The 57296-nt window shown below is 59.9% G+C and carries 47 protein-coding genes and 4 pseudogenes (1 of these 51 running past the window's edge); 36 read left to right on the forward strand and 15 right to left on the reverse strand.

The window, feature by feature from the left end:
• Positions 1 to 280 precede the first annotated feature (280 nt).
• The 5 genes from AC1RPZ_RS13200 to AC1RPZ_RS13220 are packed head-to-tail and all read left to right on the forward strand — an operon-like array spanning position 281 to position 7361.
• On the forward strand, positions 281 to 1522 hold the full coding sequence (locus AC1RPZ_RS13200; RefSeq protein WP_493137485.1) for an MFS transporter: 1242 nt from the start codon (positions 281 to 283) through the stop codon (positions 1520 to 1522).
• A gap of 22 nt (positions 1523 to 1544) precedes the next feature.
• Positions 1545 to 2672 carry a LuxE/PaaK family acyltransferase gene (locus AC1RPZ_RS13205; protein WP_493137487.1) on the forward strand — a complete coding sequence of 376 codons (1128 nt, stop codon included), beginning with the start codon at positions 1545 to 1547 and terminating at the stop codon, positions 2670 to 2672.
• Position 2673: 1 nt separating this feature from the next.
• Positions 2674 to 5094: an aldehyde dehydrogenase family protein gene (locus AC1RPZ_RS13210; RefSeq protein ID WP_493137488.1), complete on the forward strand. Its 2421-nt coding sequence runs from the start codon at positions 2674 to 2676 to the stop codon at positions 5092 to 5094.
• 48 nt (positions 5095 to 5142) lie between these two features.
• The gene (locus tag AC1RPZ_RS13215; protein ID WP_493137489.1) at positions 5143 to 6435 is read left to right on the forward strand and encodes a phenylacetate--CoA ligase family protein; all 1293 of its coding nucleotides are present in this window, start codon (positions 5143 to 5145) and stop codon (positions 6433 to 6435) included.
• Positions 6432 to 7361 carry a GNAT family N-acetyltransferase gene (locus tag AC1RPZ_RS13220; protein ID WP_493137491.1) on the forward strand — a complete coding sequence of 310 codons (930 nt, stop codon included), beginning with the start codon at positions 6432 to 6434 and terminating at the stop codon, positions 7359 to 7361. Before AC1RPZ_RS13215 ends, AC1RPZ_RS13220 begins: the two co-directional genes overlap by 4 nt.
• 2 nt (positions 7362 to 7363) lie before the next feature.
• On the opposite strand, the gene AC1RPZ_RS13225 is transcribed toward AC1RPZ_RS13220, so the two are convergent.
• The gene (locus AC1RPZ_RS13225; RefSeq protein WP_493137492.1) at positions 7364 to 8281 is read right to left on the reverse strand and encodes a LysR family transcriptional regulator; all 918 of its coding nucleotides are present in this window, start codon (positions 8279 to 8281) and stop codon (positions 7364 to 7366) included.
• A gap of 116 nt (positions 8282 to 8397) precedes the next feature.
• Between AC1RPZ_RS13225 and AC1RPZ_RS13230 the strand changes: the two genes are divergently transcribed.
• The 5 genes and pseudogenes from AC1RPZ_RS13230 (at position 8398) to AC1RPZ_RS13250 (ending at position 12808) form a co-directional block, all read left to right on the forward strand.
• On the forward strand, positions 8398 to 9393 hold the full coding sequence (locus AC1RPZ_RS13230; protein ID WP_493137493.1) for an aldo/keto reductase: 996 nt from the start codon (positions 8398 to 8400) through the stop codon (positions 9391 to 9393).
• 266 nt (positions 9394 to 9659) lie between these two features.
• A pseudogene (locus tag AC1RPZ_RS13235) lies at positions 9660 to 10793 on the forward strand (cache domain-containing protein); the annotation flags it as partial.
• A gap of 333 nt (positions 10794 to 11126) precedes the next feature.
• Positions 11127 to 11654, forward strand: a pseudogene (locus tag AC1RPZ_RS13240) (methyl-accepting chemotaxis protein); the annotation flags it as partial.
• 14 nt (positions 11655 to 11668) lie between these two features.
• Positions 11669 to 11743: pseudogene (locus AC1RPZ_RS13245) on the forward strand (DUF411 domain-containing protein); the annotation flags it as partial.
• 111 nt (positions 11744 to 11854) lie between these two features.
• A complete protein-coding gene (locus AC1RPZ_RS13250) occupies positions 11855 to 12808 on the forward strand; it encodes a D-2-hydroxyacid dehydrogenase family protein (protein WP_493137495.1) in 954 nt (317 codons plus the stop codon).
• A gap of 4 nt (positions 12809 to 12812) precedes the next feature.
• On the opposite strand, the gene bkdR is transcribed toward AC1RPZ_RS13250, so the two are convergent.
• The gene (gene bkdR, locus AC1RPZ_RS13255) at positions 12813 to 13301 is read right to left on the reverse strand and encodes a Bkd operon transcriptional regulator BkdR (protein WP_071555481.1); all 489 of its coding nucleotides are present in this window, start codon (positions 13299 to 13301) and stop codon (positions 12813 to 12815) included.
• Between the two features lie 186 nt (positions 13302 to 13487).
• Here bkdR and AC1RPZ_RS13260 point away from each other — a divergent pair, with 186 nt between their 5' ends.
• The 5 genes from AC1RPZ_RS13260 to AC1RPZ_RS13280 all read left to right on the forward strand — a co-directional run bounded on the left by AC1RPZ_RS13260 (position 13488) and on the right by AC1RPZ_RS13280 (position 19642).
• Positions 13488 to 14723, forward strand: coding sequence for a 3-methyl-2-oxobutanoate dehydrogenase (2-methylpropanoyl-transferring) subunit alpha (locus tag AC1RPZ_RS13260; RefSeq protein WP_493137496.1), 1236 nt, complete (start codon positions 13488 to 13490; stop codon positions 14721 to 14723).
• A 1-nt stretch (position 14724) separates the two neighbouring features.
• Positions 14725 to 15783, forward strand: coding sequence for an alpha-ketoacid dehydrogenase subunit beta (locus AC1RPZ_RS13265; RefSeq protein ID WP_493137498.1), 1059 nt, complete (start codon positions 14725 to 14727; stop codon positions 15781 to 15783).
• Positions 15784 to 17061 carry a dihydrolipoamide acetyltransferase family protein gene (locus AC1RPZ_RS13270; RefSeq protein ID WP_493137500.1) on the forward strand — a complete coding sequence of 426 codons (1278 nt, stop codon included), beginning with the start codon at positions 15784 to 15786 and terminating at the stop codon, positions 17059 to 17061.
• Between the two features lie 18 nt (positions 17062 to 17079).
• Entirely contained in the window at positions 17080 to 18465 is a 1386-nt protein-coding gene (gene lpdA / locus AC1RPZ_RS13275; protein WP_493137501.1) for a dihydrolipoyl dehydrogenase, read from the forward strand.
• 157 nt (positions 18466 to 18622) lie between these two features.
• The gene (locus AC1RPZ_RS13280; RefSeq protein ID WP_493137502.1) at positions 18623 to 19642 is read left to right on the forward strand and encodes a branched-chain amino acid aminotransferase; all 1020 of its coding nucleotides are present in this window, start codon (positions 18623 to 18625) and stop codon (positions 19640 to 19642) included.
• A gap of 164 nt (positions 19643 to 19806) precedes the next feature.
• On the opposite strand, the gene AC1RPZ_RS13285 is transcribed toward AC1RPZ_RS13280, so the two are convergent.
• Positions 19807 to 20721, reverse strand: coding sequence for a LysR substrate-binding domain-containing protein (locus AC1RPZ_RS13285; protein ID WP_493137503.1), 915 nt, complete (start codon positions 20719 to 20721; stop codon positions 19807 to 19809).
• A 105-nt stretch (positions 20722 to 20826) separates the two neighbouring features.
• On the opposite strand from AC1RPZ_RS13285, the gene AC1RPZ_RS13290 reads away from it, so the two are divergent.
• Positions 20827 to 21435 carry a LysE family translocator gene (locus tag AC1RPZ_RS13290; RefSeq protein ID WP_493137504.1) on the forward strand — a complete coding sequence of 203 codons (609 nt, stop codon included), beginning with the start codon at positions 20827 to 20829 and terminating at the stop codon, positions 21433 to 21435.
• A 13-nt stretch (positions 21436 to 21448) separates the two neighbouring features.
• Here the strand turns inward: AC1RPZ_RS13290 and AC1RPZ_RS13295 are convergent, their stop codons facing one another.
• Positions 21449 to 22219 carry an ArsR/SmtB family transcription factor gene (locus AC1RPZ_RS13295; protein WP_493137506.1) on the reverse strand — a complete coding sequence of 257 codons (771 nt, stop codon included), beginning with the start codon at positions 22217 to 22219 and terminating at the stop codon, positions 21449 to 21451.
• Between the two features lie 81 nt (positions 22220 to 22300).
• On the opposite strand from AC1RPZ_RS13295, the gene AC1RPZ_RS13300 reads away from it, so the two are divergent.
• The 3 genes from AC1RPZ_RS13300 (at position 22301) to AC1RPZ_RS13310 (ending at position 25027) form a co-directional block, all read left to right on the forward strand.
• Complete coding sequence (locus AC1RPZ_RS13300; RefSeq protein ID WP_493137507.1) at positions 22301 to 23419, forward strand: cytochrome P450; 1119 nt, start codon at positions 22301 to 22303, stop codon at positions 23417 to 23419.
• 136 nt (positions 23420 to 23555) lie between these two features.
• Complete coding sequence (locus tag AC1RPZ_RS13305; RefSeq protein WP_493137508.1) at positions 23556 to 24800, forward strand: alkaline phosphatase family protein; 1245 nt, start codon at positions 23556 to 23558, stop codon at positions 24798 to 24800.
• Complete coding sequence (locus AC1RPZ_RS13310) at positions 24797 to 25027, forward strand: hypothetical protein (RefSeq protein WP_493137509.1); 231 nt, start codon at positions 24797 to 24799, stop codon at positions 25025 to 25027. Before AC1RPZ_RS13305 ends, AC1RPZ_RS13310 begins: the two co-directional genes overlap by 4 nt.
• Before the next feature lie 134 nt (positions 25028 to 25161).
• Here the strand turns inward: AC1RPZ_RS13310 and AC1RPZ_RS13315 are convergent.
• Positions 25162 to 25320: pseudogene (locus AC1RPZ_RS13315) on the reverse strand (FKBP-type peptidyl-prolyl cis-trans isomerase); the annotation flags it as partial.
• A 140-nt stretch (positions 25321 to 25460) separates the two neighbouring features.
• Here AC1RPZ_RS13315 and AC1RPZ_RS13320 point away from each other — a divergent pair.
• Positions 25461 to 25796: a hypothetical protein gene (locus AC1RPZ_RS13320; protein WP_493137510.1), complete on the forward strand. Its 336-nt coding sequence runs from the start codon at positions 25461 to 25463 to the stop codon at positions 25794 to 25796.
• 26 nt (positions 25797 to 25822) lie between these two features.
• Here the strand turns inward: AC1RPZ_RS13320 and AC1RPZ_RS13325 are convergent, their stop codons facing one another.
• Entirely contained in the window at positions 25823 to 26161 is a 339-nt protein-coding gene (locus AC1RPZ_RS13325) for an FKBP-type peptidyl-prolyl cis-trans isomerase (RefSeq protein WP_493137511.1), read from the reverse strand.
• Positions 26162 to 26261: 100 nt separating this feature from the next.
• Positions 26262 to 26570, reverse strand: a complete 309-nt coding sequence (locus AC1RPZ_RS13330; RefSeq protein ID WP_493137512.1) for an RcnB family protein — start codon at positions 26568 to 26570, stop codon at positions 26262 to 26264.
• A 242-nt stretch (positions 26571 to 26812) separates the two neighbouring features.
• Here AC1RPZ_RS13330 and AC1RPZ_RS13335 point away from each other — a divergent pair, with 242 nt between their 5' ends.
• Both AC1RPZ_RS13335 and AC1RPZ_RS13340 read left to right on the forward strand, forming a co-directional pair.
• Positions 26813 to 28117 carry an MFS transporter gene (locus AC1RPZ_RS13335; RefSeq protein WP_493137513.1) on the forward strand — a complete coding sequence of 435 codons (1305 nt, stop codon included), beginning with the start codon at positions 26813 to 26815 and terminating at the stop codon, positions 28115 to 28117.
• 25 nt (positions 28118 to 28142) lie between these two features.
• The gene (locus AC1RPZ_RS13340; protein ID WP_493137514.1) at positions 28143 to 28919 is read left to right on the forward strand and encodes a substrate-binding domain-containing protein; all 777 of its coding nucleotides are present in this window, start codon (positions 28143 to 28145) and stop codon (positions 28917 to 28919) included.
• A gap of 14 nt (positions 28920 to 28933) precedes the next feature.
• Here AC1RPZ_RS13340 and AC1RPZ_RS13345 read toward each other — a convergent pair whose 3' ends face one another.
• Complete coding sequence (locus tag AC1RPZ_RS13345) at positions 28934 to 29863, reverse strand: LysR family transcriptional regulator (protein ID WP_493137515.1); 930 nt, start codon at positions 29861 to 29863, stop codon at positions 28934 to 28936.
• Positions 29864 to 30058: 195 nt separating this feature from the next.
• Here AC1RPZ_RS13345 and AC1RPZ_RS13350 point away from each other — a divergent pair, with 195 nt between their 5' ends.
• Together AC1RPZ_RS13350 and AC1RPZ_RS13355 are read left to right on the forward strand one after the other, a co-directional pair.
• Positions 30059 to 31867: a monovalent cation:proton antiporter-2 (CPA2) family protein gene (locus AC1RPZ_RS13350; protein ID WP_493137516.1), complete on the forward strand. Its 1809-nt coding sequence runs from the start codon at positions 30059 to 30061 to the stop codon at positions 31865 to 31867.
• 79 nt (positions 31868 to 31946) lie between these two features.
• Positions 31947 to 33050 (forward strand): DNA alkylation repair protein, encoded by a 1104-nt coding sequence (locus AC1RPZ_RS13355; protein WP_493137517.1) that lies wholly within the window; start codon positions 31947 to 31949, stop codon positions 33048 to 33050.
• A gap of 633 nt (positions 33051 to 33683) precedes the next feature.
• On the opposite strand, the gene AC1RPZ_RS13360 is transcribed toward AC1RPZ_RS13355, so the two are convergent.
• Positions 33684 to 34583, reverse strand: coding sequence for a LysR family transcriptional regulator (locus tag AC1RPZ_RS13360; RefSeq protein WP_493137518.1), 900 nt, complete (start codon positions 34581 to 34583; stop codon positions 33684 to 33686).
• Between the two features lie 134 nt (positions 34584 to 34717).
• Between AC1RPZ_RS13360 and AC1RPZ_RS13365 the strand changes: the two genes are divergently transcribed.
• From AC1RPZ_RS13365 to AC1RPZ_RS13400, 8 genes are all read left to right on the forward strand, one after another.
• Positions 34718 to 36361 carry a GMC family oxidoreductase gene (locus tag AC1RPZ_RS13365; protein ID WP_493137519.1) on the forward strand — a complete coding sequence of 548 codons (1644 nt, stop codon included), beginning with the start codon at positions 34718 to 34720 and terminating at the stop codon, positions 36359 to 36361.
• A 216-nt stretch (positions 36362 to 36577) separates the two neighbouring features.
• Positions 36578 to 38200, forward strand: coding sequence for an MFS transporter (locus tag AC1RPZ_RS13370; RefSeq protein WP_493137520.1), 1623 nt, complete (start codon positions 36578 to 36580; stop codon positions 38198 to 38200).
• A gap of 323 nt (positions 38201 to 38523) precedes the next feature.
• Positions 38524 to 38880 carry a hypothetical protein gene (locus AC1RPZ_RS13375; RefSeq protein WP_493137521.1) on the forward strand — a complete coding sequence of 119 codons (357 nt, stop codon included), beginning with the start codon at positions 38524 to 38526 and terminating at the stop codon, positions 38878 to 38880.
• A 406-nt stretch (positions 38881 to 39286) separates the two neighbouring features.
• Entirely contained in the window at positions 39287 to 39577 is a 291-nt protein-coding gene (locus AC1RPZ_RS13380; protein ID WP_493137522.1) for a hypothetical protein, read from the forward strand.
• A 286-nt stretch (positions 39578 to 39863) separates the two neighbouring features.
• Positions 39864 to 42578, forward strand: coding sequence for a magnesium-translocating P-type ATPase (mgtA, locus tag AC1RPZ_RS13385; RefSeq protein WP_493137523.1), 2715 nt, complete (start codon positions 39864 to 39866; stop codon positions 42576 to 42578).
• 224 nt (positions 42579 to 42802) lie between these two features.
• On the forward strand, positions 42803 to 44497 hold the full coding sequence (locus tag AC1RPZ_RS13390) for a Na/Pi cotransporter family protein (RefSeq protein ID WP_493137524.1): 1695 nt from the start codon (positions 42803 to 42805) through the stop codon (positions 44495 to 44497).
• On the forward strand, positions 44485 to 44838 hold the full coding sequence (locus AC1RPZ_RS13395; protein WP_493137525.1) for a DUF2493 domain-containing protein: 354 nt from the start codon (positions 44485 to 44487) through the stop codon (positions 44836 to 44838). Before AC1RPZ_RS13390 ends, AC1RPZ_RS13395 begins: the two co-directional genes overlap by 13 nt.
• A 97-nt stretch (positions 44839 to 44935) precedes the next feature.
• A complete protein-coding gene (locus AC1RPZ_RS13400; RefSeq protein ID WP_493137526.1) occupies positions 44936 to 46885 on the forward strand; it encodes a DNA topoisomerase III in 1950 nt (649 codons plus the stop codon).
• Here the strand turns inward: AC1RPZ_RS13400 and glsB are convergent.
• The 4 genes from glsB to hcnA all read right to left on the reverse strand — a co-directional run bounded on the left by glsB (position 46882) and on the right by hcnA (position 50863).
• Complete coding sequence (glsB, locus tag AC1RPZ_RS13405) at positions 46882 to 47790, reverse strand: glutaminase B (RefSeq protein WP_493137763.1); 909 nt, start codon at positions 47788 to 47790, stop codon at positions 46882 to 46884. The genes AC1RPZ_RS13400 and glsB overlap by 4 nt on opposite strands.
• Before the next feature lie 100 nt (positions 47791 to 47890).
• Entirely contained in the window at positions 47891 to 49150 is a 1260-nt protein-coding gene (gene hcnC, locus AC1RPZ_RS13410) for a cyanide-forming glycine dehydrogenase subunit HcnC (protein WP_493137527.1), read from the reverse strand.
• The gene (gene hcnB, locus AC1RPZ_RS13415; protein WP_493137528.1) at positions 49143 to 50552 is read right to left on the reverse strand and encodes a cyanide-forming glycine dehydrogenase subunit HcnB; all 1410 of its coding nucleotides are present in this window, start codon (positions 50550 to 50552) and stop codon (positions 49143 to 49145) included. Before hcnB ends, hcnC begins: the two co-directional genes overlap by 8 nt.
• Positions 50549 to 50863, reverse strand: coding sequence for a cyanide-forming glycine dehydrogenase subunit HcnA (gene hcnA / locus AC1RPZ_RS13420; protein ID WP_493137529.1), 315 nt, complete (start codon positions 50861 to 50863; stop codon positions 50549 to 50551). Before hcnA ends, hcnB begins: the two co-directional genes overlap by 4 nt.
• 317 nt (positions 50864 to 51180) lie before the next feature.
• Here hcnA and AC1RPZ_RS13425 point away from each other — a divergent pair, with 317 nt between their 5' ends.
• The 3 genes from AC1RPZ_RS13425 (at position 51181) to pncA (ending at position 53969) form a co-directional block, all read left to right on the forward strand.
• The gene (locus AC1RPZ_RS13425; protein ID WP_493137530.1) at positions 51181 to 51864 is read left to right on the forward strand and encodes a response regulator transcription factor; all 684 of its coding nucleotides are present in this window, start codon (positions 51181 to 51183) and stop codon (positions 51862 to 51864) included.
• Positions 51842 to 53245 (forward strand): sensor histidine kinase, encoded by a 1404-nt coding sequence (locus AC1RPZ_RS13430; RefSeq protein WP_493137531.1) that lies wholly within the window; start codon positions 51842 to 51844, stop codon positions 53243 to 53245. The genes AC1RPZ_RS13425 and AC1RPZ_RS13430 overlap by 23 nt, the downstream gene beginning before the upstream one ends.
• Before the next feature lie 85 nt (positions 53246 to 53330).
• On the forward strand, positions 53331 to 53969 hold the full coding sequence (gene pncA / locus AC1RPZ_RS13435) for a bifunctional nicotinamidase/pyrazinamidase (protein ID WP_493137532.1): 639 nt from the start codon (positions 53331 to 53333) through the stop codon (positions 53967 to 53969).
• Here the strand turns inward: pncA and AC1RPZ_RS13440 are convergent, their stop codons facing one another.
• Together AC1RPZ_RS13440 and AC1RPZ_RS13445 are read right to left on the reverse strand one after the other, a co-directional pair.
• Positions 53970 to 55271, reverse strand: coding sequence for an ATP-binding protein (locus AC1RPZ_RS13440; protein ID WP_493137533.1), 1302 nt, complete (start codon positions 55269 to 55271; stop codon positions 53970 to 53972). It abuts the gene before it with no gap.
• A gap of 4 nt (positions 55272 to 55275) precedes the next feature.
• Positions 55276 to 55977 carry a response regulator gene (locus AC1RPZ_RS13445; protein WP_493137534.1) on the reverse strand — a complete coding sequence of 234 codons (702 nt, stop codon included), beginning with the start codon at positions 55975 to 55977 and terminating at the stop codon, positions 55276 to 55278.
• A gap of 560 nt (positions 55978 to 56537) precedes the next feature.
• Here AC1RPZ_RS13445 and AC1RPZ_RS13450 point away from each other — a divergent pair.
• On the forward strand, positions 56538 to 57296 hold the 5' portion of the coding sequence (locus AC1RPZ_RS13450) for an efflux RND transporter periplasmic adaptor subunit (protein ID WP_493137535.1). The gene runs 399 nt beyond the window's last position; 759 of the gene's 1158 nt are visible here — the first part of the coding sequence; its start codon is at positions 56538 to 56540; the stop codon falls past the right edge of the window.

The following is a 57296-nucleotide window of genomic DNA, read 5'->3' on the forward strand; positions in this document are numbered from 1 at the left end:
TCAAAGACCCGTTTTCCAGTAGACCGTAAGGCTGCTCCGCTTAAGTGAACAGCATTACGCCACTGAGCGGGCTTTTTCGTACATGGGCTTTACACTCAGGTCTGTAAGTTAGCGTCCTCAACATAAGTCACCACTATTACCCGATACAACACCTCGACATAATGCGATAACTATTATCCTCAACAAATAAATAATTTGGCTTGGCTTATTTTTATTCCAGACTACTCTCAACTTCACTGCAGGACCTTTATATAAGCCAACATACAAACTTTGGAACTTTATGCTCAAGCCCATCATAGAAATCGGATCTTTCCGGGCGCTAGGCTTTTGCCTTGCGATTACACTTTTTGAACTGCTGACCTACATGGCCAGCGATATGATAATGCCCGCCATGTTGACGGTGACCGAAGACCTGAATGCCAGTACGAAGCATATTCCATCGGCCTTCAATCTGTACTTGCTGGGAGGCGTTCTTTTGCAGTGGCTGATTGGCCCGCTCGCGGATTGCTTCGGACGCCGAAAAGTACTCCTGATTGGCTGCGCAGCCTTTGCCGTGACCTGCGTCATTACCCTCTGGGTGCAGAGTATTTTCGCGTTCAACCTGTTGCGACTGCTTCAAGGCATGGGATTGGGGTTTGTCATTGCCGTCAGCTACCCCGCGCTGCAGGAGGTGTTCTGTGAAGCCGACGCAGTTCGGATCATGGCATTGCTGGGTAATGTTGCCCTGCTCTCTCCGCTCCTTGGCCCGTTGGCTGGGAGCCTGATGCTGAAATGGATGACCTGGCGTGAGCTTTTTCTCATGCTCGGCATTTTCAGCACCGTGGTGTGGTTGGCGCTTTATTGGGTGATGCCGGAAACCATTGGCGTTCTACGCCTGGACGGTAAACGGCTAAACCCCACGCCATTCAAGCTGCGTGCGATAGCTCTTCGATACATCGCCCTGCTCAAGAACCGTAGATTCATCTGCGCCAGTGTCGCGCTCGGGCTGATGAGTTTGCCCCTGATCGCCTGGATCGGCCTGTCCCCATTGCTGTTGATTCAGGGACAAGGGGTGTCCGTTCTTGAGTACGGTCTGTGGCAGATCCCGGTCTTCGCCGCCGTCATCTTCGGCAATCTGATGCTGAACCTGATGATTGCCAGGACCGGCCTGGAAGGTTTGATCCAACGGGCACTCTGGCCATTCTGCGCGGGCCTTGTGGTGCTCATCATCGCCAGCCGGATTGCCCTTTCGATCCCGGTTCTGGTCAGTGGCCTGATGCTTTACGGCATTGGCCTGGGGATGAGTAATGCCGCGCTGTACCGCGCGGCGCTGTTTACCAGTGAAGACAGCAAAGGGTTGGTCTCGGCCATGGTGGGGATGATCTCCATCGCACTAATGGCCGGAGCAGGCTCGGTGATTGCAATGCTGGGCGCTGGCGAAAACCCGGGTTACTTCGCCCTGACAGTCGGTATCGCTGGACTACTGGCTCTGGTGCCATTGCGCTGGGTTCTGCTGCCGGCCGCGTCCGCGCTCTCTCTATAACTCAATCAAAAAAGGACTTTTGATGATTCATCTACCCTACACCGACGCCTTGTGTGCATTGCCACGGCCGTATTGCCTGGACTCTGTCCCGCAAGGGTTATTCGACAATTCGATGCGCGAAACAAGCCTCTTCCACTGCCACCACACGCCAGGTTATGAGCATTGGCTTAAGGCTAACGGCCTGAGTGCCAGCGCGCTGGATGACATGGACGACTGGTCGCGCCTTCCTCCGCTGTACGCCAACTACTTCAAGCAACGCCTGCTGCTGAGTCCCACCGGGCAGGACGCCCTGGAGCTGACCTCCTCGGGTACCCGCGGTCAGAAAAGCCGCATGCGCTATGACGAACGAAGCATCACGGCGGCCCAGAACATGGTCAGCCGGATCTTCGAGCATTACCACTGGATCAGCCACACCCCGTGCAACTACCTGTTGCTCAGTTACGAACCAGCGGGGGCCATCAGCCTGGGAACGTCCTATACCGACCAGTTCCTGTGCCAATACGCGCCGATCCATCGGATTGTCTATGCACTGCGCGCCACAGGCAGCGGCCACGAGTTCGATGCGTTCGGTGTGATCGAAGCCCTGCGCCGGTTTGCCAATGAGGGTTTACCCGTGCGTATTTTTGGCTTTCCGGCGTTTCTTTGGCAGGCCTTGCAACGAATGCAAGACCTTGAGGCGCCCGACCTTGAGCTGCATCCCGACTCGCTGGTGTTCCTTGGCGGTGGCTGGAAAACCCGGGCAAGCGAGGAAGTCCCCAGGCAGCAGCTTTATTCCCGGATTACGCAGCAATTGGGGATAGATGTCAGTCGTTGTCGAGACGGGTACGGCGCTGTCGAGCATGCCGTGCCTTATATCGAATGTGCCCACCATCACTTTCATGTCCCGATCTACTCGAAGGTATTTGTACGCAACCCAAGCGATTTCACCGTCCAGCCTTACGGCAGGAGCGGCCTGTTGCAGTTGGTGTCGCCCTACATTTCATCGAGCCCGGCACACGCCGTAGTCATGAGTGACCTGGCAACCCTGCACCCCGGTGCAGCCTGCGGCTGTGGCCTGGCCACCGACTGGTTCGAGCTGCATGGCCGCGCCGGAACCAGCGCCAGTCGTAGCTGTGCGATGGCCGCCTCCGAACTGATCGGGAGCGCTTGATATGTACCTGATCAACGGCCAACTGCACGACACCCTCACCCCCAAAGCCGCCCTCGACAGGCTGCTGCCGGGATTGGCGCAACAACTGGAGCAACCACCGAGCAGCGAAAGGGTCCTTGAATGCGCGGAGCTTTTCGCGCAGAAGCTGCTGACCCATCAACACACACTTGAACTTGATGAAGGGCAACGCCTGGAACTCATCGCGTTCTGCCAACGGAGCACGCTGAGCGCCAAACTTGCGCGAGAGCTGGGCGTACAACCGCGTTCTTTACGACGCATTGCCTACGATCAACAGCCTTTTGAAAACTGGCACCCGCTAGGACTCGTGGTGCATATCACACCTGCCAACGCTCCGTTGCTGGGGTTCTGCGCAGTACTTGAAAGCCTGCTGGTGGGCAATATCAACTGGCTGCGTCCAAGCGCCAGTGACAATGGCCTGAGCGCACAGTTACTGGCTGCGTTGCTCGACTGCGACCCTGGCGGATTGCTGGCTAACAGCATCGCCGTGCTACCTGTAGACACCGATCACATCGGTCTTCTGTGCGCTCACGCCGATGGCGTCAGCGCATGGGGTGGCGAAACAGCGCTCAACGCCATTCGCCAGCAGATTCCCAGCGGTTGTCGCTGGATCGACTGGGGACACAAGATCAGTTTTGCCTACGTGTCGCCTGAAGCCGTCTCGCCCTCAGCGCTGGATGCCCTGGTCGATGAGGTCTGCCGACTGGACCAGCAAGCCTGCTCCAGTCCGCAGTGGCTGCTGGTGGACAGTGATGACCCGCAAACGCTGCACGCCATCGGCGAACAACTCGCCAACGCGTTCGAACGCCGCGCCAACCGCTGGCCCGCGTTGCCCCCCACGCCTCAGGAAGCCTCGGAGATCACTACGCGGGTTGCCTTCGCGCAACTCGATCAGAGCTTTGCCGATCAAACGGGACACGTCTGGTCCGGTGATGGATGGCGGGTCATTTGGGAGCACCATCGCAAGCTTGCGCCGTCACCGTTGTTTCGTACGGTGTTGTTACGTCCGATGCCACAGGTTTTGGTCGCCGCGTCGTTGCTGCCATGGCGGGCATTTCTGCAAAGCTGTGCGCTGATCAGCACACCCGGACAAACGCCAGGCCTGGTCAGGAAACTGCTGAGTGCCGGCGTCAATCGAATCGCGCCGCCCGAGCTGATTCATGAGGGCTATGCGGGCGAACCCCATGACGGCGTTTACGCCCTGTCACGCATGACCCGCAGGACCTCGGTAACCTTGCCAGCGCAGTTATTGGCCAACCGCGCGACACTGGACGCCCCCCCTTGCGCACCGGCAGGCTTGAATACCTGCGCGGTGATGAGCAAAGCGGATTTCATCGCACAACCTTTAGCGCCCGAGGCCCAACTGTTTTTTCGCTCGGGAGGCACCAGCGGGGTTCCAGCCTTGGCCGGGTTCAGCTATCGAGACTTTAACCGGCAGATGCGCGCGGCGGCTGACGGCATGTTCGCCCTGGGGCTGACCCCAGGCCAGGACCGGGTGATGAACCTGTTCTACGGCGGCAACCTTTATGGCGGGCTGTTCAGTTTCTCCAGAATCCTCGAACAGATGGGTGTCACGCACTTCCCTATGGGTGGCCCCAACGACGACGATTTCAGTGAAATAGCCCAACTGATCGTGAGCCAGCGCATCAACACTTTAATCGGCATGCCAAGCACGTTGCAGCGCCTGTTTTTCAATGAGCAGGATCGCCTCAGGGCCTATGCCGGGGTGAGTAAAATTTTCATGGGCGGTGAACATCCTGGCGATACCAGCCGACGGCTGATGGAGAGTTGCGGGGTCTCGACCATTCGCTCCGCGATCTACGGCTCTGTCGACGCGGGCCCTCTCGGTCATGCGTGTCGGGCGAGCGCAGACGGTGTATTTCACCTGATGAGCGACACCCAATGGCTTGAAATCGTCAACGTTGAGTACGACGTTCCCGTCGAACCCGGCGAAGTCGGTCGTTTGCTCTTTACCTCGCGGGCACGCGAAGGTCAGACGATCAACCGTTACGAGGTCGGGGACTGCGGACGTTGGGTACCGGGGGCCTGCCCTTGCGGCCTGGACACGCCTCGCTTTGAACTGCATGGGCGACACGGTCGACTGCTACGTGTCGCCTCGGATTTTGTCTCGACCCGCGATCTGGAAGAAAAAGCCGCCACTCCACTACAGCTGGTCCTTGATCACGACTCGAATGGCAGCGAACGCTTACGGGTGCGCGCGGAATACGATCCGCAGACCCTGCGTCAACGATTGCTGGAGATCCCGGTTATTTCAACGGCTGTGAATAGTTGCCTACTGAAACTTGATGTTCAGCGGTGTTCTCCACGACGGTTCGAACGCAACAAGCACAGCGGAAAAGCCCCGCTAATTATTGACGTGCGAAACAACTTCCCCACCAGTTGATACCGAAATAAAAAAACCACAGCCATTCACTATAAAGAGCACAGACCGATGAACATTAGTTATTCATTTGACGCAGTGCTGTCGCATTCACGACAGCACTCAGGCTATTACAAAACACACTTCAAGCACTTGCCTGAACACCACTGCACTCTCGAACACTTGCCGCTGACTATTGCCTCGGATTATTGGAGTGGCAGCAACAATTTGAACACCTGGCCCGTACTGACGGGTAAAACCGACATCGCCCTGATTTATAAAACCGGAGGCTCAACCGGCCAGGAAAAGCTGGTGGCGTACACGCGCGCAGAATGGCAAAACATGGTGACTCAATTCGGTCGCGCCCTCTCGGAACAACTAGGCGACGGCGATCGGGTTGCCAATCTGTTCTTTGCCGGTGACCTGTATGCCAGTTTTCTGTTCATCCATGACTCATTGGCGCATGTGGCCCCCGCCATCAGTGAGTTTCCGTTTGCCGGCGAAGTCGATTGCGCAACACTTGCGGCGACCCTTATCGAGCAGCAGATCAATGTCCTCGCTGGCGTGCCGGCACAACTGCTGCGATTTTCCGCCTGGCTCGCCGAGCAACAGTGCGTCCTGCCACAGGTCACCACCGTGCTCTACGGTGGCGAAAGTCTGTTTGCCGCTCAGGTGTCGATGCTGCAACAGGTCTTTCCCAATGCACGCACCGCATCCATCGGCTACGCCTGTGTCGACGCAGGCCTGGTAGGCGCCAGCACACGAGATTGTGAGGTCGGAGAGCATCGAGTATTCGATGGGCAGACGGTGGTGGAAATTGTCGATGAACACACTCATGAAGTCATCGAAGCGTGTAACCGTCCTGGTCAGTTGATCATCACCAACCTGACCCGCACGTTGATGCCACTGCTGCGTTATCCAGTGGGTGATCTGGCTTGCTGGCGCGAACCGAGCGGTACCCCACGACGCAAATTCGCCTTGCTGGGGCGTAGCGAACAGAGCATTCGTATCCGCATCGGGGTTCTGTCGCTGTTCCAGGAAGATATCGGTGAAATCCTTCAGCGCCTGGCCGATTGCTGGCAATGGCAGTTAGTGCTCGAAAGTGTCGGGGTCAAGGATCGAATGACGCTGATGTGGGTACCTGCGCAAGGCTCCAGTTCAATAGAAACGACGACCCTGGCCATTCACGCAGCGCTGCTGGCTCAGTACCCGGATATCATCCGGATGACCGGCGATGGTCAGCTTGAATATGGGGTCAGCCCCTGCACGGCAAGCGCATTGCAGTTGCATCCACGCTCTGGAAAACAGCGCCGGATCGTTGACCTGCGGGTGTATAGCGCCCCAAAGCGGGAGCCAACTCCATGAGTACAGTCAGACTTCGACGCTTCAAGCAAGCGGACTCTGTTGCGGTCAGTGAGTTGTTTCGCCAGGTGTACGGGGAAAATTACGTACAGCCTGACGTCTATCTGCCGTCGATGATTGGCCAGCACAACGCCGACCACCAATGGTACTCAATGCTGGCCGTAGCCAATGATCACATTGTTGGCCACGCGGCACTCTGTCGAGACCCATGCGGTCGCGATCACGCAGAATTTGCCTTGAGCCTTGTGCACCCGGCAGCTCAGGGAAAAGGCATCGCCAGCCGATTGGGGCGTGAACTGCTGCGACGTGCGAGGCGACTCGGACTCAAGAGCGTCTCGATCAAGCAGGTCACCCATCATCACTACACTCAGCAGATGGCGCAAAGACTCGGTTTCCAAAGCATAGGGCTGCTTCCCGACTATGTTCCCTCACCCTTTGGCGAGCCCTATGGGGAAAGCGTTGTCATTGGCTATCAAATGGTCAAAGGGCATGCGCATCCATTACCGCAACTGGAATGGCCTCAGGCCTGCGCAACCTTCATGGGGCAACTGTCTACCTCTTTCGGCACTCAACATGACTCGCCAACGCATCGGCCTTATCCGATTCAGATAAGCCAGCACCATGACCGTGTGGAAGTGGTGCTCTACCAGTTGGGCAAAAGCGTACTGCAACAACTCGAACAGCTACCCAGGCATTGGATGATCTCGATCAAGCTTGATCTGTCGCGTCATTTTCCACGCGATATGCAAACACTCTCCGCCATCAACTTCGTCTTTACCGGTCTGATGCCTGCGCCTGCGGCGTCCGGCTGGTATGCCTTGTTTCATCGTGGCGCAAGACCTCGGCCCGTCAGCTTTTACTGTCCGCACATGCAGCAACTGCACGACGCTTTACTCCGGCAGCGGCCAGACGCGCCTTGCACTCAATGACCTCAAGCCCTGCGCACCAGCCCGTTACCTGGCTGAGCGCAGAGCTGCACCAGCCAATCGACAAACACCCGCACCCGTAGAGACAACTGGCGGTGCGGGGGATAGAGCGCCGTCAGGGGCAACCCTGGCGGAGGCAGATGTTCTAACACCTCGCACAAACTGCCCTCACGCAACTGCCGTGCAACGTGGTAATACGGCGTCTGAACCAGACCGTAACCCGCTTCGCACGAGGCCAGGTAACCATCGGCGCTGTTGACCGCCACCCGCTTGGGCAAATCCACCAGACGCACGTGCCCATCGACTTCGAACTCCAGACCGAAACGCTTGCCGGTGGTGCTGGAGAAATACTCGACCATCTGGTGCCCTGCCAGGTCTTCCAGGCACTGCGGCGTGCCCTGGCGTTGCAAGTATTCGGGGCTGGCGCAGGTGACCTGATCGAGCATTGCCAGAGGTCGCGCCACCAGCGACTCATCCAGCGACGAGCCACCGCGCAGCACACAATCGACGCCCTCGCGAATCAGGTCGACCGGACGATCATTCAAGCCAATTTCCAATTCGATCAGTGGGTAACGGCGGGTAAATTCCGGCAAGGCCGGGATCACCAGCAAACGACCGATACCGGCAGGCATGTCGATGCGCAACTGCCCGCGCGGGTTTTGCCGGGAGCTGGAAAACGCCGCCTCCGCCTCCTCAAGATCAGCCAGCAGGCGCACGCAACGTTGGTAATACGCCGCGCCATCGGCGGTTGGACTGACGTGCCGCGTGGTGCGCTGCAACAGCTGGACACCCAGATGCGCCTCAAGCTGCTTGATCAGGATAGTCACCGAGGCCCGAGGCATTTGCAGGCTGTCCGCGGCCTTGGCAAACCCTTCCAGCTCGACAATGCGCGTGAACACCCGCATGGCATTAAAACGGTCCATTGCTCTTCGCTACCCGATGATTATTTAGAAATTACAAACAGTGATAGCGCTTTTAGCCGGTTTATCTTGTTTTTGTCGAGCGTAACAATGGGCCCACATCAAAAAGGAGCGACACCATGCACACTCGTCAACTGGGCAAAAACGGCCCTCAGGTTTCTGCGATCGGTCTGGGCTGCATGGGCATGACCGACTTCTACACCACCGGCGGCGATACTTCTGAAGCCTTGGCTACGCTGCATCGCGCGATGGAACTGGGCATCAATTTGCTCGATACCGCCGACATCTATGGTCCGCACACTAACGAAGAGCTGATCGGCAAAGCCATTGCGGGCAAGCGCGATCAGGTGTTTCTGGCCAGCAAGTTCGGCATTGTGCGTGATCCGCTCAACCCCACCGCACGCGGGGTCAACGGCCGACCGGACTACATCCGTACCGCCATCGATGGCACGCTGAAACGCCTGGGCATAGAAACCCTGGACTTGTATTACCAGCATCGCGTCGATCCGGACGTGGCCATCGAAGAAACCGTAGGGGCCATGGCCGAACTGGTCCAGGCCGGTAAAGTGCGCTACCTCGGCTTGAGCGAGGCATCAGCGAAAACCCTTGAGCGAGCGCACAAGGTTCACCCGATCAGCGCGCTGCAAAGTGAATACTCGCTGTGGAGTCGCGATCAGGAGCACAACGATTGCCTGGCCACCTGTCAGCGTCTGGGAATTGCCTTTGTGCCGTACAGCCCCCTTGGCCGAGGCTTTCTGACCGGCGCCCTGAAAAGCCCTGATGACTTTGCGGCGGACGATTACCGGCGCTTTAGCCCGCGTTTTCAGGGCGAGAATTTCAACAGGAATTTACAGCTGGTCCAGCAAGTGCAAACACTGGCGGCGGACAAAGGTGTGACTGCCGGGCAACTGGCGTTGGCCTGGGTATTGGCACAGGGCGATTACCTGATCCCTATTCCGGGCACCAAGCAACGCAAGTATCTGGAGGAGAATGCCGCGGCGCTGAACGTTGTGTTAAGCCCGGAAGACTTGTCGGCGCTGGAGGCGATTTTTCCGGATGACGCGGTGCTCGGATCGCGTTACCCGCAGGCCGTCATGCAGATGCTCGATCGATAACATCGATAGTGGCAGGCCCGTTCATGCTGTGTGTGACGGGCTTACCGCTCCCGCCCTCGCGAGTTTGGTTTAAAAGCACCCCAAAAAAACCACTTCGTCAGCCTGGAATGGAAGCGCAAATGTCTCGCGCCCGTGACTAACCGGTCGTCCGTAAAAAGCCTGTTTTGGGACTATGGTACTAAAGCTAGTCTGCCGCAGGCCGATAGCTGCTAAACGCCGCAATAAATCAACAAGAGCGCTTAGCACGCCACAGAAGGACAGGTTCAATGCCCGCATTCCGTACCATTCAAGCCCGTTACACGCTGTTTCTGGTGCTGTTCATCCTGCTGTTATTCGCCTTGACAGTGGCGGGCATCAGCCAGTTGGTCGCGCCGAAACTTCGGCACACGGAAGAACAGGTGGCCCTGAACCGCATTGCCGAAGTGGCCGATCAGATCCAGGGCGAACTGAACAAGGTTCAAGCGCAACAACGCAGCATCACCCAAACCATCCCCCTGCTCGATAGCGCGGCCATCGACACCGTGCTGCCTGGCCTGGTGGATCAGTACGGTGAGCTGAAGGTGTTTGGTGGCGGGATCTGGCCGTTGCCTGGCCAGCGCGAAGCCGGACGCAACAAATTCAGTACCTTCTGGCACCGGGATGCGTCGGGCAAACTGGCCGTCAACACGTTCTGGAACAGCGACGCTGCACCCAACTATTACGACCAGTCCTGGTACAAGGGCGGCATGCAGACGCCGCGTGGTCAATGCGCCTGGGCCACCGCCTACAAGGACGATGCCAGTGCCGAGCCGCGTACCAACTGCGCCATGGCGATTGCGCGCAACGGCGTGCCGTACGGGGTCGCGACCATTGACGTCACGCTGGGCTTCTTCAATGACCTGGTAGCGCGCAAGGAAAAAGACCTGGGCGCCGAAATGCTGATCGTCGAGGCCGACGGCAAGATCATCAGCAACAGCTCACGCATCAATGGCCCGATAGTCCTGAAAAACATCAGTGAACTTGCAGGCAACTCGCCGTTTGCCGCGCAGATCAAAACCGCACTTGAGCGCCGTGACGCTTCGCTGCAACGCGTCGAGTTCGACAATCAAGGCGTGGCGAACACCTTCTTCATGCGTCCGATCGAAGGCACGCCGTGGTTCCTCGCCACCGCCCTGCCAACCAAACTGATTACGGCTCAACGCGACGATGTGCTGAGCACCTTGAGCCTGTTGCAGATCCCGATGGTCCTGCTGCTGGTGCTGCTGCAAATCTATGCGATCCGCCAACTGATCCAGCGCATGAAAGCCTTGAAGGCCAACATTGACGCGCTGTCTACCGGCGACGCCGACCTGACCCGGCGCATCACCATTCGCGCCGAGGATGAACTGGGCGCGATCGGTCATTCAGTCAATACCTTCATCGCCTATCTGCAGAACATGATCGGCGAAGTCACCCAGGCCACGGGCGCCATGGCCTCAAGCCTGGACAAACTGCAACAGACCTCGGCACACACCAACCAGATCCTGCAGCGTCATGCCTCGGAGACCGACCAGACCGTCACCGCCATCACCGAGATGAGTTCGACCGCCGACAGTGTCGCCGAGAACGCTGCACAAACCGCCGCGTTTACCCAGCGCGCCAGTGAACACGCCGACCGTTCGCGGGTGGTGGTGGGCGAAGCCTCAAGCAGCGTGAGCGCATTGATCGGCGAAGTGGCCAGCGCCACCCATAAAGTCGAAAGCATGCAGCAGGACGCGCAGCGCATCACCGAAATCCTTGGAGTGATCGGCGCCATTGCCGGGCAAACCAACCTGCTGGCACTCAACGCAGCGATTGAAGCCGCGCGGGCCGGTGAACAAGGTCGAGGCTTTGCAGTGGTCGCCGATGAAGTGCGCGCCCTCGCCGCCCGTACCCAGGCCAGCACCTCGGAGATCAACGAGATGCTCAGCCGCCTGACCCAAGGCGTCAGCTCTTCGGTGGCGGCGATGGAAAACACTCAGGCAAGTTGCCAGTCCGCCGCCGATGCGACGGCACGCGTCAACGCCGGGCTGGACGAAATGGCCGGTTCGGTCAGCCACATCAACAGCCTCAGCACCCAGATCGCCACTGCCGCCGAACAACAGAGCGCGGTGACCGAGGAGATCAACCGCAGCATGGTGCAGATCCGCCACATGGTCGAAGAGCTGGTGCAAAGCGGTCACGCCACCGAGCTCAATACGCGCCAGTTGCTGGACGCCAATAGCCGGGTCAGTTCAATCATGGGACGCTTCAAGGTCAAGTGAGCCAGCAAATGATGCCCGCTGAACAGGTATTGGCCTTGAACAAACGCTCTGATCTGCTCGGCGTGGCGGCTCCAGGCATGCCCATGGGCTGGATGCCTTGAATCTACGCTGCGGTCAGTTGTTAATGTCGCCCTAATCGCGACGTTTCAGCATCGGCTGATTCACAAAGAATGCGCCGACCCTTTGAAGAGGCAATGCTCATGGCTGTGCAGATTGCGGTGATTGATGACTGGCAGGGCGTGGCCCGTGATGTGGTGGATTGGTCGGCGCTGAACGGTATCGGCGAAGTCAGTTTTTTGCATGACTATCCCGCCGACCACGCCACTCTAAGTGAACGCCTGCGACCCTTCGAGGTGATTTGCGTCATGCGCGAGCGCACGCTGTTTGACGAAGCGCTGTTGCGTAGCCTGCCCAAACTGAAATTGCTGGTGACCGGTGGCATGCGCAATGCGGCCATCGACCTCAAGGCTGCTGCTGCGTTAGGGATTCAGGTCTGCGGCACCGACAGCTACAAGCACGCGGCGCCTGAGTTGACCTGGACGCTGATCATTGCCCTGACCCGCAATCTGCTTGCAGAAGCCAACGCCCTGCGTGCCGGCCACTGGCAGCAAGGCCTGGGTGGCGACTTGCACGGCAAGACCCTCGGCATTCTGGGCCTGGGCAGCATTGGCCAACGGATCGCCCGGTTCGGCCAGGTGTTCGGTATGCGCGTGATCGCCTGGAGCGAGAACCTCACCGCCGAGCGCGCTGCTGAAGCCGGCGTGAGCTATGTCAGCAAGCGTGAACTGTTCGAGCAGGCCGATGTGCTGTCGATCCATCTGGTGCTCAGCGAGCGCAGCCGCGGCCTGGTCGATGAAGAGGCGCTGGGCTGGATGAAACCCGGCGCAGTGCTGATCAATACCGCCCGCGGGCCGATTGTCGATGAAGCCGCATTGATCCAGGCCCTTGAGCACAATCGTCTGAAGGGCGCAGCGCTGGATGTCTTCGAGCACGAGCCATTGGCCGCCGAACATCCGTTTCGGACCTTGCCCAATGTGCTGGCCACACCGCATGTCGGCTATGTCAGCGAACAGAACTACCAGCTGTTCTTTTCGCAGATGATTGAGGATATTCAGGCCTGGACAACCGGCCATTCGATCCGCGTACTGAACTAGAGGATTAGTTGGCCAGGGTCAACCCATTGGCAGGCAACGGCAATGCAGTTTTGTAGCGTACCTGCTTGAGCGCAAAGCTTGAGCGGATGTTGGCGACGCCCGGGACTTTGGTCAGAAAGTCCATCATGAAACGCTCCAGCGACTGAATGGTCGGCACCAGTACGCGGATCAGATAATCCGGGTCGCCGGCCATCAGGTAACACTCCATCACCTCCGGACGGTTGGCGATTGCTGCCTCGAACTGCGCCAGCGCCTCCTCCACCTGCTTCTCCAGGCTGACGTGAATGAACACGTTGACGTGCAGCCCCAGCAACTCGGCATCCAGCAGCGTGACCTGCTCGCGAATCAACCCCAGCTCTTCCATCGCCTTGACCCGGTTGAAGCACGGTGTCGGTGACAGGTTCACCGAACGTGCGAGGTCGGCGTTGGTAATACGGGCGTTCTCCTGAAGGCTATTGAGAATGCCGATATCCGTACGGTCCAGTTTGCGCATGAGACAAAACCACCTGATTTTTATGTTTATGCAGAATTTTTATCCTCAAATGATCTGAAGCGCAACGAAACAGAGATAAATATTCTTCTTGGCCCGGCCTATGATTGTTGTAGGACAAGATTCCTCCTATCCGAAGGATGACTGTCAGCTCACTACAAGAAATTCACAAGATCGAGCGTAGAAGCCATGAACCAAGCGTACGAACCGCTGCACCTGCACGTTCCCGAACCCTCGGGCCGTCCCGGTTGCAAAACCGACTTCTCCTACCTGCATCTGACCGATGCCGGTACGGTGCGTAAACCCCCAATCGACGTAGAACCTGCCGACACCGCTGATCTGGCCAGGGGCCTGATTCGCGTGCTCGACGATCAGGGCAATGCCCTCGGTCCGTGGGCGGAAGGCGTACCTGTGGAAATTCTGCGTAAAGGCATGCGCGCCATGCTCAAGACGCGGATTTTCGACAACCGCATGGTGGTCGCCCAACGTCAGAAAAAGATGTCGTTCTACATGCAGAGCCTTGGCGAAGAAGCCATCGGCAGCGCCCAGGCGCTGGCCCTGAACATTGACGACATGTGCTTCCCCACCTACCGCCAGCAAAGCATTCTGATGGCCCGCGAAGTACCGCTGGTGGACCTGATCTGCCAACTGCTGTCCAACGAGCGCGATCCGCTCAAGGGCCGCCAGTTGCCGATCATGTACTCAGTACGCGATCACGGTTTCTTCACCATCTCCGGCAACCTCGCCACCCAGTTCGTGCAAGGCGTGGGCTGGGGCATGGCTTCGGCGATCAAGGGCGATACCAAGATCGCCTCGGCCTGGATCGGCGACGGCGCCACCGCTGAATCGGACTTCCACACCGCCCTCACTTTCGCTCACGTTTACCGTGCGCCGGTGATCCTCAACGTGGTCAACAACCAATGGGCGATCTCGACCTTCCAGGCGATTGCTGGCGGTGAAGCCACTACGTTCGCCGGTCGTGGCGTCGGCTGCGGCATCGCCTCTCTACGAGTCGATGGCAACGATTTCATCGCGGTCTACGCGGCCTCTACCTGGGCCGCCGAACGCGCCCGCCGCAACCTCGGCCCGACCATGATCGAATGGGTCACTTACCGTGCCGGCCCGCACTCGACGTCCGACGATCCGTCCAAGTACCGCCCCGCCGACGACTGGAGCCACTTCCCGTTGGGCGACCCGATTGCGCGCCTCAAGCAGCACCTGGTGAAAATCGGTCAGTGGTCCGAAGAGGAACACTTAGCCCTCAGCGCCGAACTCGAAGCCGAAGTGATTGCCGCGCAAAAAGAAGCCGAGCAGTACGGCACCCTCGCCGGTGGCCAGATTCCGAGCGCAGCGACAATGTTCGAAGACGTCTATAAAGAGATGCCGGAGCACTTGAAGCGCCAGCGTCAAGAGTTGGGGATCTGACATGAACGATCACAACAATAATATTCAGTTGGAAACCGCCATGACCACAACCACCATGACCATGATCCAGGCCCTGCGCTCGGCCATGGACGTGATGCTTGAACGCGACGATAACGTCGTGGTGTTCGGCCAGGACGTCGGCTACTTCGGTGGTGTGTTCCGTTGTACCGAAGGCCTGCAGAACAAATACGGCACCTCGCGGGTGTTCGATGCGCCGATCTCCGAAAGCGGCATCGTCGGCGTCGCCGTCGGCATGGGCGCTTACGGTCTGCGTCCAGTGGCGGAGATTCAGTTCGCCGATTACGTCTACCCGGCGTCGGACCAGATCATTTCCGAAGCCGCACGTCTGCGCTACCGCTCGGCCGGCGAGTTCACCGCCCCGATGACCCTGCGCATGCCTTGCGGCGGTGGCATTTACGGTGGCCAGACCCACAGCCAGAGCATCGAGGCGATGTTCACTCAGGTCTGCGGCTTGCGCACGGTGATGCCGTCCAACCCCTACGACGCCAAAGGCCTGCTGATCGCCTCCATCGAAAACGATGACCCGGTGATCTTCCTCGAGCCAAAACGCCTGTACAACGGCCCGTTCGACGGCCATCACGACCGCCCGGTAACCCCGTGGTCGAAACACCCGGCCGCGCAAGTGCCGGACGGTTACTACACCGTGCCGCTGGACGTCGCCGCCATCACCCGTCCGGGCAAGGACGTGACCATCCTGACCTACGGCACCACCGTGTATGTCTCGCAAGTGGCCGCTGAAGAGACCGGCATCGACGCCGAAGTCATCGACCTGCGCAGCCTGTGGCCGCTGGACCTGGAAACCATCGTCAAGTCGGTGAAGAAAACCGGCCGTTGCGTGGTCGTTCACGAAGCCACCCGCACCTGCGGTTTCGGCGCCGAACTGGTCGCGCTGGTTCAGGAGCACTGCTTCCACTACCTGGAAGCGCCGATCGAGCGTGTGACCGGTTGGGACACTCCCTACCCACATGCGCAAGAGTGGGCGTATTTCCCTGGTCCGTCCCGTGTGGGCGCGGCTTTGCAACGGGTCATGGAGGTCTGAATGGGCACGCACGTTATTAAAATGCCGGACATTGGCGAAGGCATTGCAGAAGTTGAACTGTCGGTATGGCACGTCAAGGTCGGCGACATGGTCGTCGAAGATCAGGTGCTGGCCGATGTGATGACCGACAAGGCGATGGTCGACATCCCGTCCCCGGTACATGGCAAGGTCATCGCCCTCGGCGGTGTGCCAGGTGAAGTCATGGCCGTCGGCAGCATTCTGATCAGCATCGAAGTAGAAGGCGCGGGCAACGTCAAAGAGTCGTCTCAGCCTGCGGCGGTCGCAGAAGCACCGAAGCCTGCGCCAGTTGCCGCAGCGAAAGTCGAAGCCGTGGTTGAAAGCAAACCCGTCGCACCGGTTCGCCCTGTCGTGCCGCAAGGCCCGCTGGTCGCTCGCGAAGCCGATGAACGCCCACTGGCCTCCCCGGCCGTGCGCAAACACGCGCTGGATGCAGGCATTCAATTGCGCCTGGTGCGCGGCACCGGCCCTGCCGGACGGATTTTGCACGAAGACCTCGACGCCTATCTGGCACAAGGTCAGTCGAACGCATCGACCGCTGTGGCCGCTTATGCCGAACGCAACGACGAACAGCAGATCCCGGTGATCGGCATGCGTCGCAAGATCGCCCAGCGGATGCAGGACGCGACTCAGCGTGCGGCACACTTCAGCTACGTCGAAGAGATCGACGTCACTGCGGTGGAAGAACTGCGTGCGCATCTGAATGAAAAACACGGCGCCACTCGCGGCAAGCTGACCTTGCTACCGTTCCTGTTACGGGCCATGGTTGTTGCCCTGCGCGACTTCCCGCAGATCAACGCCCGTTACGACGACGAAGCCCAGGTCATCACCCGCCTCGGTGCCGTGCATGTGGGCGTCGCGACCCAAAGCGACATCGGTTTGATGGTGCCGGTGGTGCGTCACGCCGAGGCCCGCAGCCTCTGGGACAGCGCCGCAGAAATCGCCCGTCTGGCCAGCGCCGCGCGCAACGGCAAGGCCAGCCGCGATGAACTGTCCGGCTCGACCATCACCCTGACCAGCCTCGGCGCTTTGGGCGGCATCGTCAGCACCCCGGTGCTGAACCTGCCCGAAGTGGCCATCGTCGGCGTCAACAAGATCGTTGAACGGCCAATGGTGATCAAAGGCCAGATCGTGATTCGCAAGATGATGAACCTCTCCAGTTCCTTCGATCACCGCGTGGTCGATGGCATGGACGCGGCGCAATTCATCCAGGCCATCCGTGGCTTGCTCGAACAACCCGCCACGCTGTTTGTGGAATAAGTATTTGTGGAGCAAGGCATGCAACAGACTCTGAACACCACGCTGCTGATCATCGGCGGCGGCCCTGGCGGTTATGTGGCGGCGATCCGCGCAGGTCAGCTGGGCATCAACACCCTTCTGGTAGAAGGCCAGGCGCTGGGCGGCACCTGCCTGAACATTGGCTGCATTCCGTCGAAAGCGCTGATTCATGTGGCCGAACAGTTCCATCAGACTCAACATCACAGCCAGCACTCGGCCCTCGGGATCAACGTTTCGGCGCCAACCCTGAACATCGGCAAAAGCGTCGAGTGGAAGGACGGCATCGTTGATCGCCTGACCACCGGCGTCGCGGCGCTGCTGAAAAAGCACAAGGTCCAGGTCATTCAAGGCTGGGCCAAGGTCATCGACGGCAAAACCGTCGAAGTCGGCGACACCCGTATCCAGTGCGAGCACCTGCTGCTGGCCACCGGTTCGAAAAGCGTCAACCTGCCAATGCTGCCAATTGGCGGACCGATCATCTCCTCCACCGAAGCCCTGGCGCCGAAAAGCGTGCCAAAACGGCTGATCGTGGTGGGCGGCGGCTACATCGGGCTTGAGCTGGGCATTGCCTACCGCAAGCTTGGCGCTGAAGTCAGCGTGGTCGAGGCGCAGGATCGGATTCTGCCGGCCTACGACGCCGAACTGACCCAGCCGGTCAACGAAGCGTTGAAACAACTCGGCGTGAAGCTTTACTTGAAGCACAGCGTCGAAGGCTTTGATTCACAAACAAATACCTTGCAAGTGCGCGACCCGAACGGCGAAACCCTGAACCTGGTCACCGATCAAGTGCTGGTGGCTGTGGGGCGTAAACCCAACACCCAAGGCTGGAACCTTGAAGCCTTGAACCTGGACATGAACGGTTCGGCGATCAAGATCGACAACCGCTGTGCGACCAGCATGCGTAACGTCTGGGCCATCGGTGACCTGAGCGGCGAGCCGATGCTCGCCCACCGCGCCATGGCACAGGGTGAAATGGTCGCCGAGCTGATCTCGGGCAAACACCGCGAGTTCAACCCGACTGCCATCGCCGCCGTGTGCTTTACCGACCCGGAACTGGTGGTGGTCGGCAAGACCCCGGACGACGCCAAGGCCGCAGGCCTGGATTGCATCGTGTCGAGCTTCCCGTTCGCCGCCAATGGTCGGGCGATGACCCTGGAATCGAAAAGCGGCTTCGTGCGGGTGGTCGCACGGCGTGACAATCATCTGATTGTCGGCTGGCAAGCGGTCGGTGTCGGGGTGTCCGAGTTGTCGACGGCGTTCGGCCAGTCCCTGGAAATGGGCGCTCGCCTGGAAGACATCGCCGGCACCATCCACGCGCACCCGACATTGGGTGAAGCGGTGCAGGAAGCGGCGTTGCGAGCATTGGGGCACGCGTTGCATCTGTAACAGCCTCACACTGATCGTTCCCACGCTCGCATGGGAACGATCACAGACCGAAATCCGGGCTGCGATTTAGGTCCGGAATGAAGTATTGTTGTCCCCATCCAGAAAAACGTCAGAAGCCTTGAACCGTTCAGGCGATTGTTAAGTGATAGAGGGTGTCATGGGTAACGAAAGCATCAATTGGGACAAGCTGGGTTTTGACTACATCAAGACAGACAAGCGTTATCTGTCGTACTGGCGCAACGGTTCCTGGGACAAAGGCACCTTGACCTCCGACAATGTGCTGCACATCAGCGAAGGCTCGACCGCCCTGCACTACGGCCAGCAATGCTTCGAAGGCATGAAGGCCTATCGTTGCAAGGACGGCTCGATCAACCTGTTCCGCCCCGACCAGAACGCCCTGCGCATGCAGCGCAGTTGCGCTCGCTTGCTGATGCCACCAGTGGCAACCGAAGATTTCATCGAAGCCTGCAAGGCCGTGGTCCGTGCCAACGAGCGTTTCATTCCGCCGTACGGCACTGGCGGCGCGCTGTACCTGCGTCCGTTCGTGATTGGCGTGGGTGACAACATCGGCGTGCGTACCGCTCCCGAGTTCCTCTTCTCGATCTTCTGCATCCCGGTCGGCGCCTACTTCAAGGGTGGCCTGACCCCGCACAATTTCCTGATCTCCAGCTACGACCGCGCGGCGCCACAAGGCACCGGCGCTGCCAAGGTCGGTGGCAACTACGCTGCCAGCCTGATGCCCGGCTCCGAGGCCAAGAAGGCGCACTTCGCCGACTGCATCTACCTGGACCCGATGACCCATACGAAGATCGAAGAAGTCGGCTCGGCCAACTTCTTCGGTATCACCCACGACAACACCTTCGTCACGCCGAAATCCCCTTCGGTGTTGCCAGGTATCACCCGCCTGTCACTGATCGAACTGGCAAAAAGTCGTCTGGGTATGGAAGTCATTGAAGGCGACGTGTTCATCGACAAGATCGGCGACTTCAAGGAAGCCGGCGCCTGCGGTACTGCTGCAGTGATCACGCCAATCGGCGGCATCGAGTACAACGGCAAACTGCACGTGTTCCACAGCGAAACCGAAGTCGGCCCGGTCACCCAGAAGCTCTACAAAGAGCTGACCGGTGTGCAGACTGGCGACATCGAGGCGCCAGAGGGCTGGATCGTCAAGGTCTGATCCAGCGCTTGCAGCACTAAAAAGCCCACCCATCGCTAACGCGGTGGGTGGGCTTTGGATTTTCAGCGCCAGTGAAAGCGTCAAGATCGCAGCCTTCGGCAGCTCCTACATGTATACCTTGCGCCGTAGGAGCTGCCGAAGGCTTCGATCTTTTGATCTTAAAATCACCCTGCAATCAATCGCCCTACCTCACCGGCATCTACTTCGATCCAGGCAAACAACCACTCCAGAAGCACCTGAGTCTGCGCCGTCACATCCGGCGCAACACCGTAGTAATAACGCGGCAACGGCATCCGCAGTTCGGGCAACGGGCAGATCAGGCGGCCGCTCGACACGTCACTGCCCAGCAAGGAGGCCGGACACAAGGCAACGCCCTGTCCCTCCACAGCAGCCTCAAGCACCGGATGCATATGATCGAACTGCAGCGTCGTCTGAGTCGCTGACTGCGTTTCGCCAAACAGCAGGGCCCAGTTGTGCCAGTCCTCGCGACGTGTCTTGGCGGTCAGCAAGGTATGTCGGCTGAGGGCGTTCAAGTCGTCGAGCGGTAGGCGCTTGATCAGCGATGGCGCCGCGACCAGCAGCAGTTCGTCTTCGAATAGTACCTGCGCGTGAATGTCGGGCGCCCAGCCGTCGCGACCACGTCGAATAACAATGTCGAACCCGTCTCGTGCGTGATCCGGCGCCAGAGTGGAAGTGACCACCTGCGCTTTGATGTCCGGGTACAGCGCCATGAAATCCGCCAGCCTAGGCGTCAGCCAGCGCAGGGCAAAGGTCGGGCGAACGTTGATCTTCACCGTACGCAACGAGGCCTGTTGTTTGAGTGCCGCTGCGGCGTTGGCAATCTGTGACAAGCCCGCGCTGACCTGTTCGAAGAAGCTCTGACCTGCCGGCGTCAGCACCGATTGCCGGATACGCCGCTCGAACAGCAGCACGCCCAAGTGTTCCTCAAGCAATTTGATATGCCGACTGACGGCACTATGACTGACATGCAGCTCCTCGGCCGCGAGACTGAAGCTCTGATGACGAGCAGCGACCGCGAAAGCGCGAACAGCGTTCAAGGGGGGGAGTTGATTAATCATGCGTCTAATTTAGTCACATATGCCGTGCAATTAAAGCGTTTGTCACGCCCTCCTCCTCACGCCACTCTGCGAGCACGCAACCGGCGTCACCTGATGGAGTGAGAGATGAATAGCTACGGACTATTTTTACTGTTTGCCACTTTGACCATTCTCAGCCCAGGGCCTGGCGTGGTTCTGACGCTGACCAACGCGCTGCGCCATGGCTGGACCGGCGCACTGCCGGGTATCCTGGGCATTGCTCTGGGAGCCTTTGTCGTTGCCGGGATCAGCGCAACCAGCGTTGGCCTGATTCTGGCGACCTCCGCGAGCGCGTTCACCGCTCTGAAATATGCTGGCGCGGCGTACCTCTTGTACCTGGGCTACAAAAGCTGGCGCACCGATCGTTTCATCCCTGAGCGTGAAGTGAACTCGTCCAGCCCTGGGTATCGCTTCGTCGAAGCGGCATCGCTCCAGTTGTTGAACCCAAAAGCCGTGTTCTTCTTTCTCGCGGTGTTTCCACAGTTCATCGACACCTCGGCGCACTACTACAGCCAGTTTTTTACCCTGGTCAGCTCCTACAGCGTGCTGGTGATCGTGATTCACGGCAGCTATGCCCTGCTCGCCAATGCGGCTAAAGGCTGGCTGTCGAGTCAAAAAGGTTCCTGGCTGGCCGCGAAGGTGTCAGGCGTCACCTTCGCCGGCTTCGGCGTGCTCATGGCCTCGGCGAGCCGATAGCGAACACCCGCCGCTATGGCGAAGGGCTGGCGACCGAGCGATTTTTTGGCTCAGTAGCACCACGCAGTTCCACCTTCGCCAGAGCCGGCAGTTCAACCGCGAACCTGGCCGAGAGCTCTTTGCGTCCGGTCGCCGTCAACGCCAGCGCCCGGCTGTCCAGGTCCTGCGTCAGCCATTTGCGCTTGATCGCCGTTTGCAGCAACGCCGCGCCCAATGATCCGCCGAGGTGCGGCCGACGCATGCTCCAGTCGAGACAGGAACAGGCAAAACGTCGGCGCAGACTGCTCAAGGATTTCACGTCGATGCCTAGCCCATCGAAAAAACGCTCACCGGTTTCGCTCAGCGCGTACTGCTGATCACCCAGCTCCGACATTGCCAACCAACCTGCTTCCAGCATCCGGTCGTGCAGCAACACCGCCAACGTGCCGGCCATGTGGTCGTAGCAGGTGCGGGCGAATTGCAGGCGATCGGGTGTGCGCGGACTGAACGTCGGCGCGGCGTTCTGGCCGATCACCATCAGCGCTTCCAGGGCCTGAGCGACCCGTTGATCCGCCAGGCTGTAATAACGATGGCGACCCTGAACATGCAGCCGCACCAAGGCGAGTTCCTTGAGTTTCGCCAGATGGGCGCTGGCCGTGGAGGCGCTGACGTCGGCGATCACTGCCAGTTCGGTACTCGTGCGCGCGTGGCCGTCCATCAGTGAGCAGAGGATTTTCGTCCGGGCCGGCTCGGCAATCGCCGCCGCCACTTGCGATACGCCGATGTCGTGTTGTTCAACGTTCATATTTCGCTCCCGGACGAATCGTGGCCCTTTCGGAGTGGAGATAGTAGCAACACTTTCCTCCGACGAATAAGGCAGCGCCTCATGAACCCGATCATTGCCGCGACCCATACCGATCCCTACCCTTATTACGCCAGCCTGCGGGCCGATGGCGGCCTTTCATTTCATCAGGGACTGGGTTTGTGGGTAGCCAGCAGCGCCCAGGCCGTTGCCGCCGTGCTGGCTCATCCCGACTGCAAGGTCCGGCCGACCCACGAACCGGTGCCCAACGCCATTGCGCAGGGTTACGCCGGCAAGGTGTTTGGCCGGTTGATGCGAATGAACGACGGCGAACGCCAGCGCTGCCCGAGGTCGGCCATACAGCCCGGACTGGAAGTGATCGACACCGATGAGGTCAACGCACGGGTCCGCGCCCGATTGATCAGTCTGTCCGCCGACGGGCTGCACAAGGCAATGTTCATGGGCCCGGTTTGCGTGGTCGCCTCGCTGCTCGGATTTACTCCAGCAGAAGGTCGAACCCTCAGCGAACTGACGGCTGATTTCGTCGCGTGCCTGTCGCCCTTGAGCAGCCCGGCCCAACTGGACACAGCCCATGCAGCGGCGGAACACCTGAACGGTTACTTCGTAGAACGCCTCAGCGCACAGGACCACCAAAGCCCTCTACTTGAAGGGATTCGCCAACGCCTGACAGACCACGAAACCCTACTCGCCAACCTGATAGGCCTGCTCTCCCAGACCTTTGAGGCCACCGCCGGATTGATCGGCAACACTGTGCTGGCGTTGATCCGCAACCCGCACCTCAAGGGTGAACTGCAGCGCTATCCGGCGCGGGTCAAAGACCTGTTGGCGGAAGTCCAACGCCATGATCCTTCGGTCCAGAACACCCGTCGCTTCGTGAGCGCGCCTTGTGAAATCCACGGCGTGAGTCTCAAGCCCGGCGATGTCATTCTGGTGCTGCTGGCCTCGGCCAACCGCGACCCACAACTCAACGACAACCCGGACGCCTTGATCCTCGACCGCCCGGCCCGCCGCAGCTTCACCTTCGGCGCCGGTCGCCACCAGTGCCCCGGCCAGACTCTCGCCTCGAGCATCGCCAGCGCCACGCTCAGCGAACTCCTCACGCACAACGGCGCGCTGGATCAGCTTGCCTGGGAGTACCGTCCGTCACTGAACGGGCGTATTCCGGTGTTTCGCGGGCTGTAGGAGCTTCAGTCACGACTACAATCCTAAACAAACGCGCTATCCATTCTTAAAGGCACATTTGATCGTTCTGCACCTCACGTCAGAGTGCGGTCGTAGCCGCGCTAGAACAGCAACATCCAGCAAAGGGAGAGGCTTGATGAGCGCAAACACCACGACCACACAAGCGAACGCGGCCAGCATTCAGCACGTGTTCGTATTGATGCTGGAGAACAGGTCTTTCGACCACATGTTCGCGTTATCCGGTATACCGGGTATCAACGCTGCGACGTCAGCAAACATCAATGTTTATGGTGGCAAGCAATACCCGTTTGGGGGCGGCGCCCCCGAGCAGATGCCAACCGGTCCAGGGCACGAATTTACCGACGTCGTCGAGCAGCTATGCGGGCCAGGTGTCCAGTTCCAGCGGGACAAGGCTTACCCGCCAATTAACAACTCCGGCTATGTGTCTAACTACGCGACGACACACACTGAAGGCGAACCACCGCAGCTCGCTGATGTTGGCAAAGTCATCCTCGGTATCGACACGAAGACACAAGCGCCGGCACTCTTCCAACTGGCAAGCGAATTCGTGCTGTGCGACTGCTGGCACTCTTCGATGCCGGGGCCAACATGGCCGAATCGGTATTTCCTTCACGGCGCGTCGTCGGCGGGTCTTGATCATTCGCCAAGCTCCCCGGAAATGGCCGAGTGGGAAGGCTCGGATGGGTTCTGTTACCCAAAGGGCTCGATCTTCGACGCTCTCGGCAAGGGAAGTTACCGTCTTTACCAGGACGAGTTCGGGCCGGACTTTGGTCGTGTGCCCCAAGTCGCTTCATTGAAAGGAATCAGCCCCTTCGACGTTGATAACCTGGCGCACCTTGAAAAGGACCTCGCCGCGGGCTATTCGGCGAAATACACATTCATCGAACCGAGCTATGGCGACAGCACCAATGGCTCCTACGAGGGCGGAAGCTCGCAGCACCCCATGGACAGCCTTGCACAAGGCGATGCTTTGGTTGCACGTGTCTACAGCACGATACGCAACTCGCCGGTCTGGAATAACAGCTTGTTGGTCATCCTCTACGATGAGCATGGCGGCTTTTACGACTCCGCAACACCCAGAAGTGCACCTCCGCCGAATGATGGCGCGGGTCTATCCCTGAACAAGTATGGTTTCAAATTTGACACTTACGGTGTGCGCGTACCGGCGATCATAGTCTCCCCTTGGGTGGAGAAAGGGCTAGTCGACCATACCTTGTATGACCACAGCTCAGTGCTGGCGACCATTGAGGCGTTTTTTGACATTGCTCCCCTCACCGATAGAGATCGAAAGGCGTCGACGCTATCGTCCTTGATCACCGGTGTTTGTCGTAATGATTGCCCACAAGGAGTTGGGAAATGAGTGTGACACTTTCAAATTCACGCAACGATGAGCCGTTGCGCGATGGCACTAACTTGATGGCCTTTCTGTATGTATTGAAAAAGGCTCACCGTTCACTTGTCGGCAAGGACGATGCGCATAAGCGATTTTCGGAAATCAAGACACCGGCACACGCCAGGAAATACATCGCCGAGCTGATGCCGCAGCTGCTGGAAGAGCGGGAAAAGTGTCGAACCACACGACGGTAGCTATGCATGGCGACCGGCAGCCATATCGAACGCTCGCGGGGCACCTTCGCCGATTTACCTGACGTGGTGCCCCGTAAATGCCTGTAGCGGCGTCCTCAAGCGTTGCGATATTCAACGGTCTGGCGTAACAGCGGTCAGTCGTCGCGCGTCAGCACTTCGAGCAATTCAATCTCGAAAATCAGATTGGAGTTGGGCGTGATGGCGCCCATCGAGCGCTCACCGTAGGCCAGGTGCGCTGGCACCAGCAATTTGCGCTTACCGCCGGCCTTCATTCCCACCAGGCCCTGATCCCAGCTATTTCATATGCAAGCCTCTCAGACCTATCGGATCACGGTCACGTAAGACCGTGGGATAAACTCCATCAGGACATGAAAAATGCTCTGATCAAAACTGGAACGGTCGATAACAAAGGCAACATTCAGGGAGTAAAAAAGTGAGCTTGCTCTATCAAGATCCATCTATGAACCACGACAAGGCGGCCTCCCTTCTTGCTGGAGGAAATGAGGCGGACGTTATCGCAGCACTGATTTCCATCGGCCTCAACGAGCCGGACAGCGTGTGGGCTCAGAACACTTGTCTGCACTATTTGAACAACGAGAGTGAAAACGTTGCATCAGCGGCCATCACAGCCCTTGGTCATGTGGCGCGCCGACACGGTCAGCTGGAGGTAGAGAAGGTACTCACAGCCTTTGAGCTAGCAAAGGCGCGATTCCCCTCTCTTGAACCCGTCATCTCGGACACCCTTGACGATATCGAGCTATTTATCTAAGAACCGTTGACCGCGCCACGAATCGGTCAGTCGTCGCGCGTCAACACTTCGAGCAATTCAATCTCGAAAATCAGATTGGAATTGGGTGTGATGGCGCCCATCGAGCGCTCACCGTAGGCCAGGTGCGCTGGCACCAGCAATTTGCGCTTACCGCCAACCTTCATGCCCATCAAGCCCTGATCCCAGCCCTTGATCACTCGGCCGGTGCCGATCACGCATTGAAAAGGTTTACCGCGATCCCAGGAAGAATCGAACGGTGTGCCGTCCTCCAGAAAGCCGCGGTACTGGGTGGTTATCAAGGCGCCTTTGACGGCCGCTTTGCCATCGCCCACTTCAAGGTCGATGACCTGCAATTCTTCGTTCATTACTGCTCTCTCATTAGCGATGACCCCAAACACGGACCGCGTTTTCTCAGATTTCGCCTTGCAGGGCAATCCTGTTGAAGATGCTGGTGCGGGCAGCGGTTCAACGCTCGATCGGCATGACCGCCAGAATCTGCCCGTTGCCGGTATGCACCAGCATGTACTTGTCGTTGACTTGCACCCATTGGCTCTGGCTTGGCGGGGTTTTCAAGCCGTGACTCTTCCAGTTGACCAAGGCTTTTTCATAGCGTCTGTAGATGTCCGGCGCATGATCGCCGACTTGCAGATTACGCGCATTGATCGGCGAAGCCTGGACGCTGGCTTGCACGGGATCATCGGCCAGGACCATCGGGCAGATAACGACAAGACTCGCCAGTACCGCCATGGCAACCCGTTTTTTTTGATGCAGCATCGGTATTCCTCCAGTGAATTCATGGCACCCGTTCTGGGACCGCGATTGCGTCCAGTCATTCGAAACGCTCACACCTCACTGTAGCGATGATTCCACGATTGACCTTGCCGCACTGATAATCTGCACGCATCAATAGATGTTAAATATGCACTTATCATATCGATCGAGCTGCTCCAGTATCCCGCCCTAATAAGATCCATGCGCCACGTTGCGCATGTCATAAAAAGCGCGGGAGACAAAACATGCAGGCTACAACCCATCCGCCAGCGACATCCGCTCGCAGCAAGGCCAGTGCGATTTTCCGGGTCACCTCGGGCAACTTCCTGGAACAGTTCGACTTCTTCCTCTTCGGCTTCTACGCCACGTATATTGCGGCGGCGTTCTTCCCTGCCAGCAGCGAATTCGCCTCGTTGATGATGACCTTCGCGGTGTTTGGCGCAGGCTTCTTGATGCGCCCGCTCGGCGCGGTGATTCTCGGTGCGTACATCGACGACGTCGGCCGCCGCAAAGGTTTGATCGTCACCCTGTCGATCATGGCCAGCGGCACGATTCTGATTGTGCTGGTGCCCGGCTACGAGACCATCGGCCTGTTCGCCCCGGCGCTGGTGTTGATCGGCCGCCTGCTTCAGGGGTTCTCCGCAGGCGCGGAACTCGGTGGCGTGTCGGTGTACCTGGCGGAAATCGCCACACCGGGCCGCAAGGGTTTCTTCACCAGTTGGCAGTCGGCCAGTCAGCAAGTGGCGATCGTCATTGCTGCCGCGCTGGGCTATGCGCTGAATCAATGGATGCCGGCGACGGTGATTGCCGACTGGGGCTGGCGCATTCCGTTTTTCGTCGGTTGCATGATCGTGCCGTTCATCTTCCTGCTGCGGCGCAATCTCGAAGAAACCGCAGAGTTCACTGCCCGTCGCCACCGCCCAAGCATGCGTCAGGTGTTCGGCACGCTGCTGCAGAACTGGCAGATCGTTATCGCCGGGATGCTGATGGTGGCGTTGACCACCACCGCGTTTTACCTGATCACCGTTTATGCGCCGACCTTCGGCAAAACCGTGCTGCACCTGAGCACTGCCGATGCGTTGCTGGTGACCTTGCTGGTCGGCGTGTCGAACTTTTGCTGGCTGCCACTGGGCGGCGCACTGTCGGACCGCATCGGCCGGCGCCCGGTGTTGCTGGCCATGACGTTGCTGACCTTGGCCACGGCCTATCCGGCGTTGTCGTACCTGGTCCAGGCTCCGAGCTTCATCAACATGCTGCTGGTACTGCTGTGGTTGTCGTTTATCTACGGTTTGTACAACGGTGCAATGGTTGCAGCGCTGACCGAAATCATGCCGGTGGAAGTTCGCGTGGCCGGTTTCTCTCTGGCCTACAGCCTGGCGACAGCGGTATTCGGCGGCTTCACCCCGGCGATTTCGACCTTCTTGATTCAATACTCAGGCGACAAGGCCGCCCCCGGTTACTGGATGAGTTTCGCCGCGCTGTGTGCGTTGTGCGCAACGCTTTACCTATACCGGCGCTCGACCGGTCGTTTGCAAGCCGCCGTGCAATAAGCCAACCCCTGACAGAGAGGTGTCGATGAAAACATTACTGAACCTCGCGGCGCTGACCCTGATCGGCGCCATGGGTCTGAGCAGCGTTGCCCAGGCTGAAGAACTGCGCGTGATGACCTCCGGTGGCTTCACGGCCGCCTACAAAGTGCTCGGTCCGAAGTTCGCCGCCACCACCGGCAACACGCTCGATACGGCGCTCGGCCCGTCGATGGGCAAGGCGCCTGAAGCGATCCCCAACCGGTTGGCCCGTGGCGAGCACGCCGATGTGGTGATCATGGTCGGCTACGCCCTCGATGAGCTGATCAAGCAAGGCAAGGTCTTGCCCGGGTCGCGGGTTGAACTGGCCGATTCGAGGATTGGCCTGGTGGTGCGCGCGGGTGCGGCGAAGCCGGACATCGGCTCGGTCGAGGCGCTGAAGGCGACATTGCTCAATGCCAAATCCGTGGCCTATTCCGACAGCGCCAGCGGTGTGTACATACAGGATCAGCTGTTCAAGCGCCTGGGTATCGAGCCGCAGCTCAAAGCCAAATCGACCATGGTGCCGAAAATCCCGGTGGCTTCTGTGGTTGCCACGGGCGACTACCAACTGGGTTTCCAACAGGTCAGTGAATTGCTCCCGGTGCCCGGTGTGACATTCGTCGGCAAGATTCCGGAATCCGTGCAATCAGTCACACGCTTCGCCGCTGGCATTCCGGTCGGTGCGCAACACCCGGCGCAAGCCAAGGTATTGCTCGACTACCTCGCCTCCCCGGCCGCCCAGCCAGAGGTCACGGCAACCGGACTGGATTCGGTCAGCCGCTAAGCCCGACACCGGCCTCAGACGATCTGCGCTGAGGCCGTTTCTGGCGGTTGGTTGACCTTCATTTCGACGATCAAGCGCTCCAGCTCCAACGCCGCAGGCGTCAACGTCCTCCCCCGGCGTTTGAGCAGGCCGACGCTGCGCATCACTTGCGGGTCGGTCAGTGGCACATGGGTCAGAATCGGGTGGTCATTGCCGGGCATCGCCATCAACGGCACCGCAGCAATACCCAGCCCGGCTTCGACCAGGCCGATCATCGTGGTGACATGTCGAGTTTCGCAGATGCTCTGACGCGCCGGCACGATCCCGCTCAGCGCCTGATCCAGCAGAAAACGGTTGCCCGAAGTCTTGTCGAGGGAGATGTAATCCTGCTTGTACAGCTCGCTCCAGCTCACGCTTGCGCGGTTGGCCAACGCGTGATCACGTCGGCAAGCGACCACATAACGTTCCTGCACCAGCGGTTCGAACTCGACCTCGGCCTCCAGCGTGCCCATGAAACTCAAGCCGAAATCCGCTTCGCCATTGACCACCGCACTTAGTACGTCATGGGCGCTGGAGTCGAGCACCTTGACCTTGATTCGTGGAAATCGCTGATGGTATTGGGCGACCACCCGCGGCATGAAGTAGTAGGCGGCCGACGGCACGCAGGCCACAGTGACGTAGCCCAAACGCGTCGACGCCACATCGCTGATCCCCAGTAACGCCACATCCAGATCATCCAGCAACCGCTCGACACTGGGGGCAAACGCGCGCCCCGCTTGCGTCAGGCTGACCCGGCGAGTGGTGCGCTCAAACAGTTTGACGCCCAGCGCGTCTTCGAGCTTTTCAATCCGTCGACTCAACGCCGGCTGGGAGATGCGCACCGTGTCGGCGGCCTTGCGAAAGCTGCCCTGCTCGACCACCGCGCGAAAAGCCTGCAAGTCATTCAGGTCGAAATTGATGGCCATGATGCCCACTCACCGGCAAACGAATTGATCAGCTTATCCTATGAATGCAACAAATTGATGCAAAATGTAACGCAGCAATCCGCGATAGCCGGCACTCATGACTGACTGATGCCGACCCAGCCTTTATCCTGTCCGCCCTTGTGACCCATGATTGTCCGCAATGTGTGTCGTTCTACGTATTCCCAGGAGTAAGCCATGCCCCATGAAGGCAACCTGTTGCAAGCCGCTGTCGTCTTTCTGTTCGCGGCGGTGCTCACCGTGCCTTTGGCCAAACGCCTGCAATTAGGTGCGGTGTTGGGTTATCTGCTGGCCGGGGTCATCATCGGGCCCTCGGTGCTGGGATTGATCGGCAACCCGCAACGCGTCAGCCATATTTCCGAGCTCGGCGTGGTCTTGCTGCTGTTCATCATTGGCCTTGAGCTGTCGCCGCGACGGCTGTGGGTGATGCGCAAAGCCGTGTTCGGCGTCGGTCTGGCGCAGGTGCTGTTGACCGGTTCGGTGATCGGCGTGCTGGCGTTCTACGTGTTTGGCCAGGCGCTCAACAGTGCGATCGTGCTCGGTCTGGGGCTGGCGTTGTCGTCCACCGCGTTCGGCCTGCAAAGCCTCGCCGAACGCAAGGAACTGACCAGCCCTCACGGGCGGCTGGCGTTTGCCATTCTGCTGTTTCAGGACATCGCGGCGATCCCGCTGATCGCCATGGTGCCGCTGCTCGCCGGCGGTGATCACACCTCCACGGCGGCCGAGAACTTGAACCATGTCCTGCGGGTGCTGGGCAGCATCGCCGTGGTGGTGATCGGTGGTCGTTACCTGTTGCGGCCGGTGTTTCGTGTTGTCGCCAAAACCGGTCTGCCGGAAGTCTCGACCGCCACTGCGCTGCTGGTGGTGATCGGCACTGCGTGGCTGATGGACCTGGTCGGCGTGTCGATGGCGCTTGGTGCATTCCTCGCCGGCTTGCTGCTGGCGGACTCGGAGTACCGCCATGAACTGGAAGCGCAGATCGAACCGTTCAAGGGCCTGCTGCTGGGGCTGTTTTTCATCAGTGTCGGCATGGGCGCCAATATCAGCCTGTTGTTCAGCGCCCCGGCGACGGTGCTGGGCCTGACCCTGCTGCTGATCATGCTCAAACTGCCGCTACTGTTTGTCGTCGGTCGGCTGGCCGGTGGCCTGAGTCGGCTGAGCGCGCTGCGCCTGGGCATCGTGCTGGCGGCGGGTGGTGAGTTTGCGTTCGTGGTGTTCAAGATCGGCCGCGATCAGGGCTTGTTCGACCCACGGATGTACGACCTGCAGGTGCTGACCATCACCCTGTCCATGGCCGTGACACCGCTGTTGCTGCTGATGTGCGGCCGACTGGTGAAATCGAAAATCCAGCCCGTCGCCGTTCCGCCACATTTGCGCGAAATCGACACCGACGCTCCCCGCGTGGTAATCGCCGGAATGGGCCGTATGGGGCAGATCGTCGCGCGGATTCTGCGGGCACAGAAAATCAAATTCGTCGCCCTCGACACCTCGGTTGAAACCATCGAACTGTCCCGCAGTTTTGGCGGCGTGCCAGTGTTCTACGGTGACCCGATGCGCCCGGAGATTCTCAGCGCGGCCAAGGTCGGGCAGGCGGAATTCTTTGTGATTGCCACCGATGACCCGGACACCAACATCAAGACCGCCGAGTTGGTGCACAAGCTCTACCCGCACATGAAAATCATCGCCCGCGCGCGTAACCGTCAGCATGTGCACCGCTTGGTCGACCTCGGTGCCGAGGCGATCCGGGAAACCTATTATTCAAGCCTGGAAATGAGTCGCCGAACCTTGCTCGGTCTGGGCCTGAGCAAGACCCAGGCCGATGCCCGCATCGAAACGTTCAAGCATCACGACGAACAAGTGCTCGAGGCCCAGCACGCGATCTACGATGATGCCGCGAAAGTCATGCAGACCGCCCAGGAAGCCCGGGCTGAACTGGCGCGGCTGTTCGAGGCGGATCAGCTTGAGGAAGAGACGGGCAAACCTTGAACCCCGAAAAGATCGCGCTCCCCGTAGGAGCTGCCGCAGGCTGCGATCTTTTGATCTGAAATGCTGAAAGGAATCCATGATGAGTAGCGCCGACCAATCCTCCCCGGCCCTGAAGGAAATTTTCAACGCCGAGCGCTTGCAACACATCGCCACCGAAATGCGCGCGGTGTACCCGGCGTTCAACGCCAAGGCGTTCCTGAAACGGGCCAATGACGGCCTGGGCGAGTTGTCGGTGATGCAGCGCATGGCACGGGTCGGTGAATGCCTGCACGCGGTGTTGCCGCTGAGCTATGAGCAGACGCTGGAGATCCTGCGCCCGCTTGCACCGCGCCTGAACAGCAGCTTCGTCAGCATGTTCCTGCCCCACTATGTCGCCACTTATGGTGTTCACGCGTTCGAGTTGTCGATGGATGCGCTCAAGTACTTCACCGCGTTCGGATCCTCGGAGTTCGCGATCCGGCATTTCCTGCGCAGCGACTTGGAGCGATCGCTGGCGCTGATGCGCGAATGGTCGCTGGACGGCAACGAACACGTCCGTCGCCTGGCCAGCGAAGGCAGCCGCCCGCGCCTGCCGTGGTCGTTTCGCCTCGAACAGGTACAAGCCGACCCGACGCTGGCCGCAGCAATCCTCGACAACCTCAAGGCCGACAGCAGCCTTTACGTGCGCAAGTCGGTAGCCAATCACCTCAACGACATCACCAAGGACCACCCCGAGTGGGTGCTGAGCCTGATTGAAGGCTGGTCAATGGAAAACCCGCGCACCGCGTGGATCGCCAAACATGCCCTGCGCAGCCTGATCAAACAGGGCAACCAACGGGCACTGGCAATCATCGGCGCTGGCGGTAAACCCGAGGTCCAGATCGATAACCTCAAGGTTGAACCGGCGGTGATCAGTCTCGGCGAGACCATCACGCTCTCGTTCGACCTGCATTCAACCGCCAGCGGCAACCAGCGACTGGTGGTCGATTACGCCATCGACTACGTCAAAGCCTCAGGCGCAACCTCGGCGAAAATCTTCAAACTCAAGGGCCTCACCCTGCCCGCCCACGCCCGCCAAACCCTCAGCCGCGCCCAGCAGATCCGCGAGCTGACCACCCGCAGGCATTACGCGGGCACGCATGCGATACACATCATGGTCAATGGCGAGCGACTGGGAAGCACCGCGTTCGAAATCACCCCGTAATCCCATAGGGACAAGGCTTGCCCGCGATGGCGTCGCCGGCAAGCCATGCTCCCGCAGTTTTGATTGACGTACATCTGTAAGTGAGTGGTCGACTGTCAGGCCGTCATCGCGAGCAAGCTAAGCTCCTACAAAAAAAGGCAACAAGACAAAGCGACACACACCGCCCCCACCACTCAACAGGCCGAGCGTTAGCTCGCCTGCAGCTTTTGACTTTGATCTACCCGCCCCTTCGGGAGGCTGAGTGCAGGCGTTCATCAGGGGGTTGGCGCGCAGCGCCGTACGGCGAAGCCGGACACATCGAGAGGAGGTCGTCGCGCAGCAGACCGGAGGCGATGCCCCCTGGTGAATGCCGGAGCGAAGGAACGCCGAGCCTAAGCGAGGGGCCGGACGCTTGGGGCGAGCGTTTTTTTGCTTACTTTTTTTAGGCGCTTGTAAAAAAAGTGAGTCGCCGTCAGGGCGAAACCCTAAGCGGCCGTTACCGCAGGAATGGATATGTACACCTGCAAGAGATGGGTCGGCTGTCAGGCCGCCATCGCGAGCAGGCTCGCTCCCACAGTTGAACTGTGTACATCCGCAAGAGATTGGTCGGCTATCAGGCCGCCAAGGTCAAAAGATCGCAGCCTTCGGCAGCTCCTACGCGTTTGGGGGCTGGCCGAGCAACACCCCCTGCTCGCTATCACACAACCCCACCACGTAATCCCACAACACCCGCAACCGCACCGACTTATGCAATTCACGGCGAGTGCTGATCCAGTAACTGCGCTGAATACTTTCAGCCGGCAGCAGCGGCACCAATCCCGGGTCGCTACTAGCCATATAGCACGGCAGCACGGCGATCCCCAACCCCGAGCGCGCCGCCTGCTGCTGGGCAATCACGCTGGTGCTGTGAAACACCACCTGAGGGCTGCGGCAAAAACTGTTGAGGAACATCAATTCCTGACTGAACAACAGATCATCGACGTAACCGATCCACGCCTGTCGCGCCAGGTCCTCGCGGCTGCGCAACGGCGGCGAGCGGTCGAGGTAGGCCTGGCTGGCATAGAGCGCCAAACGATAATCGGTGAGTTTGCGAGTGACCAGCATGTCGGCGGTCGGGCGTTCCAGATGAATGCTGATCTCGGCTTCACGGTTGAGGATGCTGACGAAACGCGGCACCGCCACCAGCTCCACTTCCAGCCCCGGATAGCGATCAAACAAGCCCTGCATGCGACTGGCGAGGAACATGATCCCCAGGCCTTCGGTCACCCCGACGCGGATCTTGCCCAGCGGCGCGCTGGACTGAGTGATTTCCTCCTGCGCCAGCAAGGCGACGTTTTCCATGGCTTCAGCGTGTTTGAGCAGTGCTTCACCGGCCGGGGTCAATTGGTAACCCTGGGCTTGCTGGACGAACAGCGCGGTGCCGAGGCTGGTTTCGATCGCCTCGATGTGCCGCGCCACAGTGGCGTGAGTGGTTTTCAAGCGCCGGGCGGCGGTCAGCAAGCGGCCGCTGCGTTGCAATTCGAGAAAAAACCGCAAGTCATTCCAGTCGAACATCAGCCTTCCTTGCATGCGTGGGAGTCGATCTCTGTTTAAAAACGCACAGTAGCTGAGTAAAAACTAACATTCTTTTGCCGAAAACTAACAACTAGGATGGATCCCAATAAGAACAACACGCTGCGAGGTCATGGATGCAACCTGCCGTTGATGCATACGATTACATCGTGGTCGGCGCCGGGCCGGCCGGTTGTCTGTTGGCCAATCGACTCTCCGCCAACCCGCAACACCGGGTGCTGCTGCTTGAAGCCGGCGGGCGCGACAACTATCCGTGGATTCACATACCGGTCGGTTACCTGTTCTGCATCGGCAACCCGCGCACCGACTGGTGTTTCAAGACCGAAGCCCAAACCGGCCTGCAAGGCCGCAGCCTGAGCTACCCGCGCGGCAAGGTGCTGGGCGGCAGTTCGTCGATCAACGGCATGATCTACATGCGCGGCCAGGCGGGTGATTACGACCGCTGGGCCGCCGAGGGCAACCCCGGCTGGAGCTGGAACGACGTGTTGCCGCTGTTCAAGCAAAGCGAAAACCATTTTGCCGGCGACTCGGCGTTTCACGGCGCCGCCGGAGAATGGCGCGTCGAGCGCCAGCGGCTGTCGTGGCCGATTCTCGACGCCTTCCGCAGCGCCGCCGAGCAAAGCGGCATTGCCAGCATCGATGATTTCAATCAGGGCGACAACGAAGGTTGCGGTTACTTCCAGGTGAATCAGAAAGCCGGGGTGCGCTGGAATGCCGCCAAGGCCTTTCTCAAACCGATTCGCCATCGGCCTAACCTCACCGTCTTGACCAACGTCGACGTCGACCGCGTGCTGCTGGAAAACGGCCGTGCATCAAAGGTCAGCGCCCGCTGGCAAGGCCAGGAAAAAACCTTCGCCGCCCGCCAGGAGATCATTCTCAGCGCGGGCTCAGTCGGCTCGCCGAGCATTCTGCAACGTTCCGGCATTGGCCCGAGCGATCTGCTCAAACGCCTCGGAATCGGCGTCGCCCACGAACTCAATGGGGTCGGTGGCAACCTGCAGGATCACTTGCAGCTGCGGCTGATCTATAAGCTGGAAAACGCCCGGACCCTGAACCAGATCGCCGGCAGCCTGTGGGGCAAAATCGGTATGGGCCTGCGTTATCTGTACGACCGCAGTGGCCCGCTGTCGATGGCCCCCAGTCAGCTCGGCGCCTTCGCCCGCTCCGGGCCGGAACAAGCCTCAGCGAACCTCGAATACCACGTCCAACCGCTCTCGCTCGAACGCTTCGGCGAACCCTTGCACGCGTTCCCGGCGTTTACTGCCTCGGTGTGCGACCTGCGCCCGCAAAGCCGTGGCCGAGTAGAGATTCGTTCGGCCGACCCGCAGCAGGCGCCACTGATTCAGCCCAATTACCTGAGCCATCCCGAAGACCTGCGCGTGGCCGCCGAGGCCATTCGCCTGACCCGACGCATCGTTGCCGCGCCGGCCTTGCAACCGTTCAAACCGGTCGAATACCTGCCGGGCGCGGCCTCGCAAAGCGAAGAACAACTGCACGAAGCCGCTGCGCGCATCGGCACGACGATTTTCCATCCGGTCGGCACTTGCCGCATGGGCAACGACGCAAACGCGGTGGTCGACGCTCAGTTGCGGGTCCACGGCATTCCCGGCCTGCGCATTGCCGACGCGTCGATCATGCCGCACATCACCTCGGGCAATACCTGCTCACCTACACTGATGATCGCCGAGAAAGCAGCGCAGCTGATTTTCGCCTCCACTACAAGGAGCTTTAATACCCAAGTCACCGAACTACACGCGTAGGAGCTGCCGCAGGCTGCGATCTTCTGATCTGACGTCAGATCAGGCTCCCTGTGATCGTTGGAAAAGATCGCAGCCTGCGGCAGCTCCTACAGAGGGTGCAATCCGGCGTCGACCATGCAACAACAGAGGACATCGAATCGACAGGAGCGGCGCCAGCCCACAAGGCCGGCGCTGACAGTGGAACAACAATAAATAAACACTGTGAGGGATACCGACATGTCAGAACAGGCTCAAGCAATCGCCGCGACGCTCAGCGACGGCACCAGCAAGGAAACCCAGAAAGTCATTTTCGCCTCGTCCCTCGGGACGGTGTTCGAGTGGTATGACTTCTTTCTCTACGGCGCCCTCGCGGCGGTGATCAGCAAACAGTTCTTCGCCGGAGTCAACGACACCACCGCGTTCATTTTTGCGCTGATGGCCTTCGCCGCCGGCTTCATCGTCCGGCCGTTCGGCGCCTTGGTATTTGGCCGCCTCGGGGACATGATCGGGCGCAAATATACGTTCCTCGCGACCATCATCCTGATGGGCCTGGCGACCTTCTGCGTCGGCCTGCTGCCAACCTACGCCAGCATCGGCATTGCCGCGCCGATCATTCTGGTGCTGCTGCGCATGCTCCAGGGCCTGGCACTGGGCGGCGAGTACGGCGGTGCCGCGACCTATGTCGCAGAACACGCACCGCTCGGCAAGCGCGGCTTCCACACCAGCTGGATTCAGTCCACCGCGACCCTCGGCTTGCTGCTGTCGCTGCTGGTGGTGCTCGGCAGCCGCTACTTCACGGGGGATCAGTTCGAAGTCTGGGGCTGGCGCATTCCGTTCCTGCTGTCGATTGTGCTGCTGGGCATTTCGACCTGGATTCGCCTGAGCCTGCACGAGTCGCCGGCCTTCTTGAAAATGAAAGAAGAAGGCAAGTCCTGTAAAGCGCCGATCCGTGAATCCTTCGGCCAATGGGAGAACCTCAAAGTCGTCCTGATCGCGTTGTTCAGCATCAACGCAGGGCAAGCCGTGACCTTCTACGCGGCGCAGTTCTACGTACTGTTCTTCCTCACCCAATTCCTGAAGATGGACCCGGCCCTGGCCAACACCTTGCTGATCGTCAGCGTGGTGATCGGCGCGCCGTTCTTCATCTTCTTTGGCTGGTTGTCGGACCGGGTCGGGCGCAAACCGATCCTGATGCTTGGCCTGCTGCTGGCCACCGCGCTGTACTTTCCGATCTTCAAAACCCTGGCCCATTACGCCAACCCGGCCATCGACCGGGCCAGTCAGCAGGCGCCAATCACTGTGCTGGCCGATCCGGCCACCTGCACCTTCCAGTTCGACCCGGTGGGCAAGGCGCGTTTTGACAGCCCTTGCGACAAGGTCAAAACCTTCCTGGTCAAACAAGGCCTGCCTTACAGCAGCGAAGCCGCCCCCGCTGGCAGCGCGGTGCAGGTCAGCGTTGGCGATGTAAAAATCGATGGTTTCGACGAGGCGGCCCTGCGCGGTGCCGTGACCCTGGCCGGCTATCCGCAACAGGCAGACACCCAACTGATCAACAAACCGATGATCGTTGTGCTGATCGTGGCGCTGATCATCATTTCCGCGATGTGCTACGGCCCGTTGGCGGCACTGATGGTCGAACTGTTCCCGACGCGCATCCGCTACACCTCGATGTCGCTGCCGTATCACATCGGCAACGGTTGGTTTGGTGGTTTCCTGCCGACCGTGTCGTTCGCGCTGGTGGTGTATACCGGGGATATTTTCTACGGCCTGTGGTACCCGGTGCTGATCACCGGAGTGAGCCTGGTGGTGGGCATGATTTGCCTGCGTGAGACGAAAAACGTGGACCTGGACAAAAACTGACGGATCCAGTAGGAGCTGCCGAAGGCTGCGATCTTTTCCACAATCAGCACCGCTTCAAGACAACAGAAAGATCAACAATAAGATCAACAGATCGCAGCCTTCGGCAGCTCCTACAAGCATAAAAAAGTCCGCCCATGTTGGCCCTGGGCGGACTTTCACTTCACAGAACTGCGTCTGCGGTTCTTGTCAGCAGAGTTTAGGTCAGATTACCCGTGGTTGCTGCCTGACTGACGGTACGCCCCTTCATCGCCAGCTTATTGACGTCCTGACCCTGCAAGCGCGACATGATGAGTCCGGTAGTGTTCGGGCAAGGATGGTTCAACATGGCAAAAATCAACGTTTTGGCAGGCAATTTTCTACAAGGCGATAGTGAGTACCGTGAAGGCGCGTTCCGGCTGAAAACACCCTTCAATCCAGCGCCAGGGGTCAAAGTGCAAGCCTCGGCATTCAAAACCCTGGAGGTTGCATCCCAGGAGAGCGTTACCAACAAGAAGGATGCCATTGGCTACGGCATCGCCGGCGCCATGCTGCTCGGCCCCGTCGGGGCGATCGCCGGCTACCTGATGGCTGGCAAGGATACCGAGATCACGTTCATCGCCACCTTCAAGGATGGCAGCAAGCTGTTGGCGGCAACTGACAGCGATACTTACCGGGATATATCCCGGCACATGAGTCATTAAGCATTACGCGCAAACCCTGGTGCTCATGATATTCAATCGTAATGTCATGAGCACTTCCCGCCGCCACATTGATAACAATCGAATATAAAGACTCTGCTGTATCCTCCCGCCTCCATTGGCCACACTTCCTACCTGTCTAATACCTAAACAAAGTGCTTTTAAGGTTGACTTCAGTGGCCTGCCTGAGTACATTGCGCGGGCCAGTAATTCAGGCCTTTTTTTCAACTCACTAAAGAATCCAATGGACACAGTATCTAGACGCTGTCTGGCTGATGCGAATTCGCAGAGCTGGGCATTTAACCCAGAAAATGACGGGACTCGACTCCTCGGTCGGGTAAGCTGCGCTAGGGCTTGATGCTCCAACGTAACTTGCCTCTCCGGCGTCAGTCCGGTTGCGAGGCATGTTATGAACTTCAAATCTACGGTAATGCCAGGTGTACGCGCCTTCGCCTCGACGATGCGCGTAAAGCTGTGCCGCGAGCGCGTTGTAGCGGTTCGCTCTCCATTTTCCTCCCCTTCTTCGCGCACTCAGGCTCACCTGCGTGCCAACTGGCGCGTCTGCCCGGCCACCGGCCAACTCCAGCAACGTTGGAGCTTCGACGAAAGCCAGGAACCACCGAGTCGATGCTTCGCGCACCTCTTGCAACAGGCCAGCCTGATGCTGGGCCTGTCCCTCGGGGCACGCACTTTCAGTTAATCTGAAAGTACCTGAAAGCAACTAACCAGCATTTTCCTCTTATAAGGAATTCGGCAACTTCCTATTGCCTGCTTAACACACAAACTTATTGGAGTCTGTCATGGACGAAGCCAGTAGTAGGTTCGCTGCATACCGGTTGTTATTGGTTATGCAGCGAACGTTAAAGCATAAGAAACAACACTTCCGGAATCGATCGCTTACTTGCGGCTCGACCTACTTTCGCTCGCCTTTAATTAGCTGAGTTGTCGGTGTGTCGTGCCGCAAGCCTGCGGCAGGAGCACACGCAATGACCACTGTAAAAACCCCGAAAAAACACACCCAGGGCGCCACCAGCGACGACACCAAGCTGTCGATGCGCGCTGCCCGTGAGGCGCAGAATGGCCTGGCGGTCACCCTCGCCAACGTGAAAACCTCCACGGATGGCCTGACCGAACTCGACGCCGAAGGCCGTCTGCACCGCGAAGGCTTCAACGAAGTGGCGCACGACAAGCCGCCTCATGCGCTGGTGCAGTTGCTGCTGGCCTTCAACAACCCCTTCATCTACGTCCTGATGACACTGACCGCCATCAGCTTCGTCACCGACTTCTGGCTACCCCTTCAAGACGGCGAAGAAACCGATCTCACTGGCGTGATCATCGTACTGGTGATGGTGCTGGCGAGCGGCCTGATGCGCTTCTGGCAAGAGCACCGTTCAGCCAGGTCTGCTGAATCCCTCAAGGCCATGGTCCGCACCACCGCCACCGTGCTACGGCGCGAGCAGATGGGCATGAAGCCCAAACTGCGGGAAGTGCCGATGCGTGAACTGGTGGCAGGCGACATCGTTCAGCTGTCCGCTGGCGATATGATCCCTGCGGATATTCGCCTGATCGAATCCCGAGACTTGTTCATCAGTCAGGCCGTGCTGACCGGGGAAGCCTTGCCGGTCGAGAAATACGACACCTTGGGCAACGTCGCACAGAAGTCCGCTTCGGCGACCCCGACTGATCAGTCCAACCTGCTGGATCTGCCAAACATCTGCTTCATGGGCACCAACGTGGTCAGCGGCACCGCCAAAGCGGTGGTGGTCGCGACCGGTTCACGCACGTACTTCGGCTCGCTCGCCAAAGCCATCGTCGGCTCCCGCGTGCAAACTGCCTTCGACCGCGGGGTGAACAGCGTCAGTTGGCTGTTGATCCGTTTCATGCTGGTCATGGTGCCGATCGTCTTCCTGCTCAACGGTTTCTCCAAAGGCGACTGGACCGACGCATTCATGTTCGCCCTCGCGGTGGCGGTTGGCCTCACCCCGGAAATGCTGCCGATGATCGTCAGCGCCAACCTCGCCAAGGGCGCGATGGCGATGGCAAAACGCAAAGTCGTGGTCAAGCGTCTCAACGCGATTCAGAACTTCGGCTCGATGGACGTGCTGTGCACCGACAAGACCGGCACCCTGACCCAGGACAAAATCATCCTCGAACACCACGTCGACATCAGTGGCCGGCGCGACGATTCGATCCTTGAACTGGCCTGGCTCAACAGCCATCACCAGAGCGGTCTGCGAAACCTGATGGACCAGGCGGTGGTGCAGTTCGCCGAGCGCAACCCGACATTCAAGATTCCGTTCGCCTACAGCAAGATCGATGAGCTGCCGTTCGACTTCATCCGTCGGCGCCTGTCGATCATCGTCAAGGACAGCCGCGACGATCATCTACTGGTCTGCAAGGGCGCGGTCGAGGAGATGCTGAGCATTTCCAGCCACATCCACGAGAACGGTGTGATCGTTGCTCTGGATGAACCGCGTCGCAAAGAGCTGCTGGCGATGGCGAACGAGTACAACGAAGACGGCTTCCGGGTGCTGGTCGTCGCCACTCGCGAGATCCCGAAAGCCCAAAGCAAAAATCAGTACAAAACCAATGATGAACGAGAGCTGGTGATTCGCGGTTTCCTGACCTTCCTCGATCCGCCGAAGGAGACCGCTGGCCCGGCGATTGCCGCGTTGCGTGATATGGGCGTGGCCGTCAAGGTGCTGACCGGCGACAACGCCGTGGTGACCTGCAAGATCTGCCGCGAAGTCGGGCTGGAGCCAGGCACGCCGCTGCTCGGGCAAGACATCGAGAGAATGGACGAGTCGACCCTCAGGCTGCGGGTCGAAGAACGCACGGTGTTTGCCAAGCTCACGCCGCTACAGAAATCCCGGGTGCTCAGGGCCTTGCAGTCGAACGGTCACACCGTGGGCTTCCTCGGCGACGGCATCAACGACGCCCCTGCCCTGCGTGACGCCGACGTCGGTATTTCGGTCGACAGCGGCACCGACATCGCCAAGGAATCGGCCGATATCATCCTGCTGGAAAAGAGCCTGATGGTGCTCGAAGAAGGCGTGCTCAAGGGGCGCGAGACCTTCGGCAACATCATGAAGTACCTGAACATGACCGCCAGTTCGAACTTCGGCAACGTCTTTTCGGTATTGGTGGCCAGTGCCTTCATCCCGTTCCTGCCGATGCTGTCGATTCACCTGCTGCTGCAAAACCTGATGTACGACATCTCTCAGCTGGCGCTGCCGTGGGACAAGATGGACAAGGAATACCTGCGCAAACCGCGCAAGTGGGACGCCAAGAACATCGGGCGCTTCATGCTGTGGATCGGACCGACCTCGTCGATCTTCGACATCACCACCTTTGCCCTAATGTGGTACGTGTTCTCGGCCAATAGCGTGGAAATGCAGACCCTGTTCCAGTCCGGCTGGTTCATCGAAGGCTTGCTGTCGCAAACGCTGGTGGTGCACATGCTGCGGACCCAGAAGATCCCGTTCTTCCAGAGCACCGCGGCATTGCCGGTGATCCTGATGACTGGGCTGGTGATGGCGCTGGGCATCTACATCCCGTTCTCGCCACTCGGCACGTTGGTCGGCCTGCAACCGCTGCCATGGCAGTACTTCCCATGGCTGGTGGGTACTCTGCTCAGCTACTGCGTATTCGCTCAGCTGATGAAAACCTTCTACATCCGCCGCTTCAAGCAATGGTTCTGATGCACTGAACCGCAATCCCTCCAGGGGCGGGCTTGCCAACCCTGCCCCTGTAGGAGCTGCCGAAGGCTGCGATCTTTTGATCTTTGGCGATTTCAGCTCCGCCAAACATCAAGATCAAAAGATCGCAGCCTTCGGCAGCTCCTACAAGCTCAGGTGTATTCAAGAAAGCGCAATCTGGCTCTCGGGCCGTAAATAAATGCAACACGAAATAAGGGAGAGTCCTCATGTCGGGAACTACTCTATTGATCAACCTCGCCGGCTCCATCGCGCTACTGCTCTGGGGCACCCATATGATTTCTTCGGCGCTGTTGCGCGGATTCGGCACGCCACTGCGTCACTGGCTGGGAAAAAACCTGAACAACCGCTGGATGGCCTTGCTGTCGGGCGTCGGTATCACCGGTATTTTGCAAAGCAGCACCGCCGTCAGCCTGATGGCGACCTCCTTCACCGCCGCTGGCACCCTGGGCCTTGCGCCTGCACTGGCGGTCATGCTCGGGGCCAATATCGGCTCGACGCTGGTGGTGCAGCTGCTCAGTGTCGACATTTCGATCGTCACGCCCATCGTCCTGCTGGCGGGGTTCATCGTCTTCCGACTGCGCGATGACTCACGCTACGAAAGCGTCGGTTGCGCGCTGATTGGCCTCGGTTTGATGCTGCTGGCGCTGCGCATGCTCGGCGCAACGCTGGGAGCCGTGGAAGGCACAGAGATTTTCCACGCCATCATGCAAAGCCTCGACGGTGATAGGGTCATTGCCTTGCTGGTGGCGATGCTGCTGACCTGGATCTGCCATTCCAGCGTCGCCGTGGTGCTGTTGATTGCCTCGCTGGCCGGCACCGGCCTGCTCTCGCCGGTGACCAGCATGGCGCTGGTGCTCGGGGTGAACATCGGTGGCGCCCTGCCCTCGGTGCTCAACGCCAATTCCAGCGTGGCCCGGCGCTTGCCAGTCGGCAATCTGCTGGTGCGCGTGGCCGGCTCGCTGGTGCTGTTGCCTTTCGTGCCGATGCTCGGCGAGACCCGCCAGATCACCGACCTGGCACCGGCGCTGCTGGTGGTTTACCTGCACAGCCTGTTCAATCTGGTGCTGGCGCTGGTGTTCATCGGTCTGACCGAGCCGCTGGCCAATCTGCTGACCCGTCTGCTGCCGCAACCGGTGCAGGACGTCGACCCTGGCATGCCGCAGTATCTGGACGAGGTCGGCCTTGAAGTGGCCAACATCGGACTGTCCAACGCGGCACGCGAAGCCCTGCGGCTGGCCGACATGCTCTCGGTCATGCTCAGCCGCGTGCTGCAACTGTTCCAGACCTCGGACCAGACCAACGCCGATGAGGTGCGGCAGATCGATCAATCCCTGGACCTGCTGAGCGCGGCGATCCGTGCTTATCTGGCGGACATCGGCCAGGAAGGCATCAGTGACAGCGACGCCGATCGCTCGCAGGAAATCCTGATGTTCGTGATCAACCTGGAGCACGCCGCCGACATCCTGTCCACCAGCCTCGCGCAGTTGGCCGCGCGGCGGTTGCGCCGTGGCGAGAGCTTTTCGGCCTTCGAACTGGGCATGCTCTATCCGCTGCACAACGCGCTACTGGAAAGCCTGAGCCTGGCGATCACCGTGTTTCTGCGCGAAGACCTGCCCACCGCCCACCAATTGATCAACCGCAAGGAGACCGTAAGAAGACTGGAAGCGGCGGCCAGCCGGGAGCACTTTCGCACGTTGCGCGAGGACAAAAACGCCTGGGCCGAATCCGGTGACATCTTTCAACGGCTGCTGCGCGATTACCGACGCGTGCATCACCACATCGCCGCGCTGGCCTACCCGGCGCTCGAACGTGCCGGCGAGCGGGAGATCGACAGCGGCTACCTGACCGAAGCTCATCCGCAACCCGGCGACGACAAGGATGAACTGCGATGCGCGTCCTGATCTGCGCGGGGCGCCATTACGCCGATACCCGCACCTGTCGCCGAGTACTCGAAGCCTTCCAGCGTCTGCACGAAGTGCGCGTGCTGATTCATGGAGGCAATCAGTTCCTGGGGGGCGAAATCGAAGATTGGGCTCGGGAATTGGGCGTCAACATCGTGCGCTACCCACCCAACTGGCAACTGCACGGCAAGCTGGCGGAACGTCTGCGCAACAGCTTCATGCTGCAGGACAGCCGACCCGACATCATCATCGCGCTACCCGGCGGCGAAGACACCGAAGAGCTGGTTGCGCAAGCCAGAACTGCCGGCGTTCAAACGCTGTCGGTGAACGAACGGGGCTAGTTCGCCATAACTGTACATCCATACAGATAAAGGTTGATCCGATTGCCTTCACCGCGCATGCTGTGCACCTCTCAAACCCTGATAACTGATGGTGGTCATGCGGCTGTTTCTCTGTGAAAAACCTTCCCAGGCCAAAGACATTGCGGCGGTGCTCGGTGCCAGCCGGCGCGGCGACGGCTGTTGGCTGGGAACGGACGTCACAGTGACCTGGTGCATCGGCCACCTGCTGGAAACCGCGCCGCCGGATGCCTACGATGCACGCTATAAGCGCTGGGTCCTGGAAGACCTGCCGATCATTCCCGAAAAGTGGAAGATGCTGGTCAAACCCAAAACCGCCAGCCAGTTCAAAGCAGTCAAACGGCTGCTCGGCGAGGCTCATGAGCTGGTGATCGCCACCGACGCCGACCGTGAGGGCGAGATGATTGCCCGTGAGCTGGTGGAACATTGTCGTTATCGCGGGCCGATCCAGCGCCTGTGGCTGTCGGCGCTGGACGACGCCTCGATTCGCAAGGCCCTGGCGTCGCTCAAACCCGGTGCCGAGACCTTCAGCCTCTATCACTCGGCACTCGGGCGTTCACGCGCCGACTGGTTGATCGGCATGAACATGAGCCGGCTGTTTACCCTGCTCGGGCGTCAGTCCGGCTATCAAGGCGTGCTGCCGGTGGGCCGCGTGCAAACCCCGACCTTGCGTCTGGTGGTGGATCGCGACCGCAGCATTGCCGATTTCGTGCCCGTGCCATATTGGGCCATCGACGTACAACTGCTGCATGACAACATCCCATTCACCGCCCAATGGCGTGCGGCGTCAGACGTCTGCGACGAACATGACCGTTGCCTGAATCAGGCTCTGGCCCAGGAGGCGGCCACGGCCATGCGCAACGCCGCCAGTGCGCGGCTGGTCAAACTGCGCACCGAGCGGGTCCGCGAAGCCGCTCCGTTGCCATTCGACCTTGGCACACTGCAAGAAATCTGCTCGAAAAAACTCGGCCTCGGCGCCCAGGAAACCCTGGACGTTGCCCAGGCACTCTACGAAACCCATAAAGTCATCACCTATCCGCGCAGCGATTGCGGCTACCTGCCGCTGAGTCAGCACAGCGAAGCACCGGGCATTCTCGCCGCGCTTGGACGTGCCGATCCGGGTCTCGGCGAACTGCTCAACTACCTTGAGCCGCAGCGCCGCTCGCGGGCCTGGAACGACGCCAAGGTCAGCGCCCACCACGGGATCATTCCCACGGCTGCGGCGAAAAACTTCGAACGCCTGACCGGCAAGCACCGTGCGGTCTACACCTTGATCCGGGCGCGGTATCTGGCGCAGTTCCTGCCCAATCACGAATACGACCGCACCCAGGCTGACTTCGACTGCGCCGGACAAGCGCTGCGGGCGGTCGGCAAACTGATCGTCGAGCCAGGCTGGAAGCGCGCGCTGCCTGAAGCGTTGGCCCCGGCCAAAGGGCGGGAAGCGCCGGCACCGCAGATGCTTCCGACACTCGCTGAAGGATGGGATTACGCCGTCGCCAACGTGACGCTGAAGGATCTCTGGACCCAGCCACCCAAGCCGTTTACCGAAGGTGACCTGATCAAGGCGATGAAGAATGTCGCCAAACTGGTGGAAGATCCGCTGCTCAAGCAAAAGCTCAAGGACACCACCGGCATCGGCACCGAGGCGACCCGCGCCGGGATCATTCAGGGGTTGCTGGACCGAGGTTATCTGGTCAAGAACGGCAAAGCCCTGGCCGCCACACCGCCGGCCTTCAGCCTGATCGATGCCGTGCCCCGGGCCATCGCCGACCCCGGCACCACAGCCATCTGGGAACAAGCGCTGGACATGGTGCAAAGCGGCGAAATGAGCCTTGAAGAGTTCGTCGCCAAACAAGCCGCCTGGATGAGCAAACAGGTCGGCCGCTGCACCGGCCTGCGCCTGACGATCAGCGGCCCGGCAAGCCCGGCCGGCAAGGGTGCGACACCCTGGAAGAACAAACGTAAAACAACCAAGCGCAAAACCGCACCAACCACCCGGCGCGTGGCCAAACCCGCCGGCAAGACTTAGAACACCGACCAGCCAATGCGCTGACTTAGCAGCTCCAGCGCCGCCATGCCGGCCAGCGAGTTACCCGCCGGGTTCAGCTCCGGTGACCAGACGCACACGGTAAAGCGCCCCGGCACGACGGCCACGATGCCACCGCCCACGCCACTCTTGCCCGGCAAACCGACGCGATAGGCAAAGTTGCCGGCTTCGTCATACAGACCGCTGGTGGCCATGATCGAGTTGACCTGTTGGGTCTGGCGGGCAGTGAGAATCTGTTCGCCGCTGTGCTTGCAGAACCCGTCATTGGCCAGGAAACAGAAGGCCCGGGCCAGGTCGACACAACTCATGCGTAGCGCACAATGGCTGAAATAGCTGCGCAGCACTGCTTCCACATCGTTATGGAAGTTGCCGAACGACTGCATCAGGTACGCCATGGCCGCGTTGCGTGCGCGGTGCTGGTACTCCGACTCGGCGACTTTGCTGTCGACCATCACCTGCGGGTTGCCGGACAAACGCCGTACAAAATCACGCATCGACAACGCCGGCGCGGCAAATCGCGACTGGTTGATGTCGCAGATCACCAGCGCCCCGGCATTGATGAACGGATTGCGCGGTCGACCGCGTTCGAACTCCAGCTGCACCAGCGAGTTGAACGGCTGGCCGGAAGGCTCGTGACCGAGTCGCTCCCAGATTGCCTCGCCGGAATGCTCGATGGCCTGCACCAAACTGAACACCTTGGAAATGCTCTGCACCGAAAACGGCGTGTGCGCATCACCTGCGCAATACAGCTCGCCGTCATTGCCATACACCGCAATGCCCAACTGATCGGCCGGCACACTGCCCAGCGCAGGAATGTAATCAGCCACCTTGCCCTGTCCGATCAGGGGGCGAACCGTGTCAAGGATCTCGTTCAACAACGCTTGCATGCCGGGTTCCGAATTCACGCCCCGTACCACTGCGGGGACACAGACGCTAGACGCCACAGACGCGCGTCAGAGCACAGTTTTGCGCTCAACTGCTTTTGCCTCAGGCCATTTCTGCCTGTTTGGCCACGGCCGCTTTCTGCACTTCAAACCGATCAGCCAGGAATGGTGTGATGTCCAGCGGCAACGCTTCGTTGTTCACCAACTTGTCCAGCAGCACCCCGGTGATCGCCGAGGTCAGGATACCGGTGCGGAAATGCCCGCAGGCATTGAGATAGCCCTGAATCCCCTTCATCGGCCCGAGAATCGGTAATTCGTCCGGTGAGCCCGGTCGCAACCCCGCCCAGCAGCGCTTGAGGTTGATGTGTTCAAGCTCTGGAATGCAGCGGATCGCGCCTTGCACCAGCCCATTGATTTCCGGGTAGGTGGTGGTCACGTCGAAGCCCTTGTCTTCGGTGGTGCTGCCGATCAGGATCTCGCCGTTGTCCTTTTGCGCCAGATAGCAATCGCTGGTGGTCAGGCAGCCGCGCAAGATCTTCGGCATACGCTCGGTCAGCAAAATCTGGCCTTTGACCGGATTCACCGGAATGCTGATGCCCGTGGCTTGCAGACTGAGTTCCGCGGCCCAGGCACCGGCGGCATTGATCAAGGTGTCGCAACGGAACTCGCCGGCTTCGGCAGTCTGCACCCCGACCACCCGCGAACCCTGGCGCAACACGTCAGTGACGTTGGTGTTGAAGTACAGGTCGACGCCATTCTGCCGGGCGCCTTCGGTGTAGGCATCCGCCAGACGGAACGGGCTGACCTGATGGTCGCAGAGAAACTCCAGCGCCCCGCGCGCTTCATGACTGACGCTCGGCTCGGCCTCGCGCAGCGCGGCCTGGTCCAGCCAGCGCACCTGATCGGCCAAATGTGGGATGCAAGCGACGATGTGCTCGGCGTACAAGCGATCCTCATCGTCATAGATCACGAACTTCAGCCCGGTTTTTTCAAACTTGAAGTCCATACCGTGGTTCTCCTGCAACTCGCGGTGCAGGGCTGGATACATCGCATTCGATTGCAGGGCAAAGTCAAAGAACGAATCCGGCAGGATGTGCGGCGTGCTGGAGTCGACCGCCACCGCCGTGCCCTGGGTTTCGCGCTTGCGGTTGGCCGACATCATGCGAAAAAAGATCACCCCGCAGCCCAGCCCCACCGACTCGCCAATCGCCCAGAGACCGCCGGCCGATGCACGGGTCGCATTGCCAGGACGCTTGGCGTCGATCAGCGCGATTTTCAGATTTTTGCGTTTCGACAATTGATAGGCGCAAGAAGCCCCGATCACACCGCCACCGGCAATCACCACATCGTAGAACTTACTCATGATTCAACGCCTCCGTGCCGAGGTTCTGGAAAGCCGAAAAAGGAATCGGATCAATCGGGAAACGCGGTCGCAACCAGCCTACATCCTGGCGCCCGGTGGCTTCACGCAAGCGGTCGCTGCAATAGCCGACGCACATCCGCCCCTGACAATCGCCCATGCTCACCCGCGTGCGCATTTTCAGGCTGGCCATGTCCTCGACGCCCTGAGACAAAGCCAGATCAATGTCGGCTCGGGTTGCGTTTTCGCAGCGGCAAATCACCGTATCGGCAGCCGGCAACGCCGTTTGCCCGGCACCGCGTTCGGTGTAGCGATCCACCGCCGCACGAAAGCGCACGATGGACTTGAGCTTCGCCAGATAGCGGTCACGCAATTGCAACGTACGGTCAGCGTCCAGCACACCGCGCTGCATGAGAATCGAGAGTGCCGCGATCCGTCCGCCAAGCATCGCCGCCTCACCACCACGAATCCCGCCCATGTCGCCGGCCAGGTGGACGTGCGGTTCGCTGCTTTGCTGCCAGATATTGGCCGTGGCGCGCAGATAACCGTCATCGCTGAAGCCATGTTCCAGACCCATTTGCTGACTGAGCTGAGTACGCGGAATAAAGCCATAGCCCACCGCCAGAGTCTGCGCCGCAACCTGCTCGGCGCGACTCAGGTCTGGCTGCCAGCGGCTGGAATACGGTGCGACCGTCACGCTGCGCAACTCCCCCTCGCCTTGCGCCTCGACCACGCCCCAACCGTAACGCATCGCGATTCGGTGCAATTTCAGGTAGGCGAGCATGCTCAGCCCGTCGAGGAACAGTTGCGGTTTGTTCAGCAGTGCCAGGCTTTCCTTGGCGATCTTGCCGAACGCGCAGGCCTCGAACACACCGGCAACCTTCACCCCGGATGCATGCAATTGACAGGCAACCAGCGGCAACAACGGACCGGTACCGGCGATCACCACCGGGCTTTGCGGTTTGACCACGCCACTTTTGATTTGCAGCTGTAAACCGCCCAGCAATATCACTCCCGGCAAGGTCCAGCCGGGGAACGGTACGCTGCGCTCATGGCATCCGGCGGCGAGCAACAACTGCGGGTAGGTGATTTCCTGCAAACGTTCGTCAGCGTCCAGCAGCAACAGCGCCCGAGTGCCTTCTGCGCCGACGACGCGACTGTTCAAGCGCACATTGATCAACGCCGCACGGTCCTGAAACTCGCCATGCAATTTGGCCAGCGCCTCCGAATAGCGCGGCCCGAGGTATTCGAGTTCGACGCCGTCACGCAACGGCCCGCGATAGACCACACCACCGAGTCGTGAGGCCTCTTCGAGCAGCGTGCAGCGCACGCCGTGCTTGGCCAGCTCGATGGCCGCCGCCATGCCCGCCGGGCCTCCCCCGACGATTACCGGATTCACGCTCATAACGCCTCCTGCTCGGCAATACGGTTGACCTGGGTTTCGACCTGCATGCCCGGTCGAACCAGGGTCTGGCAAGCGCGGCGTTTATGTCGGCCGTTGATTTTCACCAGACAGCATTGGCACACACCCATGCCGCAATAGGCCCCGCTGATCTGATCGTGATCGTTGCGTGCGACCTGGCGCACGCCGAGGGATTGAATGACCGTCAGCACGGTTTCGCCAATGGCGGCGCTGACCGGCTGGCCATTGAGTTCGATGGTCATGTCCGCCCGCATGAGCGGCTGAATATCAAAGGTACGGTCTAGGCGTTGCATTGCATATTTCATCCGTGAAAAGTTATTGAGGGTGATCAGCGTCATGCTGCGGTATTTCGACGACGCCACATCGGTACGCCGGGGCAATGTAGCCGATAGTGCCAGAAGCCCCTGAATCTTTAACGTTACGTGATATGCCAAAGCGAAATATTGACCCAGGCCAGTGAACTGCCCTGCTCTTTCATCGGTCACCCGCCTGAAAAAACCGCGCCTGCCTGAAGGGGGATCTACCCTGTATGAAAGTTTTTTCAGAACCCTCGCGGGCATTTCTTGGCACACTGCCGCCTGTGTATTTCACTCACTCTCAGGCAAGCCCCATGACCCGAATCCTGACCATTGAAGACGACGCCGTCACCGCACGGGAGATCGTTGCCGAGCTGAACAGCCATGGATTGCAGGTGGACTGGGTCGCCAATGGTCGAGAAGGCCTGGCGCGGGCAGTCAGCGGTGACTACGACCTGATCACCCTTGACCGCATGCTGCCGGAACTCGATGGTCTGGCGATTGTCACCACCTTGCGCACCATGGGTGTGTCGACGCCGATTCTGATGATCAGCGCCCTGTCCGACGTCGACGAGCGCGTTCGCGGCTTGCGTGCCGGCGGCGACGATTACTTGACCAAACCCTTCGCCACCGACGAAATGGCCGCCCGGGTCGAAGTTCTGCTGCGCCGCCAGAACACCGTCAAGGACTACACCACGACCCTGCGCGTGGCCGACCTCGAGCTCAATCTGATCAGCCGCGAAGCCAGCCGCGCCGGGCAGTTGCTGAGCCTGCTGCCCACCGAATACAAAGTGCTGGAGTTTCTGTTGCGCAATACCGGGCAGATTCTCTCGCGGATGATGATTTTCGAAGAAGTCTGGGGCTATCACTTCGACCCGGGCACCAACCTGATCGATGTACACATCGGACGTCTGCGCAAAAAGATCGACCCCCCGGGCCTACTGCCGCTGATACGGACTGTACGAGGCTCGGGTTATGTCATTGCTGAACCCGTCTAAAGGCTGGCGCTCCTCCAGCAGCCGTTTGCTGGCGCTCTACAGTGCGCTGTTCGTGGTCTGGAGCGGCCTGCTCATGGGGGTGATGTATTACGAGGTTTCCAGCTACCTGGAGAACCTTGCCAAACATTCGCTGATGCAACGCCAGCACCTGTTTTCACGCTTCCACGGCGAACAACTGGATGAGGCGCTGATTGCCAGCATCACCTTCGACCAGCGCGGCATCGACGCCTATGGGCTGTTCGACGAGCAGCATCGGCCCCTGCACGGACTGATCCGCAAGATCCCCGCCGGTCTGCCACTGGACGGCAAGATCCATGAACTGCCCGACTGCGCCGACCCGGATGACGCCAGCATGCCGTCCGACAGTTGCGACGCGGTGGCGACTCACACTCTGGATGGCCGCTGGCTGGTTCTGGTGCGTGACAACGGTTCGTTGTTCGCGGTCACGCGGATCATCCTGTATGCACTGTTCTGGGGAGTCTCGCTGACGATTATCCCCGGCATCGCCGGTTGGCATCTGTTGCGCCGTCGGCCGTTACGGCGGATTCGTGCCCTGCAAGCGAGCGCCGAAGCCATCGTCGCCGGTAACCTGAACCACCGTTTGCCGCTGTCCAGCCGCCGCGATGAGCTGGACATGCTCGCGGCCATCGTCAACGCCATGCTTGAACGCATCGAGCGGCTGGTGAATGAGGTCAAGGGGGTTTGCGACAACATCGCCCATGACCTGCGCACCCCGCTCACCCGGCTACGCGCGCAGCTTTACCGCATTCAACAGCAGGCCGCCGAGGGGTCCGACGAAGCGACGCAACTGGATCAGGTGCTCGCCGAAACCGACACCCTGATGGCGCGTTTTCGCGGGTTGCTGCGGATTTCCGAGCTGGAGGATCAACAGCGGCGTTCGGGCTTCGTGCTGTTCGATCCATTGCCGCTGCTGCAGGAACTGCACGATTTTTACCTGCCACTGGCCGAAGAAGGCCACCTGAACTTGAGCCTGCAAACGCCGCAGACCTTGCCAGCGCTGACCGGTGACCGGGCGTTGTTGTTCGAAGCACTGTCGAACTTGCTGAGCAACTCGATCAAGTTCACCCCGGCGGGTGGTCAGGTCATTGTGCGGGCGAGCGACAACGCCGGTAGCACACGCATCGAGGTCCTCGACTCCGGCCCCGGCATCCCGGCGGACAAACGCACGGCGGTGTTTCAACGTTTCTACCGCGTTGACGACAACGCTATCAAGGGTGGTTTTGGTCTGGGTTTGTCGATTGTCGCAGCCATCGTCAACCTGCACGGGTTCAACCTTGACGTCGGCAGCAGCGAACTCGGCGGCGCCCGCCTGACACTCGATTGCCGCCAGCGTTTGCTGCCCGAAGGCGCTGCAAAATAAATACATCCGTCCTGTTTCTTTGTAGGCCCCGTGGGTTGAACCAGGCGCTATGCTTCAGGCTTCACTTCCAGGAAGGTAACCGGTCATGACGTCCACATCGGCTCAATCACACTGCGCCCTACTGGTCATTGACGTACAAAACGACTTCACCCCCGGTGGCCGCCTGGCGGTACCCGAGGGCGATCAGATCATTCCCTTGATCAATCGCCTTGCCGGTCAGTTCACCCAGGTGATCATCGCCCAGGACTGGCATCCGGCCGGGCACGCCTCGTTCGCGTCCAGCCACGCCGGACGCGAACCCTATGACGTCATTCAACTGCCTTACGGCGCCCAGACCCTGTGGCCGGAGCACTGTGTGCAAGCCACGACCGGCGCAGCACTGCACGCCGAACTGAACCTGCCCCACGCCCAACTGATCATCCGCAAAGGCTGTAACCCGGACATCGACAGCTATTCGGCGTTTCTGGAAGCGGATCGCACGACCCCCACCGGATTGGCCGGATACCTGAGGGAACGCGGAATCGATACGGTGTATGTGGTTGGGCTTGCGCTGGATTTCTGCGTGATGTTTACAGCGCTGGATGCCCGGGCCGCCGGGTTCAATGCCACGGTGGTGCTGGATGCCTGCCGGGCGATCGACTTGAACGGCTCGCTGGCCTTGGCCATGGAGCGGATGGACCAGGCGGGCGTCGGGTTGATAACCGCTGCCGAAGTCACGCTTTGATCAGACCGGTGTCGGCAACCACAACCGGAACCGCGCCCCGCCCAGTGGCGAGGTTTCGGCCGTCAGCGTGCCGGCCTGGGCTTCCAGTGCCCGACGGCTGATCGCCAGCCCCAGACCAAACCCGCCCGTGGCGCGATCGCGGCTGCGGTCCAACCGATAGAACGGTTCGAAGATCCGCTCACGTTCGTCTTCCGGGATGCCGATACCGTCATCGTCGACCCGGATTTCGCAGCCTTTGGCGCAGACCTGCACGCCGATCTGAATGCGTTTTTCGCAGTAACGCATGGCATTGCGCAGCAGATTCTGGATCGCTCGGGCGGTCAGGCGTGGGTCGAGACTGAAGCGTTCGAGCTGGCCGTGCAGCATTACGTCGATGACGATGTCCGGCGACTCCAGTTCTTCATCGACGCTGCCCAGAATACTGTCGATGAACTCATCCAGCGACACGTCCACCTGCTCTGGCACCCGCGCCGGATTTTGCAGGCGGCTGTAGGAGAGCAATTCCAGCACCAACTCATCCAGTTCACGAATGTGTGCAACCAAGCCCTGCAAACGCTCGCGGCTGGCGGCCGGCAAGTCGTCGGACAACGCCAGTGCCAGACCAAAGTCCAGACGGGTCAGCGGCGTGCGCAGTTCGTGGGACACCGCATTGAGCAAGTCACGTTGCTGGTTCAGGAGATTCTCTATATCGCCGGCCATGGTGTCGAAGACGTTGGCCAGGCTGCCGATGTTCGAACTCGACGGGATTTGCGTGCGCTCGCTCAAGTGGCCCTTACCGAAGCGCTCGGCAGTATTTTTCAGGCGTTCCAGGTCGCGCCAGTGCGGCCGCAACCAGATCAACAGGCAGGCCAGCAGCGCGGCGCCGATCAGTACGTTGATGCTCCAGTACAACACATTGACGTCCAGCGGATCCGGCGGCACCACCAGTTTCACCGACAGTTGCTCATCCAGCGGTGACACCGCCAGCGTGCGCCAACCCCAGTCGCCCATGCGGATAACCTTTTCACCGCGCTCCAGACGTTCACGTTCGTAGGGTGTGAAATCCGCGTCGTCATTGCGCACCAGCACCACGTGCAGCGGGCTGAAGTCTTTGTCCAGCTGCGCAGCCAGATGTGTCCATTGCTCGCTCGGCACCGCGTGAAACTGTTTGACGATCAGGTTCTGCAAGCCCCGGGACTGATCAAGGTTGTAGTTCACGAATCGCTCATGAAAAACCTTGATCACCAGATCCGGGATGAAATAGATCGCCGCGCTGAAGGTGACGATGGTGATCAGGTAGAGGCGGATCAGAATACGCAGCATGGCTTCAGCATTCCCACTCGGAGCGACTGAACAGATAGCCCTTGCCCCACACGGTCTTGATCTTGCGCGCTTCGCCGGCGTGGTCGTCGAATTTGCGCCGCAGCTTGGAGATCGCCACATCCACCGAACGGTCGGTGCCGTTGAATTCGATGCCGCGCAGACGTTGCAGAATCTGGTCGCGACTGAGCACTTCACCGGCATGGCGCGCCAGCACCACCAGCAGGTTGTATTCGCCGCTGGACAGTTCGACCAACTGCTCGCGCCAGGTCACGGTGCGCTCCGACAGGTCGATACAGAGGTTGCCCATGAGGATTCGGTCGCTGGCGGTCTGGGGTTCGTTCAGGCTGCTGCGTCGCAACAAGGTGCGCACCCGCGCCAACAATACCCGTGGTTCGCAAGGCTTGGTGACGTAATCGTCAGCGCCCATCTCCAGGCCCAACACCTGATCGTGACTGTCGTCGCGGGCCGTCAGCATGAGAATCGGCAGGGCCGCCGAATCGGCGCGCAGCAAACGACAGACTTGCAGCCCATCAAGGCCCGGCAGCATCAGGTCGAGGATCACCAGGTCCGGCGGATTGACCCGCGCTCGTTCGCGCACATGATCGCCACGGCTGATCACGCTGACCTGATAGCCATTGCGTTCAAGGTAGCTGGCAATCAATTCAGAGAGCGCGGAGTCGTCTTCGACCAGGAGGATATTGGGCATGGGTGTTTCCAGAAAGTGCAGTGGCGTTTGATACACCGCCATCGCGAGCAAGCTCGCTCCCACAGGGATTTGATGTGATCACAGATTTTGTGGACACCCCGGTCAACTGTGGGAGCGAGCTTGCTCGCGATAGCAGCCGATCAGTCGCAAAAGGAATCAAGCGACCAAGGATATACGCCCTCACGCACGCGCGAGTAAAACCCTTACACAATTTCACACAGCCGCTACAAAGCTTCACCGCTACCCTGACCGCCTCCCCGTAGGATGTTGGGGGCGTTCTCAATTAGTTTCCCCGCCGCGTTGTCGCCTTAAAGCGGGCCAGGCAAGGCGCAGGCCGCTGGAAATGGTTGCTCCCTTTCCAAGGCCTGCAACGCAGCCTGGCCCGTTTTAAGGCACAACCCGAAGGGCCGGGCCTGCTGCTGTGCAGGGCGGCGTTGCTCGAAGCTTATTTGGAATGACCAAACCACGCTTCTCGCGCCTTGCCCTGCACAGCAGCAGACCCGGCGCGGTGTGGAAACTAATTGAGAACGCCCCCTAGGGGTCATCATTGGGGTATTCACATGTCAAAGAACCTGTTTGCGAAGCTCGGCCTGATTGCCTTGGCAATGACGCTGAGCGCGTGTGACAAGTCCTCCACCGCCGAAGAAGCAACGCCGCTGGCCACGGTCCGGATCGAAACCCTCTCAGCCCGGCCGCTATCGATCAGCAGCGAACTGAGTGGGCGGATCGCCGCACCACGGATCGCCGAAGTCCGTGCCCGGGTGGCCGGTGTGGTCTTGCAACGGACCTTCCGCGAAGGCAGCGACGTCAAACAAGGCGACGTGCTGTTTCGCATTGATCCGGCACCGTTCAAGGCCGATCTGGACAGCGCCCAGGCGTCGCTGCGCAAGGCCGAGGCCAATGCCTTTCAGGCGCGCTTGCAAGAGCAACGCTACGCGCAACTGATCGAAGGCAACGCCATCAGCGGTCAGGATTACGACAACGCCCGCACCAATGTCCGCCAGACTGCCGCCGATGTCGCGGCCAATCAGGCCGCCGTGCAACGGGCGAAACTGAACCTGGGTTACGCCACCGTCACCGCACCGATTTCCGGGCGAGTTGGCCGTGCATTGGTCACCGAAGGCGCGCTGGTCGGGCAGAACGAAAGCACGCCATTGGCGCTGATCCAGCAGCTGGACCCGATCCACGCGAACCTGACCCAGTCGACCCGCGAACTCAACGAGTTGCGCCGGGCCTTCCGCGCCGGGCAGCTGCAGCAGATCGGCCAGGACCAGGCCAAAGCCACATTGATTCAGGACGACGGCAGCCTCTATCCGTTG

Source organism: Pseudomonas sp. GW822-FHT02D10, assembly GCF_058802345.1.

What these genes read in the sequence shown, in the direction of transcription:
- AC1RPZ_RS13200 (WP_493137485.1), top strand. Translation starts at nt 281, where the DNA reads ATGCTCAAGCCCATCATAGAAATCGGATCTTTCCGGGCGCTAGGCTTT.
- AC1RPZ_RS13205 (WP_493137487.1), top strand. Translation starts at nt 1,545, where the DNA reads ATGATTCATCTACCCTACACCGACGCCTTGTGTGCATTGCCACGGCCG.
- AC1RPZ_RS13210 (WP_493137488.1), top strand. Translation starts at nt 2,674, where the DNA reads ATGTACCTGATCAACGGCCAACTGCACGACACCCTCACCCCCAAAGCC.
- AC1RPZ_RS13215 (WP_493137489.1), top strand. Translation starts at nt 5,143, where the DNA reads ATGAACATTAGTTATTCATTTGACGCAGTGCTGTCGCATTCACGACAG.
- AC1RPZ_RS13220 (WP_493137491.1), top strand. Translation starts at nt 6,432, where the DNA reads ATGAGTACAGTCAGACTTCGACGCTTCAAGCAAGCGGACTCTGTTGCG.
- AC1RPZ_RS13225 (WP_493137492.1), bottom strand. Translation starts at nt 8,281, where the DNA reads ATGGACCGTTTTAATGCCATGCGGGTGTTCACGCGCATTGTCGAGCTG.
- AC1RPZ_RS13230 (WP_493137493.1), top strand. Translation starts at nt 8,398, where the DNA reads ATGCACACTCGTCAACTGGGCAAAAACGGCCCTCAGGTTTCTGCGATC.
- AC1RPZ_RS13250 (WP_493137495.1), top strand. Translation starts at nt 11,855, where the DNA reads ATGGCTGTGCAGATTGCGGTGATTGATGACTGGCAGGGCGTGGCCCGT.
- bkdR (WP_071555481.1), bottom strand. Translation starts at nt 13,301, where the DNA reads ATGCGCAAACTGGACCGTACGGATATCGGCATTCTCAATAGCCTTCAG.
- AC1RPZ_RS13260 (WP_493137496.1), top strand. Translation starts at nt 13,488, where the DNA reads ATGAACCAAGCGTACGAACCGCTGCACCTGCACGTTCCCGAACCCTCG.
- AC1RPZ_RS13265 (WP_493137498.1), top strand. Translation starts at nt 14,725, where the DNA reads ATGAACGATCACAACAATAATATTCAGTTGGAAACCGCCATGACCACA.
- AC1RPZ_RS13270 (WP_493137500.1), top strand. Translation starts at nt 15,784, where the DNA reads ATGGGCACGCACGTTATTAAAATGCCGGACATTGGCGAAGGCATTGCA.
- lpdA (WP_493137501.1), top strand. Translation starts at nt 17,080, where the DNA reads ATGCAACAGACTCTGAACACCACGCTGCTGATCATCGGCGGCGGCCCT.
- AC1RPZ_RS13280 (WP_493137502.1), top strand. Translation starts at nt 18,623, where the DNA reads ATGGGTAACGAAAGCATCAATTGGGACAAGCTGGGTTTTGACTACATC.
- AC1RPZ_RS13285 (WP_493137503.1), bottom strand. Translation starts at nt 20,721, where the DNA reads ATGATTAATCAACTCCCCCCCTTGAACGCTGTTCGCGCTTTCGCGGTC.
- AC1RPZ_RS13290 (WP_493137504.1), top strand. Translation starts at nt 20,827, where the DNA reads ATGAATAGCTACGGACTATTTTTACTGTTTGCCACTTTGACCATTCTC.
- AC1RPZ_RS13295 (WP_493137506.1), bottom strand. Translation starts at nt 22,219, where the DNA reads ATGAACGTTGAACAACACGACATCGGCGTATCGCAAGTGGCGGCGGCG.
- AC1RPZ_RS13300 (WP_493137507.1), top strand. Translation starts at nt 22,301, where the DNA reads ATGAACCCGATCATTGCCGCGACCCATACCGATCCCTACCCTTATTAC.
- AC1RPZ_RS13305 (WP_493137508.1), top strand. Translation starts at nt 23,556, where the DNA reads ATGAGCGCAAACACCACGACCACACAAGCGAACGCGGCCAGCATTCAG.
- AC1RPZ_RS13310 (WP_493137509.1), top strand. Translation starts at nt 24,797, where the DNA reads ATGAGTGTGACACTTTCAAATTCACGCAACGATGAGCCGTTGCGCGAT.
- AC1RPZ_RS13325 (WP_493137511.1), bottom strand. Translation starts at nt 26,161, where the DNA reads ATGAACGAAGAATTGCAGGTCATCGACCTTGAAGTGGGCGATGGCAAA.
- AC1RPZ_RS13330 (WP_493137512.1), bottom strand. Translation starts at nt 26,570, where the DNA reads ATGCTGCATCAAAAAAAACGGGTTGCCATGGCGGTACTGGCGAGTCTT.
- AC1RPZ_RS13335 (WP_493137513.1), top strand. Translation starts at nt 26,813, where the DNA reads ATGCAGGCTACAACCCATCCGCCAGCGACATCCGCTCGCAGCAAGGCC.
- AC1RPZ_RS13340 (WP_493137514.1), top strand. Translation starts at nt 28,143, where the DNA reads ATGAAAACATTACTGAACCTCGCGGCGCTGACCCTGATCGGCGCCATG.
- AC1RPZ_RS13345 (WP_493137515.1), bottom strand. Translation starts at nt 29,863, where the DNA reads ATGGCCATCAATTTCGACCTGAATGACTTGCAGGCTTTTCGCGCGGTG.
- AC1RPZ_RS13350 (WP_493137516.1), top strand. Translation starts at nt 30,059, where the DNA reads ATGCCCCATGAAGGCAACCTGTTGCAAGCCGCTGTCGTCTTTCTGTTC.
- AC1RPZ_RS13355 (WP_493137517.1), top strand. Translation starts at nt 31,947, where the DNA reads ATGAGTAGCGCCGACCAATCCTCCCCGGCCCTGAAGGAAATTTTCAAC.
- AC1RPZ_RS13360 (WP_493137518.1), bottom strand. Translation starts at nt 34,583, where the DNA reads ATGTTCGACTGGAATGACTTGCGGTTTTTTCTCGAATTGCAACGCAGC.
- AC1RPZ_RS13365 (WP_493137519.1), top strand. Translation starts at nt 34,718, where the DNA reads ATGCAACCTGCCGTTGATGCATACGATTACATCGTGGTCGGCGCCGGG.
- AC1RPZ_RS13370 (WP_493137520.1), top strand. Translation starts at nt 36,578, where the DNA reads ATGTCAGAACAGGCTCAAGCAATCGCCGCGACGCTCAGCGACGGCACC.
- AC1RPZ_RS13375 (WP_493137521.1), top strand. Translation starts at nt 38,524, where the DNA reads ATGGCAAAAATCAACGTTTTGGCAGGCAATTTTCTACAAGGCGATAGT.
- AC1RPZ_RS13380 (WP_493137522.1), top strand. Translation starts at nt 39,287, where the DNA reads ATGAACTTCAAATCTACGGTAATGCCAGGTGTACGCGCCTTCGCCTCG.
- mgtA (WP_493137523.1), top strand. Translation starts at nt 39,864, where the DNA reads ATGACCACTGTAAAAACCCCGAAAAAACACACCCAGGGCGCCACCAGC.
- AC1RPZ_RS13390 (WP_493137524.1), top strand. Translation starts at nt 42,803, where the DNA reads ATGTCGGGAACTACTCTATTGATCAACCTCGCCGGCTCCATCGCGCTA.
- AC1RPZ_RS13395 (WP_493137525.1), top strand. Translation starts at nt 44,485, where the DNA reads ATGCGCGTCCTGATCTGCGCGGGGCGCCATTACGCCGATACCCGCACC.
- AC1RPZ_RS13400 (WP_493137526.1), top strand. Translation starts at nt 44,936, where the DNA reads ATGCGGCTGTTTCTCTGTGAAAAACCTTCCCAGGCCAAAGACATTGCG.
- glsB (WP_493137763.1), bottom strand. Translation starts at nt 47,790, where the DNA reads ATGCAAGCGTTGTTGAACGAGATCCTTGACACGGTTCGCCCCCTGATC.
- hcnC (WP_493137527.1), bottom strand. Translation starts at nt 49,150, where the DNA reads ATGAGTAAGTTCTACGATGTGGTGATTGCCGGTGGCGGTGTGATCGGG.
- hcnB (WP_493137528.1), bottom strand. Translation starts at nt 50,552, where the DNA reads ATGAGCGTGAATCCGGTAATCGTCGGGGGAGGCCCGGCGGGCATGGCG.
- hcnA (WP_493137529.1), bottom strand. Translation starts at nt 50,863, where the DNA reads ATGCAACGCCTAGACCGTACCTTTGATATTCAGCCGCTCATGCGGGCG.
- AC1RPZ_RS13425 (WP_493137530.1), top strand. Translation starts at nt 51,181, where the DNA reads ATGACCCGAATCCTGACCATTGAAGACGACGCCGTCACCGCACGGGAG.
- AC1RPZ_RS13430 (WP_493137531.1), top strand. Translation starts at nt 51,842, where the DNA reads ATGTCATTGCTGAACCCGTCTAAAGGCTGGCGCTCCTCCAGCAGCCGT.
- pncA (WP_493137532.1), top strand. Translation starts at nt 53,331, where the DNA reads ATGACGTCCACATCGGCTCAATCACACTGCGCCCTACTGGTCATTGAC.
- AC1RPZ_RS13440 (WP_493137533.1), bottom strand. Translation starts at nt 55,271, where the DNA reads ATGCTGCGTATTCTGATCCGCCTCTACCTGATCACCATCGTCACCTTC.
- AC1RPZ_RS13445 (WP_493137534.1), bottom strand. Translation starts at nt 55,977, where the DNA reads ATGCCCAATATCCTCCTGGTCGAAGACGACTCCGCGCTCTCTGAATTG.